This is a genomic window from Burkholderia territorii (assembly GCF_902833055.1).
Lineage (GTDB): Bacteria > Pseudomonadota > Gammaproteobacteria > Burkholderiales > Burkholderiaceae > Burkholderia > Burkholderia territorii.
In genome coordinates this window covers 1-57671 of sequence record NZ_CADFEJ010000003.1, presented here as the reverse complement: position 1 = coordinate 57671, position 57671 = coordinate 1, and the positions used below count along the sequence as shown (strand labels likewise).

At 65.4% G+C, this 57671-nt stretch carries 46 protein-coding genes, 2 tRNA genes and 1 pseudogene (1 of these 49 running past the window's edge); 16 read left to right on the top strand and 33 right to left on the bottom strand.

What is annotated here, in order from left to right; all coding sequences use genetic code 11:
• The 3 genes from HW466_RS07625 to HW466_RS07615 all read right to left on the bottom strand — a co-directional run.
• Window positions 1-7388 carry the 5' portion of a two-partner secretion domain-containing protein gene (locus HW466_RS07625; protein ID WP_151003613.1) on the bottom strand. 2236 nt of this gene lie to the left of the window's left edge, so only the first 7388 of its 9624 coding nucleotides appear in the window; it begins with the start codon at window positions 7386-7388; the stop codon falls past the left edge of the window.
• Window positions 7389-7459: 71 nt separating this feature from the next.
• Complete coding sequence (locus HW466_RS07620; protein ID WP_151003615.1) at window positions 7460-8362, bottom strand: hypothetical protein; 903 nt, start codon at window positions 8360-8362, stop codon at window positions 7460-7462.
• 81 nt (window positions 8363-8443) lie between these two features.
• Window positions 8444-10150 carry a ShlB/FhaC/HecB family hemolysin secretion/activation protein gene (locus tag HW466_RS07615; protein WP_170296623.1) on the bottom strand — a complete coding sequence of 569 codons (1707 nt, stop codon included), beginning with the start codon at window positions 10148-10150 and terminating at the stop codon, window positions 8444-8446.
• Between the two features lie 643 nt (window positions 10151-10793).
• On the opposite strand from HW466_RS07615, the gene HW466_RS31860 reads away from it, so the two are divergent.
• Window positions 10794-11165 (top strand): hypothetical protein, encoded by a 372-nt coding sequence (locus HW466_RS31860; RefSeq protein WP_239005795.1) that lies wholly within the window; start codon window positions 10794-10796, stop codon window positions 11163-11165.
• 629 nt (window positions 11166-11794) lie between these two features.
• Here the strand turns inward: HW466_RS31860 and HW466_RS07605 are convergent.
• Both HW466_RS07605 and HW466_RS07600 read right to left on the bottom strand, forming a co-directional pair.
• Window positions 11795-11871, bottom strand: a tRNA-Arg gene (locus HW466_RS07605).
• A 184-nt stretch (window positions 11872-12055) separates the two neighbouring features.
• Window positions 12056-12886: an undecaprenyl-diphosphate phosphatase gene (locus tag HW466_RS07600; protein ID WP_151003617.1), complete on the bottom strand. Its 831-nt coding sequence runs from the start codon at window positions 12884-12886 to the stop codon at window positions 12056-12058.
• 483 nt (window positions 12887-13369) lie between these two features.
• On the opposite strand from HW466_RS07600, the gene HW466_RS07595 reads away from it, so the two are divergent.
• From HW466_RS07595 to HW466_RS07575, 5 genes are all read left to right on the top strand, one after another.
• Window positions 13370-14281 (top strand): aldose epimerase family protein, encoded by a 912-nt coding sequence (locus HW466_RS07595; protein ID WP_059798399.1) that lies wholly within the window; start codon window positions 13370-13372, stop codon window positions 14279-14281.
• Window positions 14282-14415: 134 nt separating this feature from the next.
• The gene (locus tag HW466_RS07590; protein ID WP_059546162.1) at window positions 14416-15108 is read left to right on the top strand and encodes a peptidoglycan DD-metalloendopeptidase family protein; all 693 of its coding nucleotides are present in this window, start codon (window positions 14416-14418) and stop codon (window positions 15106-15108) included.
• Between the two features lie 379 nt (window positions 15109-15487).
• Complete coding sequence (locus HW466_RS07585) at window positions 15488-17107, top strand: acyl-CoA synthetase (RefSeq protein ID WP_151003619.1); 1620 nt, start codon at window positions 15488-15490, stop codon at window positions 17105-17107.
• Window positions 17108-17196: 89 nt separating this feature from the next.
• On the top strand, window positions 17197-17523 hold the full coding sequence (locus HW466_RS07580) for a DUF2288 domain-containing protein (RefSeq protein ID WP_059449343.1): 327 nt from the start codon (window positions 17197-17199) through the stop codon (window positions 17521-17523).
• A 10-nt stretch (window positions 17524-17533) separates the two neighbouring features.
• Window positions 17534-18904, top strand: a complete 1371-nt coding sequence (locus tag HW466_RS07575) for an MATE family efflux transporter (RefSeq protein WP_174905871.1) — start codon at window positions 17534-17536, stop codon at window positions 18902-18904.
• Window positions 18905-18929: 25 nt separating this feature from the next.
• On the opposite strand, the gene HW466_RS07570 is transcribed toward HW466_RS07575, so the two are convergent.
• The gene (locus HW466_RS07570; protein WP_081053352.1) at window positions 18930-19121 is read right to left on the bottom strand and encodes a hypothetical protein; all 192 of its coding nucleotides are present in this window, start codon (window positions 19119-19121) and stop codon (window positions 18930-18932) included.
• Between the two features lie 135 nt (window positions 19122-19256).
• Here HW466_RS07570 and HW466_RS07565 point away from each other — a divergent pair, with 135 nt between their 5' ends.
• On the top strand, window positions 19257-19427 hold the full coding sequence (locus tag HW466_RS07565; RefSeq protein ID WP_167357983.1) for a hypothetical protein: 171 nt from the start codon (window positions 19257-19259) through the stop codon (window positions 19425-19427).
• Between the two features lie 210 nt (window positions 19428-19637).
• Here the strand turns inward: HW466_RS07565 and HW466_RS07560 are convergent, their stop codons facing one another.
• A complete protein-coding gene (locus HW466_RS07560) occupies window positions 19638-20444 on the bottom strand; it encodes a GNAT family N-acetyltransferase (RefSeq protein ID WP_059449345.1) in 807 nt (268 codons plus the stop codon).
• A gap of 159 nt (window positions 20445-20603) precedes the next feature.
• A complete protein-coding gene (gene sixA, locus HW466_RS07555) occupies window positions 20604-21065 on the bottom strand; it encodes a phosphohistidine phosphatase SixA (RefSeq protein ID WP_151004153.1) in 462 nt (153 codons plus the stop codon).
• A gap of 161 nt (window positions 21066-21226) precedes the next feature.
• Here sixA and HW466_RS07550 point away from each other — a divergent pair.
• A tRNA-Pro gene (locus tag HW466_RS07550) sits at window positions 21227-21303 on the top strand.
• A gap of 156 nt (window positions 21304-21459) precedes the next feature.
• The gene (locus tag HW466_RS07545; RefSeq protein WP_151004155.1) at window positions 21460-21900 is read left to right on the top strand and encodes a hypothetical protein; all 441 of its coding nucleotides are present in this window, start codon (window positions 21460-21462) and stop codon (window positions 21898-21900) included.
• A 55-nt stretch (window positions 21901-21955) separates the two neighbouring features.
• On the opposite strand, the gene ppx is transcribed toward HW466_RS07545, so the two are convergent.
• Window positions 21956-23470 (bottom strand): exopolyphosphatase, encoded by a 1515-nt coding sequence (gene ppx, locus HW466_RS07540; protein WP_059449347.1) that lies wholly within the window; start codon window positions 23468-23470, stop codon window positions 21956-21958.
• Window positions 23471-23748: 278 nt separating this feature from the next.
• On the opposite strand from ppx, the gene ppk1 reads away from it, so the two are divergent.
• Window positions 23749-25812, top strand: coding sequence for a polyphosphate kinase 1 (gene ppk1 / locus HW466_RS07535; protein WP_059449348.1), 2064 nt, complete (start codon window positions 23749-23751; stop codon window positions 25810-25812).
• 120 nt (window positions 25813-25932) lie between these two features.
• On the opposite strand, the gene phoR is transcribed toward ppk1, so the two are convergent.
• From phoR to HW466_RS07480, 11 genes are all read right to left on the bottom strand, one after another.
• Window positions 25933-27252, bottom strand: a complete 1320-nt coding sequence (gene phoR, locus HW466_RS07530; protein WP_059449349.1) for a phosphate regulon sensor histidine kinase PhoR — start codon at window positions 27250-27252, stop codon at window positions 25933-25935.
• Window positions 27253-27309: 57 nt separating this feature from the next.
• On the bottom strand, window positions 27310-28011 hold the full coding sequence (gene phoB / locus HW466_RS07525) for a phosphate regulon transcriptional regulator PhoB (protein ID WP_006750313.1): 702 nt from the start codon (window positions 28009-28011) through the stop codon (window positions 27310-27312).
• Window positions 28012-28041: 30 nt separating this feature from the next.
• Window positions 28042-28746 carry a phosphate signaling complex protein PhoU gene (gene phoU / locus HW466_RS07520; protein ID WP_059449350.1) on the bottom strand — a complete coding sequence of 235 codons (705 nt, stop codon included), beginning with the start codon at window positions 28744-28746 and terminating at the stop codon, window positions 28042-28044.
• A gap of 18 nt (window positions 28747-28764) precedes the next feature.
• Window positions 28765-29613, bottom strand: coding sequence for a phosphate ABC transporter ATP-binding protein PstB (pstB, locus tag HW466_RS07515; protein ID WP_059449351.1), 849 nt, complete (start codon window positions 29611-29613; stop codon window positions 28765-28767).
• A 15-nt stretch (window positions 29614-29628) separates the two neighbouring features.
• Window positions 29629-30522 (bottom strand): phosphate ABC transporter permease PstA, encoded by an 894-nt coding sequence (gene pstA / locus HW466_RS07510; protein ID WP_059465600.1) that lies wholly within the window; start codon window positions 30520-30522, stop codon window positions 29629-29631.
• Window positions 30519-31502 (bottom strand): phosphate ABC transporter permease PstC, encoded by a 984-nt coding sequence (pstC, locus tag HW466_RS07505; RefSeq protein ID WP_059506089.1) that lies wholly within the window; start codon window positions 31500-31502, stop codon window positions 30519-30521. Before pstC ends, pstA begins: the two co-directional genes overlap by 4 nt.
• Before the next feature lie 94 nt (window positions 31503-31596).
• Window positions 31597-32631 (bottom strand): phosphate ABC transporter substrate-binding protein PstS, encoded by a 1035-nt coding sequence (gene pstS / locus HW466_RS07500; RefSeq protein WP_059506087.1) that lies wholly within the window; start codon window positions 32629-32631, stop codon window positions 31597-31599.
• Window positions 32632-33080: 449 nt separating this feature from the next.
• Window positions 33081-34436 (bottom strand): phosphoglucosamine mutase, encoded by a 1356-nt coding sequence (gene glmM / locus HW466_RS07495; RefSeq protein WP_059449355.1) that lies wholly within the window; start codon window positions 34434-34436, stop codon window positions 33081-33083.
• A 36-nt stretch (window positions 34437-34472) separates the two neighbouring features.
• Window positions 34473-35366, bottom strand: a complete 894-nt coding sequence (gene folP / locus HW466_RS07490) for a dihydropteroate synthase (RefSeq protein WP_151004157.1) — start codon at window positions 35364-35366, stop codon at window positions 34473-34475.
• A 76-nt stretch (window positions 35367-35442) separates the two neighbouring features.
• Window positions 35443-37338, bottom strand: a complete 1896-nt coding sequence (gene ftsH / locus HW466_RS07485) for an ATP-dependent zinc metalloprotease FtsH (RefSeq protein ID WP_059449357.1) — start codon at window positions 37336-37338, stop codon at window positions 35443-35445.
• A gap of 166 nt (window positions 37339-37504) precedes the next feature.
• Window positions 37505-38167, bottom strand: a complete 663-nt coding sequence (locus HW466_RS07480; protein ID WP_059506083.1) for an RlmE family RNA methyltransferase — start codon at window positions 38165-38167, stop codon at window positions 37505-37507.
• Between the two features lie 194 nt (window positions 38168-38361).
• Between HW466_RS07480 and HW466_RS07475 the strand changes: the two genes are divergently transcribed.
• Window positions 38362-38889, top strand: a complete 528-nt coding sequence (locus HW466_RS07475) for a YhbY family RNA-binding protein (protein WP_059449359.1) — start codon at window positions 38362-38364, stop codon at window positions 38887-38889.
• A 58-nt stretch (window positions 38890-38947) separates the two neighbouring features.
• Here HW466_RS07475 and HW466_RS07470 read toward each other — a convergent pair whose 3' ends face one another.
• The 8 genes from HW466_RS07470 to gloB form a co-directional block, all read right to left on the bottom strand.
• A complete protein-coding gene (locus HW466_RS07470) occupies window positions 38948-39406 on the bottom strand; it encodes a DUF4149 domain-containing protein (RefSeq protein ID WP_151005463.1) in 459 nt (152 codons plus the stop codon).
• A gap of 14 nt (window positions 39407-39420) precedes the next feature.
• Window positions 39421-39897, bottom strand: coding sequence for a transcription elongation factor GreA (gene greA, locus HW466_RS07465; protein ID WP_021163362.1), 477 nt, complete (start codon window positions 39895-39897; stop codon window positions 39421-39423).
• 118 nt (window positions 39898-40015) lie between these two features.
• The gene (gene carB, locus HW466_RS07460; protein ID WP_059449361.1) at window positions 40016-43270 is read right to left on the bottom strand and encodes a carbamoyl-phosphate synthase large subunit; all 3255 of its coding nucleotides are present in this window, start codon (window positions 43268-43270) and stop codon (window positions 40016-40018) included.
• A gap of 59 nt (window positions 43271-43329) precedes the next feature.
• Complete coding sequence (gene leuE / locus HW466_RS07455; protein ID WP_059546049.1) at window positions 43330-44001, bottom strand: leucine efflux protein LeuE; 672 nt, start codon at window positions 43999-44001, stop codon at window positions 43330-43332.
• 37 nt (window positions 44002-44038) lie between these two features.
• On the bottom strand, window positions 44039-45184 hold the full coding sequence (gene carA, locus HW466_RS07450) for a glutamine-hydrolyzing carbamoyl-phosphate synthase small subunit (RefSeq protein WP_059506081.1): 1146 nt from the start codon (window positions 45182-45184) through the stop codon (window positions 44039-44041).
• A gap of 361 nt (window positions 45185-45545) precedes the next feature.
• Window positions 45546-46778 (bottom strand): MFS transporter, encoded by a 1233-nt coding sequence (locus HW466_RS07445; protein WP_151005465.1) that lies wholly within the window; start codon window positions 46776-46778, stop codon window positions 45546-45548.
• 158 nt (window positions 46779-46936) lie between these two features.
• The gene (locus tag HW466_RS07440; RefSeq protein WP_059506077.1) at window positions 46937-48523 is read right to left on the bottom strand and encodes a transglycosylase SLT domain-containing protein; all 1587 of its coding nucleotides are present in this window, start codon (window positions 48521-48523) and stop codon (window positions 46937-46939) included.
• 151 nt (window positions 48524-48674) lie between these two features.
• Window positions 48675-49481 (bottom strand): hydroxyacylglutathione hydrolase, encoded by an 807-nt coding sequence (gene gloB / locus HW466_RS07435; protein ID WP_059506075.1) that lies wholly within the window; start codon window positions 49479-49481, stop codon window positions 48675-48677.
• A gap of 18 nt (window positions 49482-49499) precedes the next feature.
• On the opposite strand from gloB, the gene HW466_RS07430 reads away from it, so the two are divergent.
• Genes HW466_RS07430 through dnaQ form a run of 3 tightly spaced genes read left to right on the top strand, consistent with a single transcriptional unit; the run spans window position 49500 to window position 51525 of the window.
• The gene (locus HW466_RS07430) at window positions 49500-50312 is read left to right on the top strand and encodes a class I SAM-dependent methyltransferase (RefSeq protein WP_059449367.1); all 813 of its coding nucleotides are present in this window, start codon (window positions 49500-49502) and stop codon (window positions 50310-50312) included.
• Window positions 50309-50752: a ribonuclease HI gene (gene rnhA / locus HW466_RS07425; protein ID WP_059449368.1), complete on the top strand. Its 444-nt coding sequence runs from the start codon at window positions 50309-50311 to the stop codon at window positions 50750-50752. Before HW466_RS07430 ends, rnhA begins: the two co-directional genes overlap by 4 nt.
• 38 nt (window positions 50753-50790) lie before the next feature.
• Window positions 50791-51525: a DNA polymerase III subunit epsilon gene (gene dnaQ / locus HW466_RS07420; protein WP_151005377.1), complete on the top strand. Its 735-nt coding sequence runs from the start codon at window positions 50791-50793 to the stop codon at window positions 51523-51525.
• 33 nt (window positions 51526-51558) lie between these two features.
• On the opposite strand, the gene HW466_RS07415 is transcribed toward dnaQ, so the two are convergent.
• Window positions 51559-51891 carry a YnfA family protein gene (locus tag HW466_RS07415; protein ID WP_059449370.1) on the bottom strand — a complete coding sequence of 111 codons (333 nt, stop codon included), beginning with the start codon at window positions 51889-51891 and terminating at the stop codon, window positions 51559-51561.
• Window positions 51892-52428: 537 nt separating this feature from the next.
• Between HW466_RS07415 and proP the strand changes: the two genes are divergently transcribed.
• Entirely contained in the window at window positions 52429-53913 is a 1485-nt protein-coding gene (gene proP, locus HW466_RS07410) for a glycine betaine/L-proline transporter ProP (RefSeq protein WP_151005379.1), read from the top strand.
• A gap of 109 nt (window positions 53914-54022) precedes the next feature.
• On the opposite strand, the gene HW466_RS07405 is transcribed toward proP, so the two are convergent.
• A complete protein-coding gene (locus HW466_RS07405) occupies window positions 54023-54220 on the bottom strand; it encodes a hypothetical protein (RefSeq protein ID WP_040144915.1) in 198 nt (65 codons plus the stop codon).
• A gap of 346 nt (window positions 54221-54566) precedes the next feature.
• The gene (locus HW466_RS07400; protein ID WP_151005381.1) at window positions 54567-55196 is read right to left on the bottom strand and encodes a glutathione S-transferase; all 630 of its coding nucleotides are present in this window, start codon (window positions 55194-55196) and stop codon (window positions 54567-54569) included.
• A gap of 161 nt (window positions 55197-55357) precedes the next feature.
• On the opposite strand from HW466_RS07400, the gene phaZ reads away from it, so the two are divergent.
• Window positions 55358-56581 carry a polyhydroxyalkanoate depolymerase gene (gene phaZ / locus HW466_RS07395; protein WP_174905870.1) on the top strand — a complete coding sequence of 408 codons (1224 nt, stop codon included), beginning with the start codon at window positions 55358-55360 and terminating at the stop codon, window positions 56579-56581.
• Here the strand turns inward: phaZ and HW466_RS07390 are convergent.
• Together HW466_RS07390 and HW466_RS32260 are read right to left on the bottom strand one after the other, a co-directional pair.
• Window positions 56568-57236 carry a phosphoribosyltransferase gene (locus tag HW466_RS07390; RefSeq protein ID WP_059449457.1) on the bottom strand — a complete coding sequence of 223 codons (669 nt, stop codon included), beginning with the start codon at window positions 57234-57236 and terminating at the stop codon, window positions 56568-56570. The two genes, phaZ and HW466_RS07390, sit on opposite strands and share 14 nt — an antisense overlap.
• 333 nt (window positions 57237-57569) lie before the next feature.
• Window positions 57570-57671 (bottom strand): annotated as a pseudogene (locus HW466_RS32260) (phospholipase D-like domain-containing protein); the annotation flags it as partial.

Here is a 57671-nt window from a genome sequence, read left to right as displayed (position 1 = left end):
TTGTTGGTCGCCTGCAACAGCACATCCTTCGCGCTCACGTCCGATCCCTGGATCGTCACGTTGCCCTGCCCGGCGTTCTTGTCACCCGTCGCGACGAACGCGGCCGTACCGCCCGCCTTCACGCTGCTGCCATTGTTCTGCGTGCTGTTCTCGGTGAACGTCGACTTGCTGTACGACGAGCCGAAGCTCAGCTCCACCTTCGCCTCGACCTTGCCCTTCGGATCGTTCAGCGCATTCGTCATGCTGCCCGTTGCACCGACAAGATCCGCCATCCCGCCCGCCGCCGCGATCGCATGCAGCGCAGCCGCCCGCCCATCCTGGCTGCCGCCGGCGCCCTGCGCCTGCTGGTTCACGTTCTGGATTGCGTCGATTACCGGCGACTTCACCGCGAGCGTGAAGCCCGAACTCTTCACCTCGTGCGTTTCTTCGTGATGACGATCCGTCTGCGATGCATCGATCGTCACTTCCTTCGCAATGCCGGTCACGTCCTGGCCGGCGACGATGTCCGAACCGGTCACATGGAGCTTGTTACCAGCCACCATCGACACGCTGCCGTCCGTGCTGCCGATCAGGCTGCCCTGTGAACCCTTCATCGTATCGCGGCTGGTATCGATCGTCTGGTTCGTGCCATACGAGATCCCGGCACCCGCACTACCAAGTCCGGACTTCTTCACATCCTTGTAGTGATACTCGCTCGAGGCAGTGTCCGCCGTCGTGACGGTCAGGTCGTGGCCGGCAGAAAGGCTCACGTCGTTGGTCGCCGCGATCGTTGCAGCCTTCGCCGTCAGGTCGTTGCCAGCCTGCACCGCAACCGTGCTGCCCGACAACGTCGTGCCAACCGCATTGGTGTAGCTGCTCGAATCGATCGTGTGCGTCGATTTCGACGACAGGAAGCCGTTTTCCTTGTGATAGTGCTCGTCGTTCGCGCTCGCGCTCTGTTCACCGGCCTTCAGGTTGACATCATGGCCGGCGCTCACGCCAATTGCGCCCTGCGCGTTGGCATATGCAGCCGTCGCATTCACGTCATGGCCGGCCACTATCGCCAGGTTGCCGCCCGTCGCGACCTGCGTACCCGTGTCGCTCGACGCCGAGTGTTCCGCGTGGTTGCGAGCATCCCACTTCACCGCGTCCTGGCTGCTCTGACGAACCGCATTCAAATTCACGTCATTGTTGGCTGCCATTACGGCATTGCCAGTCGTCGCGATTACGGCCGCATTGGCGTTCAGATCGTGACCGGCGACCGCCTGTAAGCTGCCAGCATTGATCGTCGAAATACGGTCGAGACCGGTTGCACTACCGGTCTTCGTGGTGGCCGAACTCGTCGTAGTCGCCAGGTTGAGGTCTCGCCCGGCCGACAGCGCTACGGTATTGCCCTGAATCAACCCGCCAAGATTATTGAGATCCTGATTCGCGCTCGCGAGCACGGTTCCGCCCGACACAGTACCGCTGTTGTCGATCGAATCCGCATGGATGATCGTGACGTTGCGGCTCGCGATCGTGCCCGAGTTCTTGTACGCACCGTCGGCATTTACCGTGACGTTCTTGCCGGAGATGATCGTACCTTCGCCCGTCACGTCCGCCGCGTTCGCGTGCAGATAGACCTGTGGCACCAGCACCGTCTGCTGGCTACCATTCGGCAACGTCACCGTCTGGTTCACCAGCCACACGATGTCGCTCGTCAGCGCGGCCATCTGCGCGTCGGTCAGCGCCGTACCGACGTTCAGCCCGAACTGCTGCGACGCCTTTACCCCGCTCGCCATCAGCGCTTCGTATTCGCTCTGGTTGTCCGTGTAGTCGCCAATGAAACGCTGGCCGGTGGTCTGGATGATCTGCTGCTGAATCAGTTGCTGCTCGTAGAAGCCGTCGCCGATGCGCTTGAGAACCGTGTTCGGATCGACCTTGAGTGCGTCCAGCATCGTGTCGCTCGATAACCATTTCCGGTAATCGGTAAAGCGCGGGTCCGTCTCGATCAGGAAGTGGCTGCCGGGGTCGCTCGTGACCTGATACAGCGCGTTGTTGGGCAAACGCGTGTTCGGCGTCACCGTGCGCACGACGACATCACCTACATTCGCCTTCACGGCCGATACGTTCCCCGCACCGACACCAGACACGCCGGAGCCGACCAGCAATTGCCCGCCAATATCCTTGCCCGCCACCGGCGTCACGCCCATACCGCTTGCGCCCTGCGCAACGGACGTCGCTGCCACCACGCTCTTGATCGGACTTGACGGCTTGCTCGGATCGGTCAGCACCACCGGCAGATCGATGGTCTGCGCCGGAATTGCCGGCATGAAGGGGGTCGAACTGGTTGCTCGCTCGTCACCGCTGAACGCACCGCCGGACTGAACCCACGTATAGATCGCCTGGCCTGAACCCGTGAACGTTTGCGTGCCTTGCGCACCAATGTTCTGTACGTTTTTCGGATTGTTACCGTCACCGGCCACGATCTGACTCTTGTCGTTGACGCCCGAGGCGGTATTGATCGTGATACTACGACCGGACGTAATCGTGCCCGGTTGCGAAGCCGTGACAACATCCTTGGTCGATGTCACGTTGGCCGTATAAACGGTGTACGTCTGGACGAGGCGGCTCGCCACGTCAGCGTTATACCCGACCAGCGCCTGATTCAGGTTCTGATAGGCAGCAACGGTCGCCTTGTACCACTGCTGGAAAGGCGCACATGCCGCGTTGGTCGAGGTCAGACACGACGGGCTCGCCGGATCGAAGGGATTCGGTTTTGCACCCGTTACGTCGGCTTCAGTGGGGGCCTTGATGGAAAACCAGTCGCTGCCGACGCCCCTTCGTCCGAAAATTAGCGCGGCGGGCGCCGTCATGGCGAACGGCCCCTGCGTGACCCACGCCGGGTTTGCGTTGGGTGGGGGCGTCACACCGAACGTCGCCCAGATGTCAGATGGCACCGTACGATACGCGCCAGTCTGGGCCGCCGCCGCCCCCGAGCCAAAGTAATCGGCGGCGTACGCCGTGTTGTCGATTTTGCCGGCCACCCCGTTCATCGTGTACTTCGCGTACTCGGCGAACGGATATTTCGTCGACGGCAGCAGAATGAATTTCTGGTCGTCGTCCAGTGCCCACTGGTAATCCGTGCCCGGATGAATTTCTTGACTGTTCTTCTGGTACAGATAAACGGTCGACGGATCGATCTTCTCGGTCGAGCCCGGCACCTGATACCACAACTGGTTGCCACTGTCGGTCGTGACCTTCGAAGTCTGGAAGTTCGAGTTCAGATTCTCGAACCGGTTCGCGCTGATCGTGATGTCGCGGCCCGCATCGATCTGCGCGCCATTGTTCGTCACGATCTGCGCGCTGCCGGTTGCCTGATGGTTCGCATCCAGCGCGCCGCCGACGCGAATGTCGTTGCTCGCGTAAATCAATGCATTGTTCTGGTTCTTGAATGTCTGCGCGCCGATGTCGAGATCACCACGCGATGCGATTACACCACCAACGCCCTGGGCATTCTGGTCGTTGATCACCGTGCTCGCACCGACTGCGACGGTGTCGCCATAGATTCGGCCGCCCGCGTTCGTCACGGTGTCGCCGGCAGTCACCATCGTGGTGCCGCCATCGATCAGACCTTCGTTCGTAATCGACTGGTTCGCGTGAACGTTCGTAGCGCTTCCACCGAAAATCTCGCCTGTCGCGCGGTTCCGAATGGAATTGGCGTTCACATTGGCAACATTGCCTGCCGACAGTGTGCCGCTGTTATCGAGCGTACGGCTAGCCGTGGTCGTCAGATCATGGCCCGCCAGAATCTGGCCGGTGTTGGTCAGATCGCCTTGCGTCGTCACATTGACGTCGCCGGCCGATTGGAGCTTGCCGTCGTTGTTGAGCGTCCCGGTCGAGATCGTCAGTTGCTGACCGCCGTTGATGTCGCCCTGGCTGTTGATCAGCGTACTCGACGCTGTCAACGTTGCCGTACCTTTCGACTGAATGCTGCCCGACGTATTGTCGATCGTCGGTGCGGTAAGCTTCACATCCTTGTCCGCGCGAATCGAGCCGGACGTATTGTCGATCGCCTGATTGGCGTTCAGCGTAACGCTTGCGCCCTCCATCCCGGCACTCAGCCCCGGCACGCCTGCCGTCGTCGGCAGCGTCGAATTGCCGGTCCGCGCATTACGAATGGTATCGCCCGTCACCGACAGCGCGCCGCTCGCGTGCACGGCCCCGCGCGTGTTGTCGACCGTCGTACCAGACACCGTGACATCCCTGTTGCCGCCGATCTGGCCGGCCACGTTCGACACTGTACCGGTGCTTCGTACTGCCAATGCACCGTCCGCCACGAGCGAACCCGCATCGTTGGTCACGGATGCGGCGCTGACGGTCGCCGCGCCGCTCGACGAGATGGCCCCCCCTGCATTGTTCAGCGCTCCGGTTGCCAGCGTGACGCCCTTGCCGAGAACCTGACCGCCGGCCGACTGCCCTGCCAGCACGCTGTTGTCGAGGGTCTGGCCGTGCGTATCGATGTCGACCGCTCCCGTTGCCTGCACCAAACCCGACCGGTTATCCAACGCCCCCGACCGACTCGTCAGCGATTGACTTGCCGCCATTTTGCCGAGCGTGTTGTCGATCGCACCTTGTCCGGATGCAAGCGTGACGTTCGCCCCCGTGATCGTGCCGCCCGAGTTCAGCAATCCCGCATTGGTCAGGGTCGTGTCGCCCGCCGCCAGCAGCTTGCCGCCTGCGTTGTCCGTCGTGCCGGATGTTGTCACTGACAACGCACCGGAAACCGAACCGATGGTGCCACCGTGGTTCGACACGGTCTGCGCCGTCACGGTCGTGTCGTGTGTCGCCGCGATCGTACCGCCTGCATTCGTCAACGCGCCTGCTACAGTGAGCTTCGCCGCATCCGCCGACACTGTGCCTTGCGAATTGTCGAACGTACCGGCCTGCGTGTTCAGCGCGCCAGCTGTGGTAATCTTGCCCTGCGTATTGTCGAGTGCCCGAGAGACGGTCAGCGCCGTGTCGCCGGCGGACGTGCCGATCTGGCCCGCACGGTTGCTCAGCGTGCCGGCGGTTGCGGTCAACCCGGTAGACCCCACCATCTTGCCGCTATCGTTCGACAGCGTGCGCGTGGCAGTCAGCGACAAAGCGTCCGACGTCGATCCGATCTGGCCACCCGCATTGACCAGGTCCCCCGTCTGGATTTGCGCACCGTGCACGGCCGTCATACTGCCGTTCGTGTTGTCGATTGTGTCGCTTGCGACGGTGAGCGCATTGGCCGAACTCATCGTGCCGCCAGTGTTCGTCAGCGACTGCGTCGCACGCAGCGTCGTGTCGCCAGCGGCCGATCCGATCGTGCCCGCCGCATTGCCAATGCTGTTTGCCGTCACCCACAGACCGTTGCCGCCGACCATGGAGCCCGACTGATTCGAGACGTCGCCCGTCGCCGCCACGGTCAGTGCGTCAGCAGCGCCGATCTTGCCGCCCGCATTCACGACATCGGCCGCTGTGATCTGTGCCGCATGTGCGCTGATCGATCCGGCCGAGTTGTCGAGATGGGCCGTGTGAATCGACAGGTCATTACCGGACGCAACTTTGCCGTTCACGTTGTTCAGTGATTGCGTGACATCGAGCAAGGTGTCGCCCGCCACGGAGCCGATCTGGCCTTGTGCGTTGGAAACCGTATTCGCCGTCAGCGTGAGGCCGTTGCCGCCTGCAATCTTCCCGTTATCGTTCGCTACGTTCCCGGTCGCCGTCAGTGCCAACGCACCCGTCGACGTGCCGATCTCACCGGCCACGTTCGTCAGGTCGGTTGCAGCGATCTGCGCCGTGCGCGCCGTGATGTGCCCTTGGGTATTGTCGAGCGCACCGGACGAGTTCAGCGACAACGCATCGGCCGCCAACGTACCGGACCGGTTCGATACCGATTCCGCGGTCAGGTTCGCCAGGTTCTGCGAGCTGATGATGCCCGAGTCGTTGACCAGTTGCCCCGCATTCAGCGTCACGTTCTGGCCGCTCATCGTGCCGGCGACGTTCGACAGCGTGCCATTCGCCGTGACGTTGACTGCGCTGGCGGCATTCACGGTCCCGTGGTCCAGCGTGATGTCGTTTGCGAACAGATTAACGTTGTCACCCGCTGCCAGCGTGCCGCTGCTCGTCACGATCGCAGCGCGTGCCGCGACGGAGCCACCGCCGACGAGATTACCGGCGGAATCCGCCCCCGCGTATGCCTGCCCGCTATTGTTGAACGACGTGGCGGCTGTCAGGTTCGTATTGCCGCCCGACGAAATCGTTCCGGCATTCGACAATGCCTGTGACGCGTTCAGATCGGTGGTCTGCGTACTGACAATCGTGCCTTGCTGGGCGACGTTGACGCCATTGATCCGGGTGTTCGCGGCTGACTGAAGACGTGCGGTCGGCGCAATCGTCACATCGCCATTGTTCGAGACTTGAATATCGCCGGTCAGTGACGTGACCGCCCCCGCATCTCGCACCCCGACACCGGCCTCGGTCCCGATCATCCGGACGCTATTGGCGAACATGCTACCCAATGCCTGCACGTCGATTGCGACACCCGGCGCCGCGCCAGTGCCAGACTGGGCCTGCGCGGCATTGTTCGCATAGTCGACACGGTTCGCGCCCGCGACCGCATTGATCGAGTCCGCCCACACCTGACCGTTGATCGTCATCGCACGCGAAATCAGGTCGATCGCACTGCCGTGCGCGTCGAGTCCTGCCCCGGCGATGCCGATCTGCCCTTGCGTCACATTGAAACCCGCCAACGTGCCGTCCGGATTGAACGTCGGTACGCCGGTCGTCAGCGTGACACGCGGCACATTCAGGAAACCGCACCCCGAACAGGTGATGCCTGCCGGGTTGGCGACCACGAGGTTCGCGCGATTGCCTGCGATCTCGGTCGGTCCGAGCAATTGACTGGGGTTGCCCGACGTGACCTGATTGACGATCACGCGCGCCGAGCTGTTGCCGAGAAATGGATTGCCTTGGACCCAGCCGGCGAGCTGCGTTTGCGAATTCTGGCCGCTGTTGACCAGCACCGCGCCCTTCGTACCCACGTTGTACTGCGTGAAGTTGTTCAGCGAGACGCCGTTTTTCGGTGCGGTGATATTCACGAGCGGCACGCCTGATGCCGACACGCCCACGACCGGATGGGTCGGACCGCTTCGATCAGGCGTGATCGGTAGCGAAGCCTGCGCTTGCGCAACGAGGGGCTGCATGCCAAACGTGCAGAGTGCGGCAAAGACAGTCGCCCGTGCCGCGAACCAGATCGAGATCCCGGAATCCTCGGCCGGCCGAACGGCACGTTGTACACGAGAGCGCTCGCCGCCCCCATGCGCCGACGCGTTTTCGTCAACTGCCACCAGCATGCCGCGCACGGCACTGAATACCAAGCGAAAGATTCCGGAATTCATGATCGTTTTATTCTTGAATGTATGTCAGGCCGGCATTGCGCACATCGCGCAAACGACCGGCCCCACTCACGTTACTTGCAGCTCAGTGCCACCAAGCCGTTGATGTTGCCCGTCGTCGTAGCCGGAATGCCGTACGACACGATCAGATACGGTTGCTTCGCATTCGAACCCATGACCGTGCTCATCAGAGTCGACTTCGTTTTGGAGCTCAGTTCCGTGAGGCCGACGGAAGAAGTCCCGACGAACGACTGGTTCTGGTCGTTCCCGATCGAGTACTGCAGATTCAACGTGTAGTTGATGGCCGTATTGCCGAACGTGTCCGTTCCGCTCGTCAGCGTCGCCGTAGCGCCAGCCAGCGAACCCGGCGCCGTATTGCCGTCCGCCGACGTTGGACGCGTTGCAAAGGCGAGCGAACATTGCATCTGCACAGGGGAGGTCACATCGATTGCAACCGGTACGCCGACTGCCCAGACCTGGCCTTGATTGGCGTTATACGTAGCGCCCGACGAATCGGCGCCGTCCGCCCAGCGGCCAATCGCGATGTCGCCATTTCCAGCGAGGTCCGTCACGACCCCCTTCGTCAGCGTTTTGATCGTGCCCGACGAACCATACGGAATCGCGACATACGCACCCGGCGCCTGCTCCTTGAGCGTCGATACAGGCTGAGAGAGGGCCGCCAGCGTGTAATTCCCGTTCAGCATCTGCCCGCCATTCCACGACGCGGGCGGCATCAGAACACGAACCGTCGAAACCTGGCTCGAGATCGATTGCGATTGCCCTTCCACACGAATCCCTGACGAAGACGACGCGCTGCCCGACTGTGCTCCGTTCGACGACGCGCCACTCGATGCGGCATTGCTACTGCTGCCACCATCGTCACCGCCGCCACATGCGCTCAGGCCCAGCGCAGCCACCACCGCAAACGTTGCCGTTACGGCTTGAAAAACACGACGCTTCTCGTACACGCTCTGCATAGTCTTTCCCTCTTCTCTTTCTCGATCGACAAATAACACCCGAGTCGCAACATGTCGTTCCGCTCGGACCGCTCCTACTGCTTAGAACAACGTGCTGACCTGGAACAGCAGCGTCGGCGAACTTGTCTTGAAACCCTGCGGCCTTGACAGCGGGAATCCCAGTGACACGTCGTAGTTCAGCGCCGCGCCGAGCACATTCTTCGGTGCGAGGTTGCCGCGCACGCCAACTACAGCGCCGGCCAACGTTTCGCCAAGCAGGTACTGTGCTGCCGGCCCGCGCACGCGCCCGGTATCGATGCCGGCATACAGGGCCTGCGTGCCAACCGGCGTCGGCACGTACCAGTCAAGTTCGTTGGAAACGACCCAGCCGCTCTCGGCAGCCAGCGTCAGTTGCTGATCGAATCCGCGCACGGCGTAACGCGTGCCGATCGTGAAATAGTCGGAAGGGGTCAGTGGCGTACGTGCGTTCTGCATGTTCCAGCCGAACTGGTACGAGAATGTTTGATCGCCTATCTTGAAAGGGACCTGTGCACTGAGGCTCGCCAGCTCGATCTGTGTCTTGCCGTCGAAGTCGGGCGTGCCGACCACCGTGCCCGAATTACTGGACAGGCCCGGCAGCGATGCGCGCCAAGCGAGCGAGCCGTCGAGGACAACATCGCCGATGTACTGGCGATGCGCGATGCCGAGCTCGTAACCGATGATGTCGCGATGCTGCACGGGAAGATCGACACCATCCAGCGAGTTGCGACTGATTTTGTGAAACAGGTTGCCGTGAAGCTCCGTACGCGCGTGAGCGTTCCGATAGATCACGCCCGACAGGCCAGCCTGAAGCTGTGATTGCACGCCGCTATATTCGATCGGCGCATCGAAGCCGGCCACCGTCTGCTTATAGCGCGAGCGGCTCGCGCTCAACGTCAGCATCGAATAGCCAATCGGCACGCTATAGTTCGCAGACACCGACTGGTTGCCCTTGTCGGACGCGCCAAAATTCGCATTCGTCGTGCCGGCGATTTGCAACTGGTCGTAGAGGTGGAACGGCGAGTCGAACGTGAACGAGCCCGACAGTTCGTACCTGCCCGTGGAATCGAGGCCCGCGTTGTCCGTACCGAGAACGGCATGCCAGCGCTTGCCGGTTCCGGGGTGAAAGACGAGTTCGGAGTCCCCCGGATTCAGGCCCGGCGCGATGTCGAACGTGGCATCGGATTGGGATTGAAGACGACGCAGGTTCTCCAGCCCTTGATCGATGTCGCGCTGGTTCAGCAGCACCCCGTCCGAAGTGGGCAACGCCGCGCGCAACCAGCCGATTGTGGGCTTGTCTGCTCGGACCTCGCTAATGCGCCCCGGCACAACGCGCAGCCTCAACGTGCCCGATTGCAACGTTTGCGTCGGTACGAGAATGCGAGACGTCACGTAACCGCGCTCTATCAGCGCATTGTTGGCTGCATCCTGGATCTGCTTGAGTGCGGTCTTGCCGACACACTGACCCACGACCGGTTGAAGGAAACGCGCGAGCCAGCCGAACGTATTGTCTTCCAGCGCGATTTCCTTGATTGGAAAACACGGATTATCGATCGGCAGGTTCGTGACGCTGGGGATCGAAGTCTTCTCTCCTGTCGGCGTCAATACGTTGGGGCGCGGATTCAGCTCCTTGGTAGCCTCAAGTTGCTGCTGCTGCAAACGCTGGATTTGTGGGCCGGACGTAGTTTCGGATGGCGGAACGCCTTGGGCCAGCGCAGAAACGCTCGCCAACGCCGAAATCAACGCTGCCGAAGTTTCTCGTTTCTTCACTTGTTAGCGGCGTAATTGTTGGTCTCTCGCGCTGCAATCTATCGAAATATTCGCCCGTGCATTGTCAGGGATTGCAAAGACGGTTGATCGATTGACCGCCCAGGTCCGATGCTGTAGAGACTCCCTTGACCCGATAACTTCTATTACAGCAGCTGCAATCGCCCATTCTAATTTAACGATTAGAAACATTTAAAATAGTTAGCCATCCACGCATTTATAGACGCCAGAAGCACCGTTCCCTCCGCCTCCTTCGGCACCTCAGAGCATCGAACACACGGCTCTCTCTTTGCTTTTCTGCAAAATCAAGTCTTGCCGTTACAGCGCTCCCGTTTCGCAAATTAATTTCAAGACAGTCGCGAACTGTTTTTTGCCAGCAAGCTCGATCACTTAAGCAATCTCGTCAAGCAAAAATCTTGACAGAATTAACTTTTTCATCGGTTTTTTATTCATTGAAATGCTGATTCGTCCACGGTAATCGCACACATCAACGTGTCGCGTATCTACAACGGTCCCTGCAAGGGCAAAGCCGAGTTCGACACCGCTTCTCAGTTTTCTCGGACACATATCACCTTCCCAAGCACGGCCGGCTACGGCCGCTCCGCCGCTGCATTTCCGCATCGGTGCATCTCGTTCAGGAGTTTCCGTGATCTCTGATCCCCCTACCTTTGTGCTGATCGGGCTGGGCCTCGCGCTCGTCGCCATGTTCGCGGTGGGTTTCTATTGGCTCGCCACCAAGAACCTGCCGACACGCCCACATTCCCCCGTCGCTCCGCCGCTGGCTCTCGACGCTGCCGTCCCGCGTGCCGTCGATGTCGACGAATTCGAAGAATGGGAAGCGTTCGCCCCGTATCCCGATCACGTCGTCCACACGGCGCATGAAACCAGCGACGAATCGGGCGATAGCTATCCGCCGCTCGGCCGGCGCGAAGAACCTGCCTACGCGTCCTCTGCAACCGAAGCTCGCCACGACCTGCACGACGCGATCGAATCGTTCATGGGTGAACGGCAAGCCTGATCCGGCGCCAACCAGGGCCGCCGCACCGTCATCGTCCGGGTCATCAATCCGTTGCCCGCGTTGTCTGTCCTCGCGTGTCGACACGCGCAATCGCGCCCGCAACCCGGCAGCACGATCGGCAGCGTTGCGGGGGCGACAGGTGGCATGGCGGCCTCCCTCGCCGGTGCGGAAACCGAAGCAGTCGTTGGCTCCATCGCCGGACCACTTAGTAGTGGACGGCGTAACATCCCGATTGTGATGGCATCCCACGCGGCGCTAGGCGCCGTGTCGGCTACGGTCCAAAACTACGTCAACGTGCAGTGTCCGGGCTATGACCCGGCGCCGGTTTCGCTGTATCTGTTCACGCTTGGCAATTCGAGTGGTGAGAAGGGGAACGGGACTTGTCAGCGGCATGCCCGGATCAGAACTTCGCGGAACTCATCCCGCGTCGGCGCCACCACTTGGACATGCAATTGATGCGGCATCAAACACCGCCAGGGCCATCCATCGGATTCGAGCGCGGGATCCGCGAGCTCCTTAGCATGAACACTCCTCGCAGTCGCCCAAGCCACACTCGTGCTAGCGGTTACACGAACATGCCGACTTGACGAGAAACGTCTGGAAAATATCGGCCAAGGCGCTGATTTCTTTGGCCCGCCCTACACGATTCGAACGTGTGACCTACGGCTTAGAAGGCCGTTGCTCTATCCAACTGAGCTAAGGGCGGTCGAGGGAAAAAGACACGGCCACAAAACCCGGGCCGCATTTGACGCGAAAGGGCTTTGAGCACAACACGGCACCAGCCGAATTCAAAGCCCCGAAACGAAACGGGCCCGGCATGAAGCCGAGCCCGAAATTATACCCGATCATCGCGACAAATCACGCGCGCCGCGCGACCGGCACCGCACCCGTCAACCCGGCTGCGGATGCAGCATGAACCATCCGAGGCAGAACACCCCGGCAATCACGCAATACAAGCCGAACGAAGCCAGCCGCCCGCGGCCTTCGAAATAGCGCATCAGGAATCGCACGCTCAGATAAGCGGCAATGGCCGTCAGCACGCCACCGAGCAGCGCGTCGGCGAGCTGGTCGCGCGCATGGAACAGCTTCGGCAGTTCGAGCACGCCGGCGGCAAAAATGATCGGCGTGCCGAGCAGGAACGAAAACTCCGCCGCCTTCTCCGCCGTCAAGCCGGCCGCGTTACCGGCGATCATGGTCAGGCCGCTGCGCGAGAAGCCCGGAATCAGCGCGCCGATCTGCGCAAGGCCCACGAAGAACGCCTGCTTGAACGTCATCTTCTCGGGCGGCTGGTGCGCACGGCTGCGCTGAATCCGATCGCCGATCCACAGCAGCACGCCGTTGATGATCAGCGCGATCGCGACGATCCGCAGGTCGTGGAACACGCGCTCGATGCGCTTCTCCAGCAGCAGCCCGACGATCCCGGTCGGAATCGTGCCGATGATCAGCGCCCACATCAGGTGCCCGTCGTCGTTCTTGCGGCCGCCGAGCTGCGCGAAGAAACCGCTGATCAGCGCGATCCAGCGTGCGCGGAAATACCACAGCAGCGCGAGCGCGGTGCCGAGGTGCAGCGCAACGAGGAACGGCAGCAACTGCGGCGCATGCTTGTCGATGTGCATGCCGAACAGCGCCGGCACGAGCAGCGTGTGGCCGAGACTGCTGACGGGGAAAAGTTCGGTGACGCCCTGCAGGACGCTCAGGAATACCAGAAACCAGAGACTCACGCGTCGGTCCTTTTAGTGGTGATCGATCGGGAAGAAAAGCGGACGACGCATCGCGCGTCCGAAAAACGCGCCCCGATTATGCCGAGCCACGATTACTGCGCCAAGGCATTTGGCGGGATATTGCGGCAATGCACACAAACGCTTGCAATTTGTAAGCGCCAAGAAAGCAAAAAGCCCGCCATTTGCATGGCGGGCCTTGCGATTCCGGCAGAAATTGCCGTCAGCGGCCGAGCTGATAGAAAAACAATACCGTGCTGCCGGTGAACATGCCGAACAGTGCGATTCCCATTGCCATTGCCAGATCCATGGCCCCCTCCACGAAGTGTCATGACCCGGCAACATCACCGGTTTACAGGCATTATCCAGACCGTCGGCAGTCTGAAAAACTCGCGATTTCCCGAGAAGGGTTTTCCCCGACCGTGTCGCGGCCCGATAATGGAGCGCGCCATCGCGCATCCGCCCACCCGTTCATATCGATTCGCCATGCCGATCTTCCAGCAGCACGACATTCATGAACTTCACGCCGGCCCGTCGCTCGTCAGGGTCGCCCCGCAATTCGGCGGCCGCCTGCTGTCGTGGCACGTCGACGGCGAGCCGGTCATCTTCTGGCCGGAAGCCGCCGACTGGAGCAACCTCGCGCGCGTGCGCGGCGGCAATCCGCTGCTGTTCCCGTTCCTCGGCCGCCATCGCGTCGACGGCGAACTGGGCCGCTGGCGCGATGCCGCCGGCATCGTCCGTGACCTGCCGATGCATGGTTTCGCGCGCGACCTGCCGTTCGCGGCCCAACCGTCGGCAGACGGTGCCGCATTGTCGATGACGCTCGAAGCGAACGATGCGCTGCGCGAGAGCTACCCGTTCGATTTCCGGTTCGAGACGACCTACCGGCTCGCCGACGCGCACACGCTCGACGTCGCGCTCACCACGACCAACCGCGGCGACACGCCGCTGCCCTACTACGCGGGTCACCATTTCTACTTCGCGCTGCCGCACGGCGAGCGCGCGCAAACCACGCTCGAACTGCCGCCGACGCGCCGCTGCATGCAGCGCGCCGACGGCTCGATCAGCCCGCTCGAACCCGGCGAAGCGTCGTACAGCCTCGGCGATCCGGACATCCTCGACCGCTTCCACTGCCTGGATGGCGCGCCGTCCACGCCGGTGCGCATCGTGATGCCGGGCCGCGGCCGCACGATCGAGATCGCGCTCGACGTCCCGGGCTCGATCCCGTGGTACGCGGTCACGACGTGGACGGAAAAGCCGGAATCCGACTTCTACTGCGTCGAACCGTGGCTCGGCCTGCCGGACGCGATCCACAACGGCCTCGGGCTGCGCATGCTCGCACCGGGCGCGACCGAAACGGCCGCGCTGCGGATCCGCGTGCTCCCGCTCGCCAGCTGACGCCGGCCGCACCGGTGGACCGGTGCGCCGGCGGCGCCCGCGGCCCGAAACTGCGTTGCCCGGGTCGAACCCGTTAAAATCGGACGTTTTGTATCACCTGCCGCGTCGCGCGCGGCGGGGTTTTGCGAGGTTCAATGTTCGGAACAACAACGAAGCGGCTGTTCGCGGCCGCCTGCGCCGCGCTGCTCGTCGCATGCGGCTCCGCACCCGTCGGCCCGGGTTATTACCGCGTCGAGCGCGGTGACACGCTGTACAAGATCGCGCGCGAGAATCGCACGTCGATGGCGAACATCGTGCGCTGGAACCAGATCTCGAATCCCGACGCGATCGAAGTCGGCCAGGTGCTGCGCGTCGCGCCGCCGCCCGGCACGACGACCGCGTCGACCACCGGCACCGGCAGCGCGGGCCGCAGCCGCCCCGCGCCTTCGGCGCCGGTCGAATCGGCCGTCAAGCCGGCCACGAGCATCGCGCTGATCTGGCCGGCCGCGGGCAACGTGGTGCGCAGCTTCGACGGCTCGAAATCCAAGGGCATCGACATCGCGAATGCCGCGGGTACGCCGGTGCTGGCCGCCGCGCCGGGCACCGTCGTCTATGCGGGCAACGGATTGCGCGGCTACGGCAACCTGATCATCCTCAAGCACAATGCCGATTACCTGACGGCCTACGCGCACAACCGCGCGCTGCTGGTGAAGGAAGGCCAGTCGGTCACGCAGGGGCAGACGATCGCGGAAATGGGCAACAGCGACAGCGATCGCGTCGCGCTGCACTTCGAGCTGCGCTACGGCGGGCGCTCGATCGATCCGGCACGCTACCTGCCGGCGCGCTGAGCACGTCGGCGCCGAACAGGGACGACACGCGATGCCGGCATGCACCGCATGTCGTCGCGAGGCAGATCGGGAAGGTTGTGTCAGCGCTTGCGCAGACGGCCGATGAACCGGCCGGACAACGGATCGACGCGGCTGGCGAACACCACCAGCACACCGATTCCGAAGAGGCTGAACCCCGCAGCTATCAAAAGCAAATCCATGGTCTCATCACTGTTTTGTCATGATCTTATGCGTCATAGCCGAATCGTGCACTGAGCCGCCCGCGTTGCACGAGTCCGCACATTCCCCTATCCATCAGACGCCATTGTCGTTTCGGTCGCGTTAAACACCGATGTAATCCATCGACCGATGCCGGCGATCGGCGCCAAGGAGACTCTCGATGCTGCCAGCCGCCGACTGCTACGACAACCTCCTCTCCCGCTTCGCGTGGGACGTTCCGGCCCGCTACAACATCGGCGTGGACGTCTGCGACAAGTGGGCCGACGGCAGCGGGCGGCTCGCGCTGATTCACGAAACGGCGCAAGGCGACGTGTCGCGCGTCACGTTCGACGACCTGAGGAATGTTTCTAATCGTTTCGCAAACAGCCTCGCGCGGGCGGGTTTGCAACGCGGCGACCGGATCGCCATCTTCCTCGCGCAGGGTCCGGAAACGGCGATCGCCCATCTCGCCGCGTACAAGCTCGGCGCGATCGCGGTGCCGTTGTTCATGCTGTTCGGCGCCGACGCACTCGAATACCGGCTCGAGAACAGCGAAGCCGCCGCGCTCGTCACCGACGCGGCCGGTTACGAGAAGATCGCGCCGCTGCGCGCGCGACTGCCGGCGCTGCGCACGTGCTACTGCATCGGCGACGATGTGCCCGATGCGCCCGGCGTGTTGCGCTTCGATGCCGCACTCGCGGCCGAATCGCCGGATTTCGTGCCGGCGGACACCGCTGCCGACGATCCGGCGTTGATCATCTACACGTCCGGAACGACCGGCAAGCCGAAAGGCGCGCTGCATGCGCATCGCGTGCTGCTCGGCCACCTGCCGGGCGTCGAGATGTCGCAGCAATGCTTTCCGCGCGACGCGCGCCTGTTCTGGACACCGGCCGACTGGGCGTGGATCGGCGGGCTCCTCGACGTGCTGCTGCCGTCATGGCACCACGGTGTGCCCGTGCTCGCACGCCGCTTCGAGAAGTTCGACGGCGAAGCGGCGTTCGCATTGATGGCGCGGCATGGCGTGACCCACGCGTTCCTGCCGCCGACCGCGCTGAAGCTGATGCGCGCGGTGCCCGCGCCGCGCGAGCGTTACGCGCTGGCGCTGAAATCGGTCGCGAGCGGCGGGGAGACGCTGGGCACCGAGCTGACGGCCTGGGGACGCGACGCGCTCGGCGTGACGATCAACGAGTTCTACGGGCAGACCGAATGCAACATGGTGTTGTCGTCGTGCGCGGCGCTGTTCGATGCGCAGCCCGGGGCGATCGGCAAGGCCGTGCCCGGCCACGCGGTCGCGATCGTCGACGAGCACGGCACGCCGCTGCCGCCCGGCGTCGAGGGACGCATCGCCGTGCGCCGCCCCGACCCGGTGATGTTCGTCGAGTACTGGCGCAATCCCGCTGCCACGCGCGACAAGTTCGCGGGCGACTACCTGCTCACCGGCGACACCGGCACGATCGACACCGACGGCTTCGTGCGCTTCGTCGGCCGCGACGACGACGTGATCACGAGCGCCGGCTACCGGATCGGCCCGGGACCGATCGAGGACTGCCTGCTCACGCATCCGGCGGTGCGGATGGCGGCCGTCGTCGGCGTGCCCGATCCGACGCGCACCGAAATCGTCAAGGCGTTCGTCGTGCTGAACCCCGGCCATGTCGGCGACGACGCGCTCGTGCAGGCGCTGCAGGCCCACGTGCGCACGCGCCTGGCCGCGCACGAATATCCGCGCGCGATCGCGTTCGTCGACGCCCTGCCGATGACGGCAACCGGCAAGATCGTCCGCCGCGCGCTGCGCGACGCGTGAACCGGGCGCATGCCCGCCGCGCGGCGCGGCCGGCCGCGCGCCCGGATGGTTTATAGTGGCGCCCACGCAGTCTTTTCAGCTCATCACCGATGTCCTCCGACCAACACGAAACCGCCGCGGGCGCGTCGCACAGCCCGCTCTACGCCAAACTCCTCGGCGAAACCGCCAAGATCGACTGGTGCGATCTCGAGCGCTTCTTCGCGCAGGGCAAGCTGCTGTCGGTCGCGCGCGATCTCGATCTCGTCAGCGTCGCGGAAGCGATCGCCGGCGACGACGCCGAACAAGTCACGCGGTGGCTGTCGGCCGGTCTGGTCGCGCGCATGCCGGCGGAAACCGCGGCCGATTTCGCGGCGCGCAATCCGGAGTTATGGGCGGTCGTTGTGTCGCCGTGGGTCTGCGTGCAGGAACGCGCCTGACCCGCTCGCCATGTCCGAATCCGCCTTGCCGCACGGGGCCGGCATCGGGTCGGCCGCCGTCTCGCACCGGCGCGTCCTCGCACTCGCCTTCCCGATCGTCCTAGCGAACCTGACCCAACCGATCCTCGGCGCGGTCGACACGGCCGTCGCCGGCCACCTCGACGGCGCGCAGTATCTCGGCGGCGTCGCGCTCGGCGGACTGTTCTTCAACTTCGTGTTCTGGGGCTTCGGCTTCCTGCGCATGGGCACGACCGGCCTCGTCGCGCAGGCGCATGGCGCCGGCGACGCCGCCGGCATCCGGCTCAACGTGCTGCGCGCGCTGATCGTCGCGTTCGCGCTCGGTGCAGCCGTGCTCGCGTTGCAGGTGCCGCTGCTGTCGTTTGCGCTGACCGCGCTGGGCGGCAGCGATGCCGTCCGCGCGACGGCGCTGGCCTATGGCCACGCACGCATCTGGAGCGCGCCGTTCGCGCTCGCGAACTATGTCGTGCTCGGCTATCTGCTCGGCGTGCAGCGCGTTCGGCTCGCGCTCGTTGCGCAGGTCTTCATCAATGCAGTGAACATCGGTGCCGTGCTGCTGTACGTGTACGGCTTCGACTGGGGGATTGCCGGGATCGGCGCGGCAACCGCGACCGCGGATGCGTGCGGCTTCGCGCTCGGCGCATGGATGCTGTGGCGGCTGCGCCCGCGCGGCCTCGCGCCGCTGGCCGCGGGTGCATTGGCGGATCGTGCGGCGCTCAAGCGGCTGATCGCGCTCAACCGCGACATCTTCCTGCGCACGCTGTGCCTGCTCGGCGCGTTCGGCTGGTTCGCGCACCTGGGCGCCCGACAGGGCGACGCGACACTCGCGGCCAACGCATTGCTGCTGAATTTCCAGACTTTCATGGCATACGGGCTCGACGGCTTCGCGCATGCGGCCGAGGCGCTCGTCGGCGCGGCAGCCGGTGCGCGCGACCGCGCCGCATTCCGGCGGGCCGTCCAGGTCACGCTGCTGTGGTCCGCGCTCGGCGCGCTGCTGTTCGCGCTCGTCTACTGGGCGGCCGGCGGCTGGATCGTCGCACGGCTGACCGACCAGGCCGCGATCCGCGCGGTCGCGCTGCAATACCTGCCGTGGGCGGCGATCTCGCCGATCGTGTCCGTCTGGGGCTTCCTGCTCGACGGCGTGTTCATCGGTGCGACGCAGACGCAATCGCTGATGCGCGCAATGGTCGCGTCGTTCGCGATCTTCATCGCCGCGACGCTGGTGGCTGTCGGCCCGTTCGGCAATCACGGGCTGTGGTTCGCGCTGCTGCTGTTCATGGTTGCACGCGGCGCGACGCTCGCGCGCTACCTGCCTGCGCTCACGCGGCGAATCGGCGCCGACGTACCCACGGCCGGCGCCTGACGGCCGCGCAGGCAGGCCGATCGCGTTATTGCGCTGGTGACGTTGCGGGTGCCGATGGCGCCGGCTCACCGAGCATCGACGGGGGCGTCATGTCGGTCGGCACGCCATGGTAATCGGCCGGGTCTTGCGGCGGGTGGCCGCGACGAGCCTGGCGGGGATCGCTGGAACAGCCGGCGAGAATGGACGCGGCCAGCACGGCCAGCATGAGACGGGTCATCGGGAAGGCTCCGGAAAATGGCGCGCCCATCGCGCGCCAGGACCGCGCCGAGTCTAGCGGAATTCCGGGTTAGGGGTTGTCCCGCGCATGTCCTACCATGTAGCCATGGCGCTGTGCCGTTGAAAGGAGGCTGCCATGACGTCTGAAGAGATCGCGGGCCTGATCGGCCTGTTCATTGGCCTGATGGTGCTCGTCGCCCTGTCGTATTTCGAGTCGCGCGAATACAAGCGCAGCCATGGCGGCGAAGGGATGATCCACCACTGGATGGCCGAACACCACCTGCTCGACTGGCGGCGCAAGCACTAGGCAAGCCTGCCCTGCCGTCCGGGCCGCCGCGAGTGCGGCCCGTTCCGAACGTGCGCGCTGCCGCACGTTGGAGAGCGCGTATCGCCAAAATTATCGGGGCCGGATATACGACGATCGTCAGCACGAACCAACGCCGTCGCGCGGCAGCCAGCCATGCGACGGCGTTCGTTCATGTGCGCGCCATTGCCGGCGCGCTGCGATCGGAGCGGCTCAGCCCAGGAAGTGCCGGGCGTAGCGTGCGTTGATGTCCGACAGCCGGAACAGCGTCAGGAAGTCCGCGCAGTTGAAGTCGGGATCCCATGCCGGCGCGCCGCAGATCTTCGCACCGAGACGCAGGTAGCCCTTGATCAGCGGCGGCGGTGCAACGACGGTGCCCGTCTGCAGTTCGTCGACCGGCAGCGCCGTGTGAGGGAACGCGCGATATTCCGGCGCCGTCAGCGAGTTGGCCGGCAGCGACTGATACAGGTTCGCCGCGTAGTGCCCGCCGTCGGCCATCGACACGCTCGCGCAGCCGAGCATCGTCTCGTAGCCGTTCTGCATCATGTACGCGCCGAGGCCGCCCCAGAGCGCCATGATGACGGCGCCGCTGCGGTAATCGCTGTGCACGCACGAGCGGCCGACCTCGACCATCTTGCCGCGCAAGTGCGTGAGACGCGACAGGTCGAATTCGCCTTCGGCGTACAGACGGCCCACACGCGCGGCCTGGTGCGGCGGCAACACGCGGTACGTGCCGACCACCTTCAGCGTATCGAGATCGCGCACCAGCAGATGATCGCAATAGGCATCGAACGGATCGACGTCGAGACCGGACGGGCCGCTGACCTGCGCGCCCATCTCTTCGGCGAACACGGTGTAGCGCAGCCGCTGGGCCTCGCGCAGTTCGTCTTCCGTGCGCGCCCACGCGGCACGCAGACGGTACTCGGATGTGACGGTTTCAGCGGCGCGCGGCAGATGACGTCGCGACGTGTCGAGGGGAAGCGAGGCAAAGGGTAGCGTAGGCGTCGGCAGTTCTCGCATTAGGCTTTCCTGGTCGTAAGGAATAGGACGACATGCCAGCCAATGTAGTAACCGGTCGTTACCGTTCTGTGGCACGACCGTGTCCTTTCAATGACGTGTCGCCGAATTGACTTTAGCAGAAAGCTCGCGAAACCGTATGAACAAAGCCTTCAATCCCGTTCAGACAAGGTCCGGCGTCAACACTGCGCGCAGTACGGCCTGACGGCTGCCGTCGCGCGTGCGGCTCGCGAGCCACACGATACCGCCCTTCTTGACGCTCCAGCTGTCGTCGTTGCCGGCGATCAGCTGCGCCGCGACACTGCCCAGCGTCGGCTGGTGTCCGACGATCACGACCGTCGGCGCGATGCCGTCGGGCCAACCGGCCGCCGTCAGTACGTCGTCGACGCTGCCGCCCGGGGCGAGCGCATCGATGGTCCGATACTGGTCGGTGAGCGCCTCGACGGTCTGCACGGTGCGCGCCGCAGGGCTCGCAAGGATCACGCTGTTCGACTCGAGCCGGTTGCGCAGCCATTTGGCCATCGCCTGCGCTTCCTTGCGACCGCGGGTCGTCAGCTGGCGGGCGAGGTCGTTTGCCGCGTAGTCTTCGGCTTCGGCGTGGCGCCACAGGATCAGGTTCATCATGATGTTCTCCCATACTTCGACGAATGATCTGACGGCACACCCGCGGGCCGGACGATCATCCTTCGAATTGTTGCCAATCGTAAGCGATTCGTGATGACGCGCGCCTTATATAAAACGTGATTGACCCGGCAACCCATTAGACGATAGAATCTTTGGCTCGTCGGAGCGTAGCGCAGCCTGGTAGCGCATCTGATTTGGGATCAGAGGGTCGAAGGTTCGAATCCTTTCGCTCCGACCACGAGATATACGACAAGGGTTGCAAGCCATCGCGCTTGCAGCCCTTTTTCGTTTGGTCAGCCGCCTGCATTCGCCGGCGGCGCTGCACCGCCCTTCAGCGCGCGCACGAAACTTGCTGGAACACGCGATAATGTCCGTGACCAACCCGCAACCGCGCATGAAAAACCACGTTTTCAAGACCGCCCTGCTCGGCGCGCTGCTCGCAATCGGCACCTCGGGCGCGCCCGGCGTCGCATCGGCCAAGTCGCTCGACGACGCGCTCGACTGCCATTCGAACGGCCACAAGTTCGTCGCGCCGCTGCTCGCGGCGGGCGACATCCAGTCGGAGCCGATGCACGTCGAATCGAATTCGGTGAACGCATTCCGCACGAACCATCCGCTGACCGCCTATGGCTTCGGCGTGTATGTCGTGCTCGGCTACCAGGCGAACGACCCGATCTTCCGGCCCGGCGACGGCGCGCCGATCGGCGACTGGGCATACGGCGTCGTGGTGCGCGGCACGAAGAGCGCAGTCGAACAGGCCGTGCGCAAAGCGGGCAGCGATGCGACGGTCAAGCAGGCATTCCCGTTCCTGACCGCGATCGTGTGCTCGGACTGAGCGCAGCGCCACGCAGAACCAGACGGCGCAAGCGCGCCGCCGGCGTGCCGGCGCGTCACGCGCCCGTGTAAACCACGCGATACGGAATACCGACCTTCTCCCACTCGGCCGCTTCCTGGCTAAGGCTGTAGTCGGTCAGCGGGTTCTGCTCGACCCAGGCGCTCGGCAGGCGCACTTCATACCCGCCCTTCTTCATCTGCGACACGGAAATGTCCGGCAGCCCGGCATCGGTCCGGCGCCGGCACAGCAGCGCCGCGAGCCGCAGGCAGAACAGCAGCGGCCATTCGACGTCGCGCGCCTGCGACAGCTTGCCGAGCTTGCCCGCATGGCCGAGCACGAGCGCGGCAAGACGTGCCTGGTCGGTGCGCGAGAAACCGGGCATGTCGGCATTGCTCGCGATATAGGCCGAATGCTTGTGATACGAGCTGTGCGAGATCGACAGGCCGATCTCGTGCAACGCGGCTGCCCACCCGAGGAACATCCGGCCTTCCTCGCGCTCTTCGTCGTCGGCTTCGTCGAGCTCGTCGTAAAACCGCACCGCAAGCGCACCGATGCGCTCGGCCTGCGCGCGATCGACGCCGTAGCGGCGCGTGAAGCCCTCGACGGTCACCGCGCGCATGTCCTCGTGCTGGGTCCGGCCGAGCAGGTCGTACAGCACGCCGAGACGCAGCGCGCCGTCGGTCGTGTCGACGTAGTCGACCCCCAGCTCCTCGAATACCGCGAGCATGATCGCGAGGCCGCCGGCGAGCACCGGCACGCGATCGGGCTTCAGCGCGATCAGCTTCAGCCGGTTCACGTTCTCGGCCTTGATCAGCGCGCGCTTCAGCCGTTCCAGCCCGCCGCGCGAGATGCCATGCGTGATGCCCGCGTCGTTGAAGCCGTTCGCCTCGACGAGCTCGGCGAGCGCACGCGCGGTGCCGGACGAACCGATCGCCTGGTCCCACCCGGCCTTCTTGTACTCGCTGGAAATGATCTGGATCTCGCGCTTGGCCGCGAGTTCGGCCTGCCGCATCGTGTATTCGTCGACGTTGCCGGCCGGAAAGAATGCCCGGCTATGGCTCACGCAGCCGATGTAAAGGCTCTCCATCACGATCGGCGTGTAGTGCGAGCCGATGATGAATTCGGTCGAGCCGCCGCCGATGTCGACGACGAGCCGCTTGCCGGCGCTCGCCGGCACCGAATGCGCGGCACCCGCGTAGATCAGGCGCGCCTCTTCGCGGCCCGCGATCACTTCGATCGGAAAACCGAGCGCCGCTTCGGCCTCGCCGAGAAACTCGCCCGCGTTCTTCGCGACACGCAGCGTGTTGGTCGCAACCGCGCGCACATGGTCGGGATGGAAATCGCGCAGGCGCTCGCCGAACCGCTTGAGCGCCTCCCAGCCACGCTCCTGCGACGCGCGATCGAGCATCTTGTCGCTCGACAGGCCCGCGGCCAGTCGAACGGGCTCGCGCAGCGCGTCGACGGGATAGATCTGGCTGCCCGCCGGCGTTTCCTCGACGCGCCCGACGATCAGCCGAAAGCTGTTCGAGCCGAGATCGACGGCAGCCAGCAAGTGGGGGGATGTAACCATCAGAAGGGGGCTCCGTGCGCGTTCGCCCGCGGCAGCCGGCCGGCCGCGCTGAGCGATCAATCAAAGGCGACATTTTAAGCGTGGAACGCTTGCCATTGCCACGCTTCACGGGCATGTACACGGGTAGATTGTATATGGCCGAAACATTTATGAGACGAAACGGTTCCGGCGTAGAATTTCCCGATATAAATACATCATCGTCATCAGCACGTCATCGTACCGTGAGAGTTTCCGAGCGTCCTTTCGAATCATCGCCCGAATCATCCCCTACTCTGCCGATGTCCGTCCGTTATCCGCTTCTCAATCGTGAACTCGGCATCCTCGGTTTCAACGAGCGCGTGCTGGCCCAGGCGGCTGACCCGCAAATTCCATTGCTCGAGCGACTGCGCTTCATCTGCATCACCAGCAGCAACCTCGACGAATTCTTCGAAGTCCGGATGGCCGGCCTGCAGGAACAGATCCGCGACAACCCCGGCGCACTGACACCCGACGGCATGTCGCTGCAGCACGCTTACGACCTCGTCGTCGAGCGCGCGCAACGCCTCGTGCACCGCCAGTACACGATGCTGCACGAAACCGTGCTGCCGGCGCTCGAACAGGAAGGCATCTACTTCCACGCGAGCGACACGTGGAACGACGAGCAGCTCGAATGGGCACGCCGCTACTTCCTCGATGAACTGCTGCCCGTGCTGACGCCGATCGGGCTCGATCCCGCGCACCCGTTCCCGCGCGTGCTGAACAAGAGCCTGAATTTCGTCGTCGAACTCGAGGGCCGCGACGCGTTCGGCCGCCAGGCGGTGATGGGCATCGTGCAGGCGCCGCGCGCGCTGCCGCGCGTCGTGCGCATGCCGCAGGCGCTGTCGGGCTTCGAGCACGGCTTCGTGCTGCTCAGCTCGTTCATGCAGCGCTTCGTCGGCGAACTGTTCCCGCAACTGGTCGTGAAGAGCTGCAACCAGTTTCGCATCACGCGTAACAGCGAGCTGTTCGTCGACGAGGACGAAATCACCAACCTGCGCGTCGCGCTGCAGGGCGAACTGCCCGCGCGCCACCTCGGCAACGCGGTGCGGCTCGAAGTGTCGGCCGACACGCCGGCGCATATCGTGCGGCGCCTGCTCGACGAAAGCCTGCTCGGCGAGAAGGACTGCTATCGCGTGGCCGGCTCCGTGAACCTCGTGCGGCTGATGCAGATTCCCGATCTCGTGGATCGCCCCGACCTGAAGTTCGCGCCGTTCGCGGCATCGATCCCGCCCGCGATCGTCAACGCGCCGACGATGTTCGACGCCATCGACGACGGCGACATCCTGCTGCACCACCCGTACGAAAGTTTCCAGCCGGTGCTCGAGCTGCTGCAGCAGGCCGCGAAGGATCCGAGCGTCGTCGCGATCAAGCAGACGATCTACCGCACCGGCACCGATTCGCCGCTGATGGACGCGCTGATGGAAGCCGCGCGCAACGGCAAGGAAGTGACCGTCGTCGTCGAACTGCTCGCTCGCTTCGACGAGGAAACCAACATCAACTGGGCGTCGCAGCTCGAAGCGGTCGGCGCGCACGTCGTGTACGGCGTGGTCGGCCACAAGTGCCACGCGAAGATGATGCTGATCGTGCGGCGCGTCGTGCAGCACGGCAAGGCATCGCTGCGCCGCTACGTGCACCTCGGCACCGGCAACTATCATCCGCGCACCGCGCGCCTCTACACCGACTTCGGGCTGATGACGGCCGACCAGAAGATCTGCGAGGACGTCCACCACGTCTTCCAGCAGCTGACGGGAATCGGCGGCGAGCTCACGCTGCACGAGCTGTGGCAGTCGCCGTTCACGCTGCATCCGCGCATCATCGAATCGATCCGCGCGGAGATCGACAATGCGCGTGCCGGCAAGCGCGCGCGCATCGTCGCGAAGATGAACGCGCTGCTGGAACCGTCGGTGATCGCCGCGCTGTACGAAGCGTCGCAGGCGGGCGTCAAGGTCGACCTGATCGTGCGCGGCGTATGCGCGCTGAAGCCCGGCGTGCCGGGGCTGTCGGAGAACATCACGGTGCGTTCGATCGTCGGGCGCTTCCTCGAACATCACCGCATCTACTATTTCCACGCGGGCGGCGCCGAGGACGTCTATCTGTCGAGCGCGGACTGGATGGACCGCAACCTGTTCCGTCGCGTCGAAGTCGCGTTCCCGATTCGCGATCGCAAGCTGAAGCGCCGCGTGATCGCCGAAGGGCTGTCGGTCTGCCTCGGCGACAACCAGTCGGCCTGGCAGATGCTGAGCGACGGCCACTACCGCCGGCGCCGCGCGGGCAAGACGATCCGCAACGCGCAACTCGGGCTGCTCGCGAAGTTCTGTTCGTAGGCACCGGGCGGCGCGCGGTTTCGCGTGCCGTGCCACCCAACGAAAAAGCACAGCCCGAGGGCTGTGCTTTTTCGTTTCCGAGGGGATGCCGATACAGGGCCCCGGAATCGCGTCACGCGCTCATGCTTCGAACGCAGCCGGCCGGATCGCGATGATCCGCGACGCCGGGAAACGTGCGGTGAACGTGCTGCCGCGCCCTTCCTCGCTCTGCACGTACAGGTGCGAATCGTGTCGCTGCAGCACGTGCTTGACGATCGCGAGGCCGAGCCCCGTGCCGCCCGTATCGCGCGAGCGGCTGCGGTCGACGCGGTAGAAGCGCTCGGTGAGCCGCGGCAGGTCGGCGGCCGGAATACCGAAGCCGCTGTCGGTGACGGAGAACACGCCCTGCGCGCCTTCGCGCCGCCATGACACGACGATCTTGCCGCCGTCCGGCGTATAACGGATCGCGTTGGTCACGAGATTCGCGAACGCACTGAAGACTTCCGTCTGCGCGCCCGTGACGCCGAGCGTCTCGTCGATCGTGAACGTGATCTCGTGATGCCCGTTCGACAGCGTGCGTGCATCTTCCTTCAGATGGTCGAACACGGCGCGCATGTCGATCGCGTGATCCATCGGCGGCTTGCTTTCGCCCTCGAGCTTCGCGAGCACCAGCAGATCGGTGACGATGTGCCGCATCCGCGACGCCTGCTGCTCCATCATGTCGAGATAGCGCGCGCGATCTTCTTCGTTCAGCGGCAGCTCGCGCATCGTCTCGAGAAAACCCGACAGCACGGTAAGCGGCGTCTTCAGTTCATGCGACACGTTCGCGACGAAGTCGCGCCGCATCGCGTCGGTCCGCTCGAGCTCCGTGATGTCCTGCGTGAGCAGCAGCTTGCGGTTCTCGCCGTACGGAAACACCTGCACTTCCAGCACGTTCTGCCGCGAGTCGCCCATCCCGCGCATCACGAGCGTCTCGTCGTAATGCTGCGCGTTCAGGTAGCGGACGAATTCCGGATGACGAACCAGATTCGTGATGTGCTGGCGCAGGTCGCGTTTCGCATCGAGCCCGAAATGCACCTCGGCGATCGCGTTGCACCATTCGATCTGGTCATGGTCGTCGAGCATCGCGACGCCGTTCGGCGACGCCTGGATCGCCTGGATGAAGCGCGAATGCTGCTGCTCGACCTGCCGCACCTGCGCATGCCACTGCTTCGCGAGCTTGTGCAGCCGGTAGTAGATTTCGCCCCAGATGCCCGGCGCGCTCGGCACCTCGCCGTAGACGGGCGCATCGAGCAGACGCCACAGGCGTTGCGTATGGAAGGTACTGAAGAAGCCCTGCGCGACCAGCATCACGACCGCGAAGCCGAGGCCCGCGATCGGGCCGGCGAACACGCCGACCAATACGCTGATCAGCACGAGCAGCACGAGCGACACGAGAAAGCGCGCCCAGATGATGTTCATGATTCAGCGCCCGAAAGAATGAACGGCATGCCGTGGCACACGGCATGTCCGGATACGTTACGCGTGCTTGGCGAGTCGGTAGCCACTGCCGCGCACGGTCTCGATCATCGCATCGCAGCCGGCCGGTTTCAAGGCCGCGCGCAATCGTTTGATGTGGACGTCGACGGTGCGCTCTTCGACGAACACGTGATCGCCCCACACCTGGTCTAGCAGTTGCGTGCGGCTGTGCACGCGTTCCGGATGCGTCATGAAGAAATGCAGCAGGCGGAATTCGGTCGGGCCGAGATCGAGCTTGATCTCGCTGCCGTCGCCGTGCGCGGCGACCCGGTGCGTGGCCGGATCGAGGCGCAGCCCGTTGATCGACACGACGTCCTCGGTCAGCTGCGGCGCGCGGCGGCGCAGCACGGCCTTGATGCGCGCCATCAGCTCCTTCGGCGAGAACGGCTTCGTCACGTAGTCGTCCGCGCCGATCTCGAGGCCGAGCACCTTGTCCTGCTCGTCGCCGCGCGCGGTCAGCATGATGATCGGGATGTGCTTGGTCCGTTCGTTGTTGCGCAGGTCGCGCGCGAACGCAATGCCGGACTTGCCCGGCAGCATCCAGTCGAGCAGCACGAGATCGGGCAGCACGTCGCTGATCAGGTTCTGCGCCTGCTCCGCGTTGTACGCGCGAATCGGACAGTGACCGGCATGCTGAAGATTCACCGAGATCAGTTCGGAAATCGCGGGTTCATCTTCAACGACGAGAATGTTGCTGGGCATCGGCACCTCTGTTCTTCCTTACGGAGTCGATTAACTGTTGGCTTCGCGATCGAGCATGTCGCGCGGCTGGTGCCGCACGTCCGTGCCCTTCACGATGTAGATGATGAATTCGGCGATGTTCTTCGCGTGGTCGCCGATCCGCTCGATCGCCTTCGCGATGAACAGGTACTCCAGGCCGACCGAGATCGTGCGCGGATCTTCCTGCATGTACGACACGAGCTTGCGCACGAACGCGCGGAATTCGAGGTCGATTTCCTTGTCGTCCTTGACGATCTGCGCGGCCGCCACCGTGTCGAGGCGCGCGAACGCGTCGAGCGCGCGGCGCAGGATCGTCACGGCCATCTCGCCCGACACCTTGATCTCCGCGATGTTCACCGCACGCGCGGCCGGCTCGTCGACCAGGCGGCGCACGCGCTTCGCGATCTTCTCGGCCTCGTCGCCCGCGCGCTCGAGGTTCGTAATCGTTTTCGAAATCGACATCAGAAGGCGCAGGTCGCGCGCGGCCGGCTGCCTCCGCGCGATGATGTTGCCGCACTCCTGGTCGATGTCGACTTCCATCGCGTTCAGCGTTTCCTCGGCCGCGATCACCTTCTCGGCCGCCTCGCGGTCGAACTCGTTCAGCGCATGCATCGCGCCGACGATCTGCGACTCGACGAGCCCGCCCATTTCCAGCACTTTCGACGACACGGCATTCAGGTCCGCGTCGAACTGGCTCGACAGATGTTTATCCGACATGGTTGTTGTTCTCCGTCATCAGCCGAAACGGCCGGTGATGTAGTCTTCCGTTTCCTTGCGCACCGGCTTGATAAAGATCTTCTCGGTGTCGCCGAATTCGATCAGCTCGCCCAGGTACATGTAGGCCGTGTAGTCCGAGCAGCGCGCGGCCTGCTGCATGTTGTGCGTGACGATCACGACCGTGTAGTCGCTCTTCAGCTCCGCGATCAGCTCTTCGATGCGGCCCGTCGAGATCGGATCGAGCGCCGAGCACGGCTCGTCGAGCAGCAGCACTTCCGGACGGATCGCGATACCGCGCGCGATGCACAGACGCTGCTGCTGGCCGCCGGACAGCCCGTAACCGCTCTGGTTCAGCTTGTCCTTCACTTCGTTCCACAGCGCGGCCTTGGTCAGCGCCCACTCGACGCGATCGTCCATCTCCGAGCGCGTGAGCTTCTCGAACATCTTCACGCCGAACGCGATGTTGTCGTAGATCGACATCGGGAACGGGGTCGGCTTCTGGAACACCATGCCGATGCGCGCGCGCAGCAGCGAAATGTCGCGTTTGGTGGTCAGCAGGTTCTCGCCGTCCATCAGGATTTCGCCTTCGGCGCGCTGCTCCGGATAGAGCGCGTACATCTTGTTGAACGTGCGCAGGAGCGTCGACTTGCCGCAACCCGACGGACCGATGAACGCCGTCACCTTCCCTTCGGGAATGCGCAGGTTGATGTTCTTCAGCGCGTGGAACTTGTTGTAGAAGAAGTTGAGGTTGTTGACCTCGATCTTCGCGTTCAGCGGCGCCAGCGGACGGCCATTTGCCGCATCTTGCGTGCCGGCGGGCGCAGCGGCGCGCTCGACGGGATTCAGGTGGCTTTCTGCCATATTCATCGGATTGCTCCGCCGTTACTTTTTCGAGAAGATCGAACGCGCCAGGATGTTGAGTCCGAGCACCCCGAGCGTGATCAGGAACACGCCCGCCCATGCGAGCGACTGCCATTCGGCGAACGGGCTCATCGCGAACTTGTAGATCGTGACGGGCAGGTTCGCCATCGGTTGGCTCATGTCCCACGAGAAGAACTGGTTCGACAGCGCGGTAAACAGCAGCGGCGCCGTTTCGCCGGCGATCCGCGCGACCGCGAGCAGCACGCCCGTCACGATCCCGCCGACCGATGCGCGCAGCGTGATCTTCAGTACCATGCGCCACTTCGGCGTGCCGAGCGCGACGGCCGCTTCGCGCAGCGCGTTCGGCACGAGCTTGAGCATGTTCTCGGTCGTGCGGATCACGATCGGAATCTGCAGCAGTGCGAGCGCGATCACGCCGGCCCAGCCCGAGAAGCGCCCCGACTTCGCGACGACGATCGCATACACGAACAGGCCGATGACGATCGACGGCGCCGAAAGCAGGATGTCGTTGATGAAGCGGATCGTGCTCGCCAGCAGGTTCTTCTGGCCGTATTCGGCGAGATAGACGCCCGCGAGGATGCCGATCGGCGTGCCGACGAGCGTGCCGAAACCGCACAGCAGCAGGCTGCCGACGATCGCGTTCGCCAGGCCGCCGCCTTCCGTGTTCGGCGCCGGCGTCGATTCGGTGAACAGCTGCAGCGACAATCCGCCGACGCCCAGATGCACCGTCGTGTAGAGAATCCACACGAGCCACAGCAGGCCGAACGCCATTGCAGCGAGCGACGCGGTCAGCGCGATCGCGTTGGTCACCTTGCGCTTGCGCTGCAGGCGATTGCGCATCGCGTCGAGCACGGCGCCATTCGGCCCCGGGAAATTCATGACGGGCTCGCTCATTTCTTGCCCTCTCCTTTCTCGAGACGAAGCAGCAGCAGTTTGGAGATGGTCAGCACGATGAACGTGATCACGAACAGGATCAGGCCCAGCTCCATCAGGGCGGACGTATGCAGGCCCGGTTGCGCTTCCGCGAATTCGTTCGCGAGCGCCGACGTGATGCTGTTGCCCGGCGCGAACAGCGACACGCTGTCGAGCAGGTTGGTGTTGCCGATCACGAAGGTCACGGCCATCGTTTCGCCGAGCGCGCGGCCGAGGCCGAGCATCACGCCGCCGATCACGCCGGTCTTCGTATAGGGCAGCACGACCTTCCACATCACTTCCCACGTCGTGCAGCCGATCCCGTACGCCGATTCCTTCAGCAGCACGGGCGTGACTTCGAACACGTCGCGCATCACCGATGCGATGTACGGGATGATCATGATCGCGAGGATCACGCCGGCCGCGAGAATGCCGATGCCGATCGGCGGGCCCGCCGTCAGCGGACCGAGCACCCACACGTCCTTGAACAGACGGCCGATCGGCTTCTGGAAGTATTCGGCGAAGATCGGCGCGAACACGAGCAGGCCCCACATGCCGTACACGATCGACGGAATCGCCGCGAGCAGCTCGATCGCGATGCCGAGCGGGCGACGCAGCCACACGGGCGCCAATTCGGTGAGGAACAGTGCGATGCCGAAGCTGACCGGCACCGCGATGATGAGAGCGATGATCGACGTCACGATCGTGCCGTAGATCGGCACGACTGCGCCGTAGATATCCGAGTTCGGATCCCACTCGGTTTGCCACAGGAAACCGAGGCCGAACTTCTGGATGGTCGGCAGCGACGCAATGATCAGGGAAACGATGATCCCGCCCAGCAGCAGCAGGGTCACGATCGCGGCCAGCCGTGCGAGGCCGCCGAACAGAACGTCTCCGAGACGGCTCGGCGCGCGTTGCTGCGCGGCATCGGACCGGGAGGACGTGTAGGAAATATCAGACATGGGCGCCTGTTCTGGATCGCCGGGCGCCGTAACGCCCGGCCTTACCGCACACACTGCCCGGCCGGCACGGCCGGGCAGCGAACCGCTGGATTGCTTACTCTGCGGCGACCGGCTTGCCCGATGCGTCCGTCACCTTCGTCTTCCACTGCTTGCGGATTTCCGTCTCGACCGACGCCGGCAGCGAGATGTAGTCGAGGCTGTCGGCTGCCTTCTCGCCGTTCTTGAACGCCCAGCTGAAGAACTTCAGCGTTTCGGCGCCCTGCTCCGGCTTGTCCTGCTTCGCGTGCAGCAGCACGAACGTCGCACCGACGACCGGCCATGCTTCCTTGCCCGGCTGGTTCGTCAGGATCTGGTAGAACGACTTCGACCAGTTCGCGCCGGCAGCAGCGGCCTTGAACGTTTCGGTCTTCGGCTCGACCACCGTGCCCGTCGAGTTCTTCAGGGCCGTGTAGGTCATGTTGTTCTTCTTCGCATACGCCCACTCGACGTAGCCGATCGCGCCCGGCAGGCGCTGCACGAAGGCCGCGACGCCGTCGTTGCCCTTGCCGCCCGTGCCGGTCGGCCAGTTGACCGTCGTGCCTTCGCCGATCTTCGACTTCCACTCGTCGTTGACCTTCGACAGGTAGTTCGTCCAGATGAAGCTGGTGCCCGAACCGTCAGCGCGACGAACGACCGCGATGTCCGTATCCGGCAGCTTGACCTTCGGGTTCAGTGCAACGATCGCCGGATCGTTCCACTTCTTGATCTTGCCGAGGTAGATGTCGCCGAGCACCGGGCCCGACAGCGTCAGTTCGCCGGCCTTCACGCCCGGCACGTTGACGACCGGCACCACGCCGCCGACCACCGTCGGGAACTGGAACAGGCCTTCCTTCGCGAGTTCTTCATCCTTCAGCGGAGCGTCCGAACCGGCAAAATCGACCGTCTTCGCGACGATCTGCTTCAGGCCGCCCGACGAACCGATACCCTGGTAGTTCACCTTCGCGCCGCCGGACTGCTGGTAGTCGGCAGCCCATTTCGTATAGATCGGCATCGCGAACGTGCTGCCTGCGCCCGTGATGTCGGCAGCTTGCGCGGCGACTGCGAAAAGCGCGCCAGCCAGGCCGGCAATCGCGGTTTGCATCAATTTCATGAGACCTCCAGTGTGTGAGCGGATGACTACGGCACCGCGAAGGTTAGGGGCTCCTCATGACGATAATGTGACAATCGATGAAACTGGCGTGACAGTAACATGACTGGTTGAAAGGGTGTATCGGGCCCTGTGCGGGCGGCCGCGCGCCGACATCGCGGCGCGGGAATACCGGCTGGAACTGCCGGTCGGGAAGGGTCCTCGGCACCCGCGTATGCGAGGCCCGAGCGAAGCGCGTTCGCCGGATGCGGTGCGGCACGCGCATCGCCGCCGGCCCTCGCGATTCAGGGTCGAAAGATTTCATCAGACGAAATTCGCGCCGAAGTCACCCTCTATTTAATAGCGCAAACCTTTGCGTCTGACGAATTGCGGCGCCCGAAAGCGCCGCCTGTCGAATCACCGGCAAGGCCGCGCGTGGCCGGCCGGACATCGTGCACCGTCGCCGATTCGGCTCAGCTCGTCGCCGCGCGCACTGCGTCGGCGATCGCTTCCGCGTGACGCGTCGCGTCAGCCGCATGCTGCGCCTCGACCATCACGCGCAGCACCGGCTCGGTACCCGACGCGCGGATCAGCACCCGGCCGCGGCCGGCAAGCGCGCTTTCGGCCGCGTCGATCGCCGCGCGAATCGATGCGCTGCCCTTCCAGTCGGCACCCGGCTTCATCCGCACGTTGATCAGCTTCTGCGGGAACAGCGTGACGCCGTCCAGTATCTGCGCAAGCGTGCGGCCGCTGCGCTTGAGCGCCGCCAGCACGAGAAGCGCCGAGACGATGCCGTCGCCGGTCGAATGGCGATCGAGCGACAGGATATGGCCCGAACCTTCCGCGCCGAGCTGCCAACCGCGCTCGCGCAACTGTTCGAGCACATAGCGATCGCCGACGGCCGCTCGCACGAACTGCACGCCCTCGCGCTGCAGCGCGACCTCGACCGCGAGGTTCGTCATCAGCGTGCCCACCGCGCCGTCGACCTTGCCGGCAGTCGCGATCCGGTCCTTCACGAGCACGTAGAGCAACTCGTCGCCGTTGTACAGGCGGCCCGTCGAATCGACGACCTGCAGGCGGTCCGCATCGCCGTCGAGCGCGATGCCGAGGTCCGCATGGTTCGCCCGCACCGCACGCACCAGTGCGTCGGGCGCCGTGGCGCCGACACCGTCGTTGATGTTGAAACCGTTCGGCGCGACGCCGATCGGGATCACGTCCGCGCCGAGCTCGTGGAACACGTGCGGCGCAATCTGGTACGCGGCGCCGTGCGCGCAGTCGATCACGAGCTTGAGCCCGCGCAGGTCGTACGCGGCCGGGAACGTGCTCTTGCAGAACTCGATGTAACGGCCGGCCGCGTCGTCGAGGCGGCGCGCCTTGCCAAGGCGGTCCGACGACGCGCATTCGAGCGGCTTGTCGAGCCATGCTTCGATCTCGGCCTCCGTATCGTCGGGCAGCTTGTTGCCGTCGGCGGAGAAGAACTTGATCCCGTTGTCCTGATACGGGTTGTGCGATGCGCTGATCACGACACCGGCCGACAGGCGCAGCGCGCGCGTCAGGTACGCGACGCCCGGCGTCGGCATCGGGCCGGCCAGCATCACGTCGACGCCGGCAGCCGAAAAGCCGGCCTCGAGCGCGGCCTCGAGCATGTAGCCCGACACGCGCGTGTCCTTGCCGATCAGCACCGTCGGACGCGCACCCGCCGCGACGTCGGCCGCGCCGGCCAACACCTTGCCGGCCGCATAGCCGAGACGCAACACGAAATCAGGCGTGATGGGCGCATCGCCCACCGTGCCGCGAATGCCGTCCGTGCCGAAATATCGACGTCCCATGGCGAACCTTCCTCCTTCGTCTTTCCAACTTTTGACTTATCGTTGCCGCGCGGCTTCGCGCACGGCATTCCAGACCTTCAGCGCATCGACCGTCGCCGCGACGTCGTGCACACGCACGATCGCCGCGCCGCGCTCGACCGCGCACAACGCGGCCGCCACGCTCGCCGCGACGCGTTCGATCGGTGGCTTGCCGCCGATCACCGCGCCGAGCATCGATTTGCGCGACATGCCTGCAAGAATCGGGTACGCGCGCCCGTCGGGCCGCGCGGGCGCCGTGTCCGGCAGCGCGGCCAGCAGCGCGTAGTTGTCGTCGACCACGGCCTTGCCGAATCCGAACCCCGGATCGACGCAGATCCGCTCCGGCGCGACGCCCGCATCGCGCAGCGCCTGCGCGCGGGCGGCGAGAAAGTCGCGCACGTCGGTCACGACGTCGCCGTAGTCGGGCTCGCCGACCTGCATCGTCTGCGGCTCGCCGAGCATGTGCATCGCGCACAGCCCGCTGTTGCCTTCGCGCACGGCGTCGATCGCGCCCGGCTGGCGGAATCCCCAGATGTCGTTGATCAGATCCGCGCCGGCGGCGAGCGCCGCCCGCATCACGGCCGGCTTGTAAGTGTCGATCGACAGCGGCACGTTCAGCGGCCGAAGCGCTTCGACGAGCGGAATCACGCGCGCGAGCTCCTCGTCGAGCGGCACGGGCGGCGCGCCGGGACGCGTCGATTCGCCGCCGATGTCGATCAGGTCGACGCCTTCGGCAATCATCCGCTCGGCCTGGCGCAGCGCATCGTCGCGCGCGAGGAAGCGGCCGCCGTCGGAAAACGAATCGGGGGTGGCGTTGAGAATGCCCATCACGAGCGGGCGTTCGAACGTCAGCGAGAAACGGCCGCACTGGAGCGGCGCGGGAATGGAGGCTGAAACTGCGGAGTCGGGCACGGGCGGGAAGCGTTGATGAATGCAAAACGGGCCGGTGTGAAGCCACACCAGCCCGTGAACGGTGCTACGGCAGAGGTCAGGCCGGCGAAGCGGGCGCCGGCGCGCTGCCGGGCTTCACTTCGGCGGCCGTGCCGCCACCCGACGAATCGCCGCCGACGGCCGGCGAGCTCTTCGGCGAGCGCGGCGGACGCCCTTCCATGATGTCGTTGATCTGATCGGCGTCGATCGTCTCCCACTCCATCAGTGCGGCCGTCATCGCCTCGACCTTGTCGCGGTTCTCTTCGAGCAGGCGGCGCGCAAGGCTGTACTGCTCGTCGAGCACGCGGCGGATTTCGCCGTCGACCTTCTGCTGCGTCGCTTCCGAGATCGTGCGGGTGAAGCCGCGGCCGAACGGGCCGCTGTCGTTCTCGTCGTCGACGTAGACCATCGGTCCGAGCGCGTCGGTCATGCCGAAACGCGCGACCATCGCGCGGGCCGTCTGCGTCGCCTTGTTGAAGTCGTCCGACGCGCCGGTGCTGATCAGGTTCAGGAACAGCTCCTCGGCCACGCGGCCGCCGAACAGGATCGCCAGGCGGTCGAGCAGGTAATCCTTCGAGTAGGTCTCGTTGTCATGCTCGGGCAACTGCCACGTGACACCCAGTGCGCGACCGCGCGGGATGATCGTGACCTTGTGCACCGGGTCGGCCTTCGGCAGCAGCTTCGCGATCACCGCGTGGCCCGACTCGTGGTAAGCCGTCGCGCGCTTCGCCTCTTCGCGAATCACCGCCGACTTGCGCTCCGGACCCATGAAGATCTTGTCCTTCGCGTCCTCGAAATCCTGCATTTCGACGATGCGCTTGCCGCGGCGGGCGGCGAACAGTGCCGCCTCGTTCACGAGGTTCGCCAGGTCGGCGCCCGAGAAGCCCGGCGTGCCGCGCGCGATGACCGCTGCGTCGACATCGTTCGCGATCGGTACCTTGCGCAGGTGCACGCGCATGATCTGCTCGCGGCCGCGGATGTCCGGCAGGCCGACATAGACCTGGCGGTCGAAACGGCCCGGGCGCAGCAGCGCCTTGTCGAGCACGTCGGAACGGTTGGTCGCGGCGATCACGATCACGCCCGAGTTCGCTTCGAAGCCGTCCATCTCGACCAGCATCTGGTTCAGCGTCTGCTCGCGCTCGTCGTTGCCGCCGCCCATGCCGGCGCCGCGATGACGGCCGACCGCGTCGATTTCGTCGATGAACACGATGCACGGCGCGTGCTTCTTCGCCTGCTCGAACATGTCGCGCACACGGGCCGCGCCGACGCCGACGAACATTTCGACGAAGTCGGAACCCGAGATGCTGAAGAACGGCACCTTCGCTTCACCGGCGATCGCGCGGGCGAGCAGCGTCTTGCCGGTACCCGGAGGGCCGACCAGCAGCACGCCGCGCGGAATGCGACCGCCCAGCTTCTGGAATTTCTGCGGGTCGCGCAGGAAGTCGACGAGCTCGGACACTTCTTCCTTCGCTTCGTCGCAGCCCGCGACGTCGGAGAAGTTCACCGCGTTGTTGTTCTCGTCGATCAGCCGCGCGCGCGATTTCCCGAACGAGAACGCGCCGCCTTTGCCGCCTCCCTGCATCTGCCTCATCATGTAGAACCAGAACACGATGATCAGGATCGTCGGCCCGAGGTAGTACAACGCGGACATCAGCGCGTTCGGCTCGTCGTCGGCCTTGCCGCTGACCTGCACGCCGTACTTCATCAGATCGCCGACCATCCAGATGTCGCCGGGCGACACGATCTGGTATTTCTGCCCATCAGCCGGAGTGACGGTGAGGTTGCGCCCCTGCACGATGACGTTCTTGACCTTGCCGTTCTTGGCGTCGTCCATGAACTGCGAATAGGACACACCTTCCTGGACGCGGGGCTTGTCGAACTGCTTGAACACCGTAAACAGCACCAGTGCGATCACCAGCCACACTGCTGCCTTCGAAAACATATTGTTGTTCAAAGCACCACTCCTTCACTCGTAGACGAGCGCCTACATTTTCCTTGCGGCGCTCCTCGGTCATTCTAATCCAGTCCGACCACCCCCGCCATAAGCATTGACAACCGCCGCGATAGCGCTTCGCTTGTCTGGCAAGGGCCGGAGCCCGTTTGCGGCACCGCGCTCCGCGTCACCGCGGATGCTTCAGCTGCCGGCCCAAAATGAACGTTTCGGACGATTTGTCGCGCGACGCCTTCGGCTTGCGCGGCGCGACGACCTTAAACTGCTGTTTGAACTTTTCGACGATCTGACTGTAGCCGCTACCGTGGAAGCACTTCACGAGCAGCGCACCTTCCGGCTTCAGGTGATTCTGCGCGAATTCGAGCGCCAGATCGCACAGATGCTCGATGCGCGCCGCGTCCGCCGAGGCCACGCCGGAGAGGTTGGGGGCCATGTCGGAAATAACAAGGTCCACCGCGCGGCCTTCGAGCACCTCTTCCAGCCGGTGCAGGACGTCGTCCTCGCGGAAGTCGCCCTGGAGGAAGTGGACGTCGGCGATCGGCTCCATCGGCAGGATGTCGAGCGCAACGATCGTGCCGTCGATGCCGCCTTCGCGCTCCGCGTCACGCTTCTTGCCCTGCGCGAGCTTGTTGCGGGCATACTGGCTCCAGCTGCCCGGCGTCGCGCCGAGATCGACGATCACCTGGCCCGGACGGATCAGCTTGTCCTGTTCGTCGATTTCCTTCAGCTTGTACGCGGCACGCGCGCGATAGCCCTCCCGCTGCGCCATTTTGACGTACGGGTCGTTGATGTGGTCGTGCAGCCAGTGCTGGTTAAAGCGGTTTTTTGCCATTCGAGAGAGAGATTGCTGCTATTTGCTTCGTGAAGCCGTGCTTTTGGCGGATAATACGCGTCTTCTTCGCGCGGCTGCGGCCCCTTCCGGGACCCAAGCCGCGATTTTACGTGGTTTCGGCGCGCGGCTGATGCGGTAACTTCCCGCGATTCGCTTCTGACGCAGCGCGCCCCTAATTTGATTTCGACATTTCCATGCCCGCCCTTTCGCTTTCCCCCGCCGAGCGCTCCGCGCTGCGTTCCCAGGCCCATGCGCTCAAGCCCGTCGTGCTGATTGGCGCCGAAGGGCTGACCGACGCCGTGCTGAAGGAAATCAAGGTGCACCTCGCCGCGCACCAGCTGATCAAGATCCGTGTGTTCGGTGACGAGCGCGACGAGCGCGTCGCCATTTACGACGAGATCTGCGACCGCCTGAACGCAGCGCCGATCCAGCACATCGGCAAGCTGCTGGTGATCTGGAAGCCCGAGGCTGCCGTGGCGGCCCCGGCCCGCGGCCGACGCGCCGGCGCGCTGCCGAGCGCGGCCGAAGCCGTCGACGACAAGAAAGGCCGTGCGCCGCGCACCGTCAAGGTCGTCAAGGTGTCGCCGAACGCGAGCCCCGTGCGTCGCCCGCGGCCGGTCAAGGTCACGGTGCGCGGCAACGAGCGCGTGACGGCGGGCGGCAACGTGAAGCGCGCGAAAAAGCGTCAGGCCAGCACGAAGCGGCCGCACCAGGGCAAGTAATCCCGCCGCGCGGCACGGGGCACCCCGTGCCGCCCTGCCGCTGCAACGCTCGGAGCGTTCAGGCGTCTCGCGCCGGCAGACGCCAGATCAGCATCAGCCCCAGCACGCTCTCGACGAGATAGAACAGGCTCGAGACGCCGTGCAGCATCCCGAAGCGGCTCGCGTACGGCGAGTGCGCGATATCGGTGCCCGCCTCCATCGCGGCCACCCGCAGCGCGTTCATGAACGGCTGCAGCGCAAAATACCCGACCAGCACGCACGCCACCATCGCCGCGACGATCCAGCGCACGCGCCGGTAATCGCCGCTGCCGCGCCGCACCTGCTGATTCGACAGCGCGAGCAGCAACACGCCGCACACGACGCCGACGATCGCCTCGATCCGGAACAGCTGGGCCGCGACCGAGCCGGCCGTCATCCGCTCCAGCGTTCGGAACAGCACGGGCGCGACCGCATACCCGATCGTCAGCAGGCTGCCGACCCACACGGCCGACAGCAGACGGAACACGCGGTGCGGCATCACGTCGCTCCGCTTCAGATATAGCTGACCGAGATGATTTCGTATTCGCGCACGCCGCTCGGTGCCTGGACGGCCGCGACGTCGCCTTCGGACTTGCCGATCAGCGCGCGCGCGATCGGCGAACTGACCGAGATCAGGCCGTGATCGATGTCGGCTTCGTCGTCGCCGACGATCTGGTACTTGACGGTGTCGCCCGACTCGAGATCCTCGAGTTCGACCGTCGACGCGAAGACCACGCGGCCTTCGGCATCGAGCACGGTGGGATCGATGACCTGCGCGGCCGACAGCTTCGATTCGATTTCCGCGATGCGACCCTCGATGAAGCCCTGCTTTTCTTTCGCAGCGTCGTATTCGGCGTTTTCGGACAGATCGCCCTGTGCGCGGGCCTCCGCGATCGCGTTGATCACGGCCGGCCGCTCGACGGACTTGAGGCGCTGCAATTCATCGCGCAGTTGCTCTGCGCCACGCTTTGTCAACGGAATGGTGCTCATAAACGGCTCAATCGCTAAAAACGGCTATAAAAAAAATCACCGCGATTAAGCGCATTCCCGGCGAACCGGAAACACCGCTTAACCGCGGCACGTGTTGCTTCGACAGGTAACCGACCGCTTAGTTTAGGCGAGCATGAAGACCTTGTAAATCATAGACTTCCAGATCCTTCAGGTAGCGCAAGCCTTCGACGGCCGCGCGCGCGCCCGACATCGTCGTGTAGTACGTGACCTTGTGCGCCTGCGCGCTCATGCGGATCGAACGCGAATCGGCGATTGCCTGGCGCGTCTCGTCGACCGTCGTGAACACGAGTGCGATCTCGCCGTTCTTGATCATGTCGACGATGTGCGGACGGCCGTCCTTCACCTTGTTGACGACCTTCACCGGCACGCCGGCCGCTTCGATCGCGGCGGCCGTGCCCTTGGTCGCGACGATCGGGTAGCCGAGGTCGTGCAGCATGCGCGCGACTTCGACGGCCTTCGGCTTGTCGGCGTCCATCACGGTCAGTAGCACCGTGCCCGACTCCGGCAGGCGCGAGCCCGCTGCGAGCTGCGACTTGAACAGCGCCTCGCCGAACGTGCGGCCGACACCCATCACTTCGCCGGTCGAACGCATTTCAGGCCCGAGGACCGGATCGACGGTCGGGAACTTGACGAACGGGAACACCGCTTCCTTCACGCTGAAGTACGGCGGCTCGACTTCCTTCGTCACGCCCTGCTGCGCGAGCTTCTGGCCGACCATCGCGCGCGCCGCGATCTTCGCGAGCGGCAGGCTGGTTGCCTTCGACACGTACGGCACCGTGCGCGATGCGCGCGGGTTCACTTCGAGCACGTAGATGATGTCCTGCTTCGAGCCGTCCGCCTGCGGCACCTGCTGGATCGCGAACTGCACGTTCATCAGGCCGACCACGTTCAGCGCCTTCGCCATCGCGCCCGTCTGGCGCTTCAGCTCGGCAACGGTTTCCTTCGACAGCGAGTACGGCGGCAGCGAGCATGCCGAGTCGCCCGAGTGGACGCCCGCCTGCTCGATGTGCTCCATCACGCCGCCGATGAACACCGACTCGCCGTCGCAGATGCAGTCGACGTCGCACTCGATCGCGTCGTTCAGGAAGCGGTCGAGCAGCACCGGCGAATCGTTCGACACCTTCACGGCCTCGCGCATGTAGCGCTCGAGGTCGCGCGGCTCGTGGACGATTTCCATCGCGCGGCCGCCCAGCACGTACGACGGGCGCACGACGAGCGGGTAGCCGATTTCGGCCGCCAGCGCGAGCGCTTCTTCTTCGGCACGCGCGGTGCGGTTCGGCGGCTGGCGCAGGCCGAGGTCCTGCAGCAGCTTCTGGAAACGCTCGCGGTCTTCGGCCGCGTCGATCATGTCCGGCGACGTGCCGATGATCGGCACACCGTGCGCCTCGAGGTCGAGCGCAAGCTTCAGCGGCGTCTGGCCGCCGTACTGGACGATCACGCCGACCGGCTTTTCCTTGTCGACGATCTCGAGCACGTCTTCCAGCGTCAGCGGCTCGAAGTACAGGCGGTCGGACGTGTCATAGTCGGTCGACACCGTTTCCGGGTTGCAGTTGACCATGATCGTTTCGTAGCCGTCCTCGCGCATCGCGAGCGCCGCGTGCACGCAGCAGTAATCGAACTCGATGCCCTGGCCGATCCGGTTCGGCCCGCCGCCGAGCACCATGATCTTCTTGTTGGTGGTCGGCTGCGCCTCGCACTCTTCCTCGTAGGTCGAGTACATGTAGGCCGTCTTGGTCGCGAACTCGGCCGCGCAGGTGTCGACGCGCTTGTAGACCGGGCGCACGTTCAGTTCGACGCGGCGGCGGCGGACGTCTTCCGGCGTCGCGCCGAGCAGCTTCGCGAGGCGACGATCGGAGAAGCCGCTCTGCTTCAGGAAGCGCAGCTCGTCGAACGTCAGCGATGCGAGCGTGCGGCCCGACAGCGCCTTTTCCTTCAGGATGATCTGTTCGATCTGCTCGAGGAACCACGGGTCGATCGCCGTTTCCGCGAAGATTTCCTCGGCCGTCATGCCGATGCGGAACGCGTCGCCGACGTACCAGATGCGGTCCGGGCCCGGCTCGTGGATCTCGATCGCGATCTCGTCGCGGTCGGTCGACTTCTCGTCGAGACCGTCGACGCCGACCTCGAGGCCGCGCAGCGCCTTCTGGAACGATTCCTGGAACGTGCGGCCGATCGCCATCACTTCGCCGACCGACTTCATCTGCGTGGTCAGGCGCGAATCGGCTTCACGGAACTTCTCGAACGCGAAACGCGGGATCTTCGTGACGACGTAGTCGATCGTCGGCTCGAACGATGCCGGCGTCTGGCCGCCGGTGATTTCGTTCTTCAGCTCGTCGAGCGTGTAGCCGACCGCGAGCTTCGCCGCGACCTTCGCGATCGGGAAGCCGGTCGCCTTCGATGCGAGCGCCGACGAACGCGACACGCGCGGGTTCATCTCGATGACGACCATGCGGCCGTCCTTCGGATTGATCGAGAACTGCACGTTCGAGCCGCCGGTGTCGACGCCGATCTCGCGCAGCACCGCGAGCGATGCGTTACGCAGGATCTGGTATTCCTTGTCGGTGAGCGTCTGCGCCGGCGCGACCGTGATCGAATCGCCGGTGTGCACGCCCATCGGGTCGAGGTTTTCGATCGAGCACACGATGATGCAGTTGTCGGCGCGGTCGCGCACGACTTCCATCTCGTATTCCTTCCAGCCGAGCAGCGACTCTTCGATCAGCAGCTCGCGCGTGGGCGAAAGATCCAGACCGCGCTTGCAGATCTCCTCGAACTCCTCGCGGTTGTACGCGATGCCGCCGCCCGAGCCGCCGAGCGTGAACGACGGGCGAATCACGACCGGGTAGCCGCTGCCGCCCGTCTCCGCCATGATCTGCGCGTGCACCTTGGTCGCCTCTTCCATCGAGTGCGCGATGCCCGACTTCGCGGAGCCGAGACCGATCTTGGTCATCGCTTCCTTGAACTTCTGGCGGTCTTCCGCCTTGTCGATCGCTTCCGGCGACGCGCCGATCAGCTCGACACCGAACTTCTCGAGCACGCCGTGGTGGTGCAGGTCGAGCGCGCAGTTCAGCGCGGTCTGGCCGCCCATCGTCGGCAGGATCGCGTCCGGGCGCTCCTTCTCGATGATGCGTGCGACAACTTCCCACGTGATCGGCTCGATGTAGGTGACGTCGGCCGTGTTGGGGTCGGTCATGATCGTCGCCGGATTGCTGTTCACGAGGATGACCTTGTAGCCCTCTTCACGCAGCGCCTTGCAAGCCTGCGCGCCCGAATAGTCGAACTCGCAAGCCTGGCCGATGATGATCGGGCCGGCGCCGATGATGAGGATGCTTTTGATGTCTGTGCGTTTTGGCATGGCTTGTGAATTCAGTAAGTAATCTTTGTCGTGGCGTTGTCGCGGATCGGCGGTTGCGCTCAGCTCATGGTGGCGAGCGCAAGCTTCACCGAGAAACCGATGAACAGGCCGCCCACGCTGCTCGCCGCACCCGCCGCGAGCTTGCGGCGGCGGCGGAAATGCTCGGCAAGCCGTGCGCCCGCGAAGATCAGCGTGCTCAGGTACAGGAAGCTCGCGCATTGCGCGATCGCCCCGAGCACGACGAACGACAGCGCGGGATGCGGGAATGCCGGGTCGACGAACTGGATGAAGAACGAGATGAAGAACAGGATCGCCTTCGGATTCAGGAGGCTCACGATCAGCGCCTTGCGGAACGGCGTGTCGAAGGACTGCTCGCCGCCGACCGCGCGCGGCGCATCGGCCGGCTCATCGGCGCGGGCGCGCAGCTTCCGCCACGCGCCGCGCAGCATCCCGGCACCGATGTACAGCAGATACGCGGCACCGCCGTACTTGACGACGGAGAACAGCAGGGGGTTCGCCTTGAGCAGCGACGCGACGCCCGCGGCGGACAGCACCATCAGCACCGTGTCGCCGACGAACACACCGCAGGCCGCGCGATAGCCGGCCTTCACGCCACGCTGCGCCGCGAGCGACAGCACGTACATCGAGTTCGGCCCCGGCAGCAGGATGATGAAGATCACGCCGAACACGTAGGTCCAGATATCCGTGATGCCGAGTGCGTGGCCGAACATGATGCGAATCTCCCGTTCTTCGGTTGCTTCGGTTGCGTCAGGCGGAGCGCTGCTTCGCCGCGTCCATCAGGGCGGTGAAACGGTCGAACAGATACGCGATGTCGTGCGGGCCGGGCGACGCTTCCGGGTGACCCTGGAAGCAGAATGCCGGCTTGTCGGTCAGCTCGAAGCCCTGCAGCGTGCCGTCGAACAGCGACACGTGCGTTACGCGCGCGTTGGCCGGCAGCGAATCCGCATCGACCGCGAAGCCGTGGTTCTGCGACGTGATCACCACGCGGCCATCGCCGAGATCCTTCACCGGGTGGTTCGCGCCATGGTGGCCCGTCTTCATCTTCAGCGTCTTCGCGCCGACCGCGAGGCCCATGATCTGGTGGCCGAGGCAGATGCCGAAGGTCGGCACGCCGCGCTCGATGAATTCGCGGGCTGCCGCGATCGCGTAGTCGCACGGTTCCGGGTCGCCCGGGCCGTTCGACAGGAAGATGCCGTCCGGATTCAGCGCCAGCGCGTCGGCCGCGCTCGCCTCGGCCGGCAGCACCGTCACGTGGCAACCGCGCTCCGCGAGCATGCGCAGGATGTTGTACTTGACGCCGAAGTCGTACGCGACGACGCGGTACTTCGGCGCTTGCTGCATGCCGTAACCGCTGCCGAGGCGCCATTCGGTCTGCTTCCACTCGAACGGCTTCGTGGTCGACACGACCTTAGCGAGATCCATGCCGGCGAGGCCCGGGAACGAGCGCGCGAGTTCGATCGCCTTCGCCTCGTCATTCGAGCCGGCCAGGATGCAGCCGTTCTGCGCGCCCTTGTCGCGCAGGATACGGGTCAGCTTGCGGGTATCGATGCCGGCGATCGCGACGACGCCTTCGTCGCGCAGGTAGTCGCCGAGCGTGCGCTCCATGCGGAAGTTCGATGCGAGCGTCGGCAGATCACGGATGATCAGGCCGGCGGCATGGACTTTCGTGGCTTCGACGTCTTCGGCGTTGACGCCGACGTTGCCGATATGCGGGTAGGTGAGCGTGACGATCTGACGCGCGTAGCTCGGATCAGTCAGGATTTCCTGATAGCCGGTAATCGCGGTGTTGAACACGACTTCACCGATCGTGTGGCCTTCGGCCCCGATCGAATAACCACGAAAGACCGTGCCGTCGGCGAGTGCAAGCAAGGCGGGAGAAAAAGACGGCAACACGGGAGGCTCCTTGGGGAACACCCTGCTGCCGACCTGTTTACCCTGCCGCGCGAGCGCCGCGCTGCGTAGGCGCGCGGAGTCGCTAGCTGGACGCGACCTGCGATGTCGGCGCGCGAACCCGGCGCGTGGCGCACGAGGCTTCGCGGCATCGCCCGACAGGCGGCGTGCGGCGGATGAACGGGATAAGTGAGGTAGGCGCTAGGGTGCGAGGTTGATCAGCACAAACTTTCAAATTATAGCCCGAAAATGGCCTAATCTTCAATCGACATGGCCGTCCGATCATGCGTGTGGCGCGCACAATGCCGCGGCATCGCGCACGACGCGCGTTGCTGCGGCCCCGTTTCCGCAGCCGCGCTACCCGTCAGCGTACCGCCGGATCAACGCGCTTGCCAGCGCTGCGCGCGGGCCATGCGTACCAGACCGCGCTCGCAAGCTGCAGCGCGAGCAGCACGCTCCATGCGGTGACGTGCGCGGCAGCCGGATAACGGCCGTCGATCGCCGGCCAGTGCGACAGCACCGCGCCGATACCGATCTGGAACGCAAAGATCAGCACGAAGATCACGAGCGTCAGCGTCGTATTCGCGCGGCCGATCAGATGGGCCGGAAAGTGGCGGACCAATACCGCATAGGTCAGGATCCCGACGCCGCCGAACATCCCGTAGGCCGCCCACAGCACGCCCGGCGGCAGCGAAACGCGCGCGACGATCGCAACCTGCGTGGCAACGAACAACGCCATGCCGACGCCGCAAAACGCCTGGACCGACACCCCACGGCGCTCGAGCACGCGCGCCGCCGCGCCGAAACCGACACAACCGGCCATCATCGCGAAGCCGAGCACCGACACGAGCCGCGCGGCGTGCTGTGCGTCGAACCCGGCGACGTCGCGCAGGTACGGGCCGACCCATAGCGACTGCATCGCATAGAACACGCCCTGCGTGACGATCGAGAACGACGAGATCTTCCAGAACGCGCCGCTGCCGAGGATGTACCACGTGCCCTTGAACTGGCTGACGAGTCCGCCCTGATGGCGCGGCTGCTCGGCCTCCGGCGCGCCGAAGCCGATCGCGGCCGCGACGGCGATCGTCAGCACCGCGAGGCCGCCGCAGATTATGCGCCAGCTCGTCACGCCGAGCAGCCACGTGAGCGGCGAGCCGACCGCGACGCCACCCAGGCCGCCAACGGCCATCACGAGGCCGTTGACGAGCGGCAGCCGGCCAACCGGGAAATGCTGCGCGAGCGCCTTGAATGCCGCACCGAGACACACCGATACGCCGACGCCGATGAGCAATCGGCCCGCCATCATCGTGCCGAGGTCGTGTGCGACGCCGAACACGGCGGCGCCGGTGGCCGCGAACAGCAGCATGCCGGCCGTCACGCGGCGCGGGCCGAAATGGTCGAGCAGCACGCCCGCCGGAATCTGCGCGCCGGCAAAGCCGAGGAAATACAGACTGGTAAGCAGCCCGAGATCGGCGGCCGAAAGCCCGAGCTCGTGCGTGACGAATGGCGCGAAGCCGAGATTGACGCCGCGGAACACATACGACACGAAATATCCGAGCGCAAACAGCGCGAGCACCCTCACCTGCACCGACGACATCGCTCCTCCTCGTGATCCGGGACCCGCGAAGCAATAGCCTCGCTGCCGCGCACAAACGAAAACGCCGTCACCTCGGTGACGGCGTTCCATCGCGTTTCATCGGATGATAGCGCAAGCGCGCGGTCCTGCCGGCGCGCCTCGCGGCGGTCGCGACCGCGTTACTTCTTCTTGCCCTTGTGCGCAGCAGCCTTCGGCGCGGCCTTGGCCGGTGCCGCCTTCGCGGGGGCCGACTTCGTCGCACGGGCGGCCGGCTTCGCGGCACCGTGCTTCGTGCCGCGCGACTTGCCGCCCACGGACAGGCTCGCGCGCTCGATATGCGCACCGGCGGCCGACGTCGCGATCCGCTCCGGACCCGGCTCTGCCGGCACCGCGCGGCCAACCGGCACGTGCAGCACGAGCGCCTGGCCCGGCATCGCGAGATCGCGATGCGTGCGGTTCCATGCCTTCAGCTGACCGACCGACACGCCGTAGCGGCCGGCGATCGCCGCCATCGACTGCTTGCGGCGCACGCGAATCAGCATCTTGCGCGTGTCGGGCACGTCGGGCTCCATCGCGAGCACGCCGTTTTCCGCGACGTCCGCGCTGATGTCCTCGTCGTCGTCATCGCCGCGCGGCACGACGATCGTCGAGCCCGGCTTCAGGCGCATGCCGGCCGGAATCTTGTTGACCGACATCAGCGTATCGGCGTCGACGCCGATCTTCTCGGCGATCGCAGCCGGGCGCGCGCGCTCGCTGACCGTATAGGTCGTCCACGTCGACAACTGGCCGCTGTACGCCTTCAGGTTCTTCTCGAACGCTGCCGCGTTGTCGAACGGCAGCAGGATCTGCGGCTCGGTCGCGCCGAGGATGACCGGCTTCGAGAACGACGGGTTCAGCGAACGGAACTCGTCGAGCGACAGGTTTGCGAGCTTCGCGGCCACCGCCACGTCGATGTCGCGCGACGTCGTGACCGTCACGAAATACGGGTGGTTCGGGATATCCGGCAGCGTCAGGCCGAACTGCTGAGGATTCGCGATGATGTTCTTCACCGCCTGCAGTTTCGGCACGTAGTTGCGCGTTTCGTTCGGCATCCGCAGGCTCTGGTAGTCGGTCGGCAGGCCGGCCGCCTGGTTGCGCGCGATCGCACGCTGCACGTTGCCCTCGCCCCAGTTGTAAGCGGCCAGCGCCAGATACCAGTCGCCGAACATGTCATGCAGGCGCGACAAGTAATCGAGCGCGGCGCTCGTCGACGCGAGCACGTCGCGACGCTCGTCCTGCCACATGTTGCGCTTCAGGTTGTACGTGCGGCCCGTGCCGGGCATGAACTGCCACATGCCGGCCGCCTTCGCGACCGACAGCGCCTGCGGGTTGAACGCGGATTCGATGAACGGCAGCAGCGCGAGCTCGGTCGGCATATGGCGCGCTTCGAGCTCCTCGACGATGTGATACAGGTACTTCTGCGAGCGCTCGGTCATGCGCTGCACGTAATCGGGGCGTTGCGTGTACCAGGTCGTCTGCATGTCGACGAGGTCGCTCTGCAGGTCGGGCATCTGGAAACCGCGACGGATGCGGCCCCAGAGATCGGAGTCGGCACTGGTCAGATCGCCGACGGATTGTTTGTCGACGTCGACGGTTTCTTTGGCGGTGGCTGATTTACGGAGGTAGTTGGACGCCGCCTGCGAATCGGCGGCGTTGTTGGCGACAGGTGGCTGGCTCGCACAAGCGGCGAGCAGCAGGACCACCATCGCACTCAATATAAGTCGCATGAAAATCTCGGCTTCCGACGGCTGGAAATTGCTGGCGATACTACGGAAGTGCGTGCTTCACGTCAATAAAAACACCGAAAACTCAGCCAAATCCTACATTTGGAGCAATTTTTACAGACTCCGCTTGAGCTTTGGAATCCTCCGGAAATCGTCATCGGAACCGGTTTTTCCACTCGCGCATCAATGTGAATGCCGTCAGGCGATCCGGCACCGTTTCGTGCAGCTCGGCCGCGAGCGTCGCGTGGATGGCCGCGCTGTCCGCCCGCATGAACGGGTTAACGGCGCGTTCGTGCGCGATCGTAGTGGGCAGTGTCGGCACGCCGCGCGCGCGCAGCGCCTGCGCGTCGTCGCGCCAGGCGGCGAGCGCCGCATTGCCCGGTTCGCACGCGAGCGCGAAGCGGATGTTGGACAGCGTGTATTCGTGTGCGCAATGCACGCGGGTGTCGCCGGGCAGCGCCGCGAGCGCGTCGAGCGACGCGAGCATCTGCGCGGGCGTGCCTTCGAACAGGCGGCCGCAGCCGCACGAGAACAGCGTATCGCCGCAGAACACGTGCGGCACGGCGGCGCCCTGCCCGGCCGCCTGGAAATAGGCGATGTGGCCACGTGTATGCCCCGGCACGTCGAGCACGTCGAACGCGAGCGCCGGTGCGTCCAGCATCACGCGATCGCCGCCCGCGAGCGGCCGCGTGACCACGCCGATGGCCTCGGCCGCCGGGCCGAAGACGTCGAGCGGCGCATCGTCCGGTTGGCCATCGCGCAGCGCGGCGACACCGCCGACATGGTCGGCGTGATGGTGCGTGAGTAAAATAGCGGTCAACCGCCAGCCGCGTTCGGCAAGAACACGGCGTACGGGTGCGGCTTCACCCGGATCGACGGCGATCGCATCGCGGCCGTCCGAGACGAGCCAGATATAGTTGTCTTCGAATGCCGGAACCGGCACGTATTCCAGCTCGTTCATGGGCGCGCAATCATCGTTATGTCCGATCGTCAAATTATAGACTGGCCCGCCTGGACCGACTCGCCGCCCGGCCGCTACGTGCTGGGCTGGGAGCAGGCACAGCTCGACCGGATCGTGTCCGACGTGTTCGGATTTCATGCGCTGCAGCTCGGCCTGCCTCAGCTCGATGCGCTGCGCGAGAACCGCATGCCGTATCGCGGCCTCGTGCTCGACCCGGCGAGCGGGGCGAGCGCGCCCTACCAGTATCCGTGGGCGCGCGACGCGCACGCGCCCGACCATGCGCCGGCCGGTCGCAGCACGACGTGGTGCGACCTGCTCGACCTGCCGTTCGAGTCGCAGAGCGTCGACCTGATCGTGATGCCGCACACGCTCGAATTCACGTCCGACCCGCACCGCCTGCTGCGCGAAGCCGAGCGCGTGCTGATGCCGGAAGGCCAGCTCGTGATCACCGGCTTCAATTCGCTGAGCCTGTGGGGCATGCGGCAATCGTTCGGGCGCATGGCGAACCGTCCGTTCATACCGGCCGCGCGCGACCAGATCGCGTTCATCCGGCTCAAGGACTGGATCAAGCTGCTCGGCTTCGATCTCGAGCGCGGCCGCTTCGGCTGCTACCGGCCGCCGCTCGTCACCGACCAGTGGCTTGCCCGCTACGGCTTCATGGAAGCCGCCGGCGACCGCTGGTGGCCGATCTTCGGCGCAATCTACATGGTCACGGCCGTCAAGCGCGTGCGCGGCATGCGCCTCGTCGGCCCGATCAAGATGAAGAAGCCCGTGCTCGCGCCGGGCCTCACGCCGGCGGCCACCCCGACCACCCATCAAGAACATTCATGACCACCGACACCATCGACATCTATACCGACGGCGCCTGCAAGGGCAATCCCGGCCCCGGCGGCTGGGGCGCACTGTTGCGCTACGGCGACCGCGAAAAGGAGCTGTTCGGCGGCGAGCCCGACACGACCAACAACCGCATGGAGCTGATGGGCGTGATCGCCGCGCTCGAAGCGCTGAAGCGGCCGTGCCACGTGATCGTCCATACCGACTCGCAATACGTGCAGAAAGGCATCAGCGAGTGGATCCACGGCTGGAAAAAGAAGGGCTGGGTCACCGCGGCGAAGACGCCGGTGAAGAACGCCGACCTGTGGAAGCGGCTCGACGCGCTCGTTGTACAGCACGAGGTCGAGTGGCGCTGGGTGAAGGGCCACGCGGGCCATCCCGAAAACGAACGCGCGGACGCGCTCGCCAATCGCGGCGTCGAATCGCTCGTGGCCTGAACGCAGGCCGCCCTACCGTCTTTCCCGATTTATCCGACATGCGCCAGATCATTCTCGATACCGAAACCACCGGCCTGAATCCCCGCTCGGGCGACCGCCTGATCGAAATCGGCTGCGTCGAGCTGCTGAACCGGCGGCTCACCGGCAACAACCTGCACATCTACGTGAACCCCGAGCGCGACAGCGATCCGGGCGCACTGGCCGTGCACGGCCTCACGACCGAATTCCTGAGCGACAAGCCGAAATTCGCGGAAGTCGTCGACCAGATCCGCGACTTCGTGAAGGACGCCGAGCTGATCATCCACAACGCGCCGTTCGATCTGGCATTCCTCGATGCCGAATTCGCGCGGCTCGGCCTGCCGCCGTTCATCGAGCATTGCGGCGGCGTGATCGACACGCTCGTGCAGGCCAAGCAGATGTTCCCCGGCAAGCGCAACTCGCTCGACGCGCTGTGCGACCGGTTCGGCATCAGCAACGCGCATCGAACGCTGCACGGCGCGCTGCTCGACTCGGAACTGCTCGCCGAGGTCTATCTCGCGATGACGCGCGGCCAGGACAGCCTCGTGATCGACATGCTCGACGACGCCGGCGCCCACGGCGGTGCGGCGAACGGGCAGCGCGTGTCGCTCGCGTCCCTCGACCTGCCGGTGCTCGCGGCGAGCGACGACGAACTGGCCGCCCACCAAACGCAGCTCGACGAGCTCGACAAGTCGGTCAAGGGCACCTGCGTGTGGCGCAAGTGCGCAGACGTGGACGCCGCCGAAGCCGCCTGACGCGTCGCCTGCCGAAGAGCGCTGCAGCCGTGCTCACGCGCGCGGCTGCAGCGCGATGACGGCCATCCCGCCGAGTGCGAGCACCGCGCCCGCCACATCCCAGCGCGACAGCGCGATGCCGTCGACCACCCGCAGCCAGATCAGCGCCACGGCGATGTACACGCCGCCGTACGCCGCATACGTGCGCCCGGCCGCGCTCGGATGCAGCGTCAGCAGCCACGCGAACAATGCCAGCGACAGCGCGGCCGGCACCAGCAGCCACACGGGCCGGCCGCCCTTCAGCACGAGCCATGGCAGATAGCAGCCGACGATTTCGGCCAGTGCAGTAACGGCGAACAGCGCCGCAATCCTGATCAGTTCGGTCATCCGGTTCCTCGCAGATTCGCCCACCGCGCGGCGGGCCGCGCGACCCCGCCGCGCGCCGCCGATCATACCGGAGCCGCCCCGCCGGAACCGCCGCCAGACGGGAGCCCGGGGCAATTTGCACGATCGTCTGCCATCGTGCTATCATGTCGCCTGTTTCAACACTCAATCTCTGTCTATTCGGTTTCGAAAGAAGTCCGTCCGCACGTTGCGGGCCGGTGCTTCGACCGAAATTGCATCCACAGGAAAGCCCGCCCGACAGGCCCGCTTTTCTCGTTTCGCTGCCCCTCCGGGGCGCTTGCCGGAACGCTGGACTCCGTCCGCACCGGCATCTGCCGCTCGCATCACGCGGCCCATTCTTCATGAGCGCACCGTCGCGACGGCCCGTCCGGCCCGCGTCGAAGCAGTCCCTTGCGGCCCCTTACCGCCTCACGTGCAGTAAGCGCTTAAATGGCCTGCCCCGACGCGCAGCACCCGACATCGCGCTCGCCGGCAAACCGTGTCGGACGGCCATCCGTTCCGGCGCAGTCAAAGGAGTGCATGACCTTGACCGCAACACACGTCAGCCCGACCGCTGCTTCTTCCTCCACGTCGTCCGGCGCGGCCCCGCTCGCCGCGGACGACATTACCGTCGTCGACCAGAGCCTGCTCAAGCGCGCCGTCAGCGCGATGGCCATCGGCAATGCGATGGAATGGTTCGACTTCGGCGTCTACAGCTACATCGCCGTCACGCTCGGCAAGGTGTTCTTCCCGTCCAGCAGCCCGTCCGCTCAGCTGCTCGCGACCTTCGGCACGTTCGCCGCCGCCTTCCTCGTGCGCCCGCTCGGCGGCATGGTGTTCGGCCCGCTCGGCGATCGCATCGGCCGCCAGCGCGTGCTCGCCGCCACCATGATCATGATGGCCGTCGGCACCTTCGCGATCGGCCTGATCCCCAGCTACGCGTCGATCGGCATCATGGCTCCCGTGCTGCTGCTCGTCGCCCGCCTCGTGCAGGGCTTCTCCACCGGCGGCGAATACGGCGGTGCCGCCACCTTCATCGCCGAGTTCTCCACCGACAAGCGCCGCGGCTTCATGGGCAGCTTCCTCGAGTTCGGCACGCTGATCGGCTACGTGATGGGCGCCGGCGTCGTCGCGCTGCTCACCGCGTCGCTGTCGCAGGAAGCGCTGCTGTCGTGGGGATGGCGCGTGCCGTTCCTGATCGCGGGCCCGCTCGGCCTGATCGGCCTGTACATCCGGATGAAGCTCGCGGAAACACCCGCGTTCAAGCGCCAGGCCGAAGAGCGTGAAGCGCAGGACAAGGCCGTGCCGAAGGCGCGCTTCCGCGAAACGCTGATGCGCAACTGGCGCGCGCTGCTGCTCTGCGTCGGTCTCGTGCTGATCTTCAACGTGACCGATTACATGGTGCTGTCGTATCTGCCGAGCTTCATGTCGTCGACGCTGCACTTCGACGAGTCGCACAGCCTCGTGCTGGTGCTGATCGTGATGGTCCTGATGATGCCGCTGACGCTCGCCGCCGGCCGCCTGTCGGACCGGATCGGCCGCAAGCCCGTGATGCTCGCCGGCTGCGTCGGCCTGCTCGCGCTGTCGATTCCGTCGATGATGCTGATCCATGCGGGCACCACCGCGTCGGTGTTCGGCGGCCTGCTGATCCTCGGCGTGCTGCTGTCGTGCTTCACCGGCGTGATGCCGTCCGCACTGCCGGCGCTGTTTCCGACCGAGATCCGCTACGGCGCGCTCGCGATCGGCTTCAACGTGTCGGTGTCGCTGTTCGGCGGCACGACGCCGCTCGTCACCGCGTGGCTCGTCGACGTGACGCACAACCTGATGATGCCCGCGTACTACATGATGGGCGCTGCCGTGATCGGCATCGTGTCGGTCGTCGCGCTCGCGGAAACCGCGCGCCAGCCGCTCAAGGGCTCGCCGCCGGCCGTCGCGACGCGCCGCGAAGCGCACCAGCTGGTGCGCCAGATGCGCGAGGACGACGACGCGGAGATTTACGGCGTCGCGTCGACGGCACGCGCCTGAGCATCGCCCAATAAAAAGCCCCGGCAAAAGCCGGGGCCTGATCGGATCCGATACGCCCGACCGGCTTGCGCCGGTCGGGCTTTTTTTCATCTGTCGCATGGACGCGCGATCATGCGTGCGCTTCGCAGTCGCGGCAGAAAATCAGCGCCCGCGAGCGCGACACGGCAGCCTGCGCACCGCGCGCCGCGACGATCAGGCCGACCTGGCCGAGATTGAAATCGCGCTCGACCATCAGCTGCGTCAACGCGGCAAGCGGCAACACGACGGACGGGTGGTACAGACTCGATTCGATCAGCGCTCTCATCATCGGCTCCATCAAGCAATGCATATTCGATGGAGTGGATTCTAGGGACCGGCCGCAACCGGATAAACAGCGCGAATGCGAAGTCACTTGTCAGCGTCGGAGAACAATCGGCCGAGCCCGCCGCAGACGTGGCCAAGGCGGTCGCGCGGACGGTGGCAGACAGCCCGGGAACCCAATGCGGAACTTGCGCGACGGGTGTTTCGGGCACCGGCGCACCCGCGAGGCCCGTGGCGGGCGGGTCTATCCGTGCCGAATGCCCGCGCGAGTGCCGCCGGGACCGTATGCCGATTGCGTCGCCCGGCGCCCCCCTGTGCTCCCCCGCCTTCGTGCCGGCGCGACAGCCGCCGCCTCAGTCGAGTGGCGTCTCGGCGAACGCCGGCAGCGCTTCCGCCCGCGCCGAGTGCGCGGCGAGCGCCGGATATCGGGCCGGATCGATCCGCGCGAGCGCCGGGTAGTCGGCGGTCATGAACTGCGTGAAGCGCCACGCGACGGCGATGGTCACGTCGGACTGCAGCAGCCGCGCGCCGCCGAGCCAGCCATTCGCTGCCGCGACGAGCGGCTCGAGCTCGCCGTACGCGGCCTCGATCTGGCCCAGCACACGCTCGAGCCATGGCGCGTGCTGCTTTTCGGCCGGCCTCAGCGCGTGCTCGTACACCACCTGCACCGTCTTCTCCGCCGCTGCCAGCGCGAATCCGACCGGCACGAGCGTGCGCAATCGCGCGTCGGCGGCGTCGGGCAGCAGGCGCCGCTCGGGCGCGACGCAATGATCGAGATAATCGACGATCAGCGACGAGTCGATCAGCGTCGTACCGTCGTCGGTCACGAGCGTCGGCGCCTTCACGACCGGGTTGAATGTCTGGAACTGGTCGAACTGACGGAACACCGAGATCGACTCGTGTTCGAACGGCAGGTCGAGCAGCTTCGCCGAAATGGCGGCACGGCGCACGAACGGGGAATCCAGCATGCCGATCAGCTTCATCGCAAACGCTCCAGTCGAGGGATTCAGACCGACGAATGTAGCAGTGCCGCGTGTCGCCGCCTAGCGCTTGATGCACGTCGCCCGGTCACGTTTCCGACACCCGCTGCGCGGCCGGAGTGACCATAATGCAGATTCACGCCCCTTCCGCCCCAAGGTTCGCCATGTGGTATGCCGTCGTCGAGCAGCAGCGGGAATGGATGCGCGCCTGGCGCGCGGCGACGTGCCATGCGTTCGACGTGTGGCCCGCGGCGACGCTGGCGCACGCCGCATCGTCGTGCTACGACGACCTGTTCGAACCGCTGCTCGGGCCCGCCGTCGCGCCGCCGCGATTCGAGATCGGGCGCCCGGCGATCGACGAGCGGATCGTCGCGTGCACGCCGTTCTGCCAGTTGCGACGCTTCGCGCGCGACGACGCGCGGCGCACGGTGCTGCTGTGCGCGCCGCTCGCCGGACATGCGGCCGTGATGATGCGCGAGACCGTCGAGGCGCTGCTCGCGGACGGTGACGTCTGCGTGACCGACTGGGTCAACGCGCGCGACGTCCCGCTCGCGGCGGGCCGCTTCGGGCTCGACGAATACGTGGCGACGCTCGACGGCTTCGTCGACGCGCTCGCTCGCGACGAACGGCCGCTGCACGTCGTCGCCGTATGCCAGGCCACCGTTCCCGCGCTCGCCGCACTCGCGCTGCGCGCCGCGCGCGGCCTCGCACCGCCGGCGAGCGTCACGCTGATCGGCGGGCCGCTCGACGCGCGGGTCAATCCGAGCGCGCTCGGCACCACCGCCGCGTCCCGGTCGCTCGCGTGGTGCCGCCGCCATCTGATCGACGTCGTGCCGCCCGGTTTCCCCGGCTGTGGCCGGCACGTGTTCCCGACCTATCTTCAGCAAGGCGAGATCGCGCTGCTGTATCCGCAACGCTTTCTGATGCTGATCGAGGACTACGCGCGCGCCGCGTCGCATTTCGACCTGGCGGCGCTGGCCGACGCGCGGCGTGCGCTGCGCGAATACACGGCCCTGCTCGACATGCCGGCCGAATACTTCCTCGATACCGTCGATATCGTGTTCCAGCGAATGTGCCTCCCGAACGGCACGTGGAACGTCGGCGGGCAGCACGTCGAGCCGGCCGCGCTGCGCGGCGTCGTGCTGGTGACGGTCGAAGGCGCTTGCGACGCCGTTACGGGCGCCGGCCAGACGCATGCAGCGCTCGCCATGTGTCGCGGACTCAAGGCGGGCGAGCGCCAGCGCGTCGATATCGACGACTGCGATCATTACGGGCTGTTCACCGGCGCGCGCTGGCGCGACGAAGTCCATCCCGCACTGCAGCGCGCATTCGCGCAGGCCGAAGCCGGCCGCCCGGGATCGCGCCGGCGGCGAATCAGACGGGCGTGATGTCGTCGTCCGGCGCGCGGGCCGCGTCGAGGAGCGCACGCACCTCGTCGTCCCCGGTCTGATCGAAACGCGCGTAGAACTGGCTGATCCCGAAGAACGACAGCGGCTGCAACACCGTCACGAACGCGTCGGCGAGATCGTCGAACGCGTGCCGCGCGCCGTTCGGGGCGACCGGTGCGGCGGCCACGATGCGCGCGGGATGGCGCTCGCGCAGCGCCTGCAACGCGACCCGCATCGACGCGCCGGTCGCGACGCCGTCGTCGACGACGATCGCGATGCGGCCGTCGACCGGCAGCGGCGGCCGGGCGCCGCGATACAGCGCTTCGCGGCGCTGCAATTCGGCCGTCTCGCGCGCGATCACGTCGGCCAGTTGCGCATCGGTCACGCCCATCGCGCGGATCGCCGAATGCTGCAGATGAATCGCGCCGCCGGTCGCAATCGCGCCGATCGCGAATTCCGGATCGGACGGCATGCCCAGCTTGCGCACCACCAGCACGTCGAGCGGCGCGCGCAGCGCCTGCGCGACCGGGAAGGCGACCGGCACGCCGCCACGCGGCAGCGCGAGCACGACGACGTCGCGACGCCCCGCGTAGTCATGCAGCGCGTGCGCAAGCCGGCGACCCGCGTCGGCGCGATCGGCAAAACGCTCGGTCACGATCGGCTCCCTGCCGTTGCGCCGAATGCGCGACACGCGCACCGGCATCATGTTCAACGAGCATGGTTCATCGGGCGCGCCGATGCAAGCAGGGTCATACCGGTACGCGGCACCGGGATGGCAGCGGGAATGGATAGGTGGCGCTTGCCCTGCGCGGGCCGCCGTCAGACGCTCAGAGACCGCCGGCCTGCCGGTACAACCGCCAGAACGACTGCGCATACGACTGCGCGAGCTCCGGTGCGCGCTGGAACACGTTCACCGTTTACGCGGCACCGGGATGGCAGCGGGGAATGGATAGGTGGCGCTTGCGCTGCGCGGGCCGCCGTCAGACGCTCAGAGACCGCCGGCCTGCCGGTACAGCCGCCAGAACGACTGCGCATACGACTGCGCGAGCTCCGGTGCGCGCTGGAACACGTTCACCGTTTCGGCGTGCGC

What these genes read in the sequence shown, in the direction of transcription:
- HW466_RS07580 (WP_059449343.1), top strand. Translation starts at nt 17,197, where the DNA reads ATGTCCTCCGACCAACACGAAACCGCCGCGGGCGCGTCGCACAGCCCG.
- pstC (WP_059506089.1), bottom strand. Translation starts at nt 31,502, where the DNA reads ATGTCTGATATTTCCTACACGTCCTCCCGGTCCGATGCCGCGCAGCAA.
- leuE (WP_059546049.1), bottom strand. Translation starts at nt 44,001, where the DNA reads ATGTTCGGCCACGCACTCGGCATCACGGATATCTGGACCTACGTGTTC.
- HW466_RS07405 (WP_040144915.1), bottom strand. Translation starts at nt 54,220, where the DNA reads ATGATGAGAGCGCTGATCGAATCGAGTCTGTACCACCCGTCCGTCGTG.
- HW466_RS07565 (WP_167357983.1), top strand. Translation starts at nt 19,257, where the DNA reads ATGACGTCTGAAGAGATCGCGGGCCTGATCGGCCTGTTCATTGGCCTG.
- dnaQ (WP_151005377.1), top strand. Translation starts at nt 50,791, where the DNA reads ATGCGCCAGATCATTCTCGATACCGAAACCACCGGCCTGAATCCCCGC.
- HW466_RS07590 (WP_059546162.1), top strand. Translation starts at nt 14,416, where the DNA reads ATGTTCGGAACAACAACGAAGCGGCTGTTCGCGGCCGCCTGCGCCGCG.
- HW466_RS07560 (WP_059449345.1), bottom strand. Translation starts at nt 20,444, where the DNA reads ATGCGAGAACTGCCGACGCCTACGCTACCCTTTGCCTCGCTTCCCCTC.
- HW466_RS07480 (WP_059506083.1), bottom strand. Translation starts at nt 38,167, where the DNA reads ATGGCAAAAAACCGCTTTAACCAGCACTGGCTGCACGACCACATCAAC.
- HW466_RS07440 (WP_059506077.1), bottom strand. Translation starts at nt 48,523, where the DNA reads ATGCGACTTATATTGAGTGCGATGGTGGTCCTGCTGCTCGCCGCTTGT.
- ppk1 (WP_059449348.1), top strand. Translation starts at nt 23,749, where the DNA reads ATGTCCGTCCGTTATCCGCTTCTCAATCGTGAACTCGGCATCCTCGGT.
- sixA (WP_151004153.1), bottom strand. Translation starts at nt 21,065, where the DNA reads ATGATGAACCTGATCCTGTGGCGCCACGCCGAAGCCGAAGACTACGCG.
- HW466_RS07400 (WP_151005381.1), bottom strand. Translation starts at nt 55,196, where the DNA reads ATGAAGCTGATCGGCATGCTGGATTCCCCGTTCGTGCGCCGTGCCGCC.
- greA (WP_021163362.1), bottom strand. Translation starts at nt 39,897, where the DNA reads ATGAGCACCATTCCGTTGACAAAGCGTGGCGCAGAGCAACTGCGCGAT.
- HW466_RS07620 (WP_151003615.1), bottom strand. Translation starts at nt 8,362, where the DNA reads ATGCAGAGCGTGTACGAGAAGCGTCGTGTTTTTCAAGCCGTAACGGCA.
- carB (WP_059449361.1), bottom strand. Translation starts at nt 43,270, where the DNA reads ATGCCAAAACGCACAGACATCAAAAGCATCCTCATCATCGGCGCCGGC.
- HW466_RS07475 (WP_059449359.1), top strand. Translation starts at nt 38,362, where the DNA reads ATGCCCGCCCTTTCGCTTTCCCCCGCCGAGCGCTCCGCGCTGCGTTCC.
- HW466_RS07430 (WP_059449367.1), top strand. Translation starts at nt 49,500, where the DNA reads ATGTCCGATCGTCAAATTATAGACTGGCCCGCCTGGACCGACTCGCCG.
- phoB (WP_006750313.1), bottom strand. Translation starts at nt 28,011, where the DNA reads ATGCCCAGCAACATTCTCGTCGTTGAAGATGAACCCGCGATTTCCGAA.
- ppx (WP_059449347.1), bottom strand. Translation starts at nt 23,470, where the DNA reads ATGGTTACATCCCCCCACTTGCTGGCTGCCGTCGATCTCGGCTCGAAC.
- HW466_RS07570 (WP_081053352.1), bottom strand. Translation starts at nt 19,121, where the DNA reads ATGACCCGTCTCATGCTGGCCGTGCTGGCCGCGTCCATTCTCGCCGGC.
- HW466_RS07575 (WP_174905871.1), top strand. Translation starts at nt 17,534, where the DNA reads ATGTCCGAATCCGCCTTGCCGCACGGGGCCGGCATCGGGTCGGCCGCC.
- pstB (WP_059449351.1), bottom strand. Translation starts at nt 29,613, where the DNA reads ATGAATATGGCAGAAAGCCACCTGAATCCCGTCGAGCGCGCCGCTGCG.
- HW466_RS07415 (WP_059449370.1), bottom strand. Translation starts at nt 51,891, where the DNA reads ATGACCGAACTGATCAGGATTGCGGCGCTGTTCGCCGTTACTGCACTG.
- rnhA (WP_059449368.1), top strand. Translation starts at nt 50,309, where the DNA reads ATGACCACCGACACCATCGACATCTATACCGACGGCGCCTGCAAGGGC.
- HW466_RS07470 (WP_151005463.1), bottom strand. Translation starts at nt 39,406, where the DNA reads ATGCCGCACCGCGTGTTCCGTCTGCTGTCGGCCGTGTGGGTCGGCAGC.
- HW466_RS07595 (WP_059798399.1), top strand. Translation starts at nt 13,370, where the DNA reads ATGCCGATCTTCCAGCAGCACGACATTCATGAACTTCACGCCGGCCCG.
- HW466_RS07445 (WP_151005465.1), bottom strand. Translation starts at nt 46,778, where the DNA reads ATGTCGTCGGTGCAGGTGAGGGTGCTCGCGCTGTTTGCGCTCGGATAT.
- HW466_RS07585 (WP_151003619.1), top strand. Translation starts at nt 15,488, where the DNA reads ATGCTGCCAGCCGCCGACTGCTACGACAACCTCCTCTCCCGCTTCGCG.
- phoR (WP_059449349.1), bottom strand. Translation starts at nt 27,252, where the DNA reads ATGAACATCATCTGGGCGCGCTTTCTCGTGTCGCTCGTGCTGCTCGTG.
- glmM (WP_059449355.1), bottom strand. Translation starts at nt 34,436, where the DNA reads ATGGGACGTCGATATTTCGGCACGGACGGCATTCGCGGCACGGTGGGC.
- proP (WP_151005379.1), top strand. Translation starts at nt 52,429, where the DNA reads ATGACCTTGACCGCAACACACGTCAGCCCGACCGCTGCTTCTTCCTCC.
- HW466_RS07545 (WP_151004155.1), top strand. Translation starts at nt 21,460, where the DNA reads ATGAAAAACCACGTTTTCAAGACCGCCCTGCTCGGCGCGCTGCTCGCA.
- gloB (WP_059506075.1), bottom strand. Translation starts at nt 49,481, where the DNA reads ATGAACGAGCTGGAATACGTGCCGGTTCCGGCATTCGAAGACAACTAT.
- pstA (WP_059465600.1), bottom strand. Translation starts at nt 30,522, where the DNA reads ATGAGCGAGCCCGTCATGAATTTCCCGGGGCCGAATGGCGCCGTGCTC.
- pstS (WP_059506087.1), bottom strand. Translation starts at nt 32,631, where the DNA reads ATGAAATTGATGCAAACCGCGATTGCCGGCCTGGCTGGCGCGCTTTTC.
- phoU (WP_059449350.1), bottom strand. Translation starts at nt 28,746, where the DNA reads ATGTCGGATAAACATCTGTCGAGCCAGTTCGACGCGGACCTGAATGCC.
- phaZ (WP_174905870.1), top strand. Translation starts at nt 55,358, where the DNA reads ATGTGGTATGCCGTCGTCGAGCAGCAGCGGGAATGGATGCGCGCCTGG.